Source organism: Allobosea eneae (assembly GCF_042657265.1).
GTDB classification, from domain to species: domain Bacteria; phylum Pseudomonadota; class Alphaproteobacteria; order Rhizobiales; family Beijerinckiaceae; genus Allobosea; species Allobosea eneae.
Map to the genome: position 1 here is coordinate 224,862 of NZ_JBHSLW010000009.1, position 56,476 is coordinate 281,337.

The following is a 56,476-nucleotide window of genomic DNA, read 5'->3' on the forward strand; positions in this document are numbered from 1 at the left end:
TCTGCGCCGGTGATGGTGTTGATGCCGCGGTCGCCGCGATGGGCGCCGTTCGGCCAGATCGATTCGGCGATGACGACGCCGCGCACCAGACCGTCGAACAGCACCGCGTCGAGCTCGACCGTGCCGCGCCGATTGCCCACGATGACGTGATCGCCCGCAGCGATGCCGAGTCCCGCCGCATCGTCCGGATGCAGCATCAGCGTCGGCGCGCCCTCTTTCTTCTGGGAAGTCGGCGTCTCGGTGAAGCTGGAGTTCAGGAAATTGCGGGCCGGGCTCGTGGCGAGCCGGAACGGATGCTCGTCATCGGCCTGCTCGATCACCGCCCAGTGATCCGGCAGCGCAGGCAGCGTCTCGTGCGGGCCGACGAGACCGGCATTGCTGTTCGGGACCTTGGTCCAGTCCGGCTTGAAGCGGAACCTGCCGTCGCGCCAGCCGAAGCCCTTGAGATAATGCGCTGTCTCGAAATCCGGCTGGATGTCGATGAAATCATTGGCGATCAGCTCTTCCAGCGTGCCGCGGCCGGTCTCCTGCAAGGTCCAGTCGACGATCTCGCGCGGGGTCATCGTGAAGCCGCGATGCTCGGCGCCGAGGCGCTGTGCCAAAGCGCAGATCACCTCATGGTTCGAGCGGCATTCGCCCGGCGGCTCGACGAGCTTGCCGCCCCACATGATGTGCTGGTGGCCGCCGCCCTGATAGAGGTCGTCATGCTCCATGAACTGCGTCGCCGGCAGCACGATGTCGGCCATCTGCGCCGTTTCGGTCATGAACTGCTCGTGCACGACGGTGAAGAGATCCTCGCGGGCGAAGCCGCGCTTCACCAGTTCCTGCTCCGGCGCAACCGTGACCGGATTGGTGTTTTGGATGAACAGAGCCCTGACCGGCCCACCCTGGCGCAAGGCGTCGGCATCGCCGGTGAGCACGCGGCCGATCTGCGACTGGTCGAGCTGGCGTACGTTGCGGTCGATCTTGTCGAGCCCCTCGATCAGGCCCTTGCGCCATTTGTAGATGCCGCTGTTGGAATGGAAGGCGCCACCGCCTTCATACTGCCAGGCGCCGGTCACGGTCGGGATGCAGGAGGCGGCGTGGATGTTGACCGCGCCGTTGCGCTGACGGGCGAAGCCATAGCCGAGCCGGAAGAAGCTCCTCTTGCGGGTGCCGACGAGCGTGGCGAATTCCTCGATCTCGGCGACGCTGAGGCCGGTGATCGCCGCCGCCCATTCAGGCGTGCGGCTGGCGAGATGGGCTTCGAGCTCGTCGGGCGCATCGGCGAAGCGGGCGAGATAGTCGCTGTCGGCATGGCCGTCGCGGAAGAGCACATGCATGACGGCGCAGGCGAGCGCACCGTCTGTGCCGGGCTTCAGCACGAGCGGCAGATCAGCCTGGTCGAGCGTGGCGTTGCGGTAGATGTCGATCGCGACGATCTTGGCACCACGCTCCTTCCGCGCCTTGACGGCATGGTGCATGACATTGACCTGGGTGTGCACCGGGTTGGTGCCCCAGATCACCACGCAATCCGATTTCGCCATCTCGCGCGGGTCGGGCCCGGCGAGCTTGCCGGTGCCGGCGATGAAGCCGGTCCACGCGGTGGTGGTGCAGATCGTCGAGTACTGGCCGGAATAGCGCTTGGCATGACGCAGGCGGTTGATGCCGTCGCGCATCACGAGGCCCATGGTCCCGGCATAGTAATAGGGCCAGACCGCCTCGGTGCCGTGCTCGGCTTCGATCGCCAGGAAGCGCTCGGCGATTTCGTCCAGCGCCTCGTCCCAGGAAATGCGCTCGAAGGCGCCGGAGCCCTTCGGCCCGGTGCGGCGCAAGGGGTGCAGCAGCCGGTCAGGATGATGGATGCGCTCGGCGTAGCGGGCGACCTTCGCGCAGATCACGCCATCGGTGTAGCTCTGGCGCTTGTTGCCACGGACTCGGCCGATGGTCTTGCCGTCGATGACCTCGACTTCGAGCGAGCAGGCCGAAGGGCAATCATGCGGGCAGACCGAGGGCTGGCGCGCGATACGGGGAAGCTCTGTCATGCTCCCTTCCTAGAACAGGTCCAGGGTCGGCGGAAGCGCGGCTCTTGCATCACCCCGCTGCGGCAGGCCAAGGTGCCGGCATCCGGCGGCTGGGGATTCGGCCGGGCCATCAGCCATACGCGCAGCGATGTCGCAGGCGGCTGCTCGTCAACTCCGGGTTAAGACTAATGATTCAGTTTGGCCGCATCCGAGTAGTCCAAGGCGCCATGGCGCCGGAGTTCTGACGATGCGTTGCGTTGCGTTCCTTGCCGGCCTTGCGGCCGCCTGCCTTTCCCTGGCGCTGACCGCCCCGGCGAAGGCACAGTCCTCCCAATATGCGCAATACACCTCGCCCGAGCAGGTGCAGAACTGGCACCTGACGCTGGGCGCCGGCCTGCGCTACCAGCCGGACTACTCCGGATCGAACGATTACGTCTTCCGGCCGCGGCCGATCATCTCGCTGGGGCGCGGCACCAAGAGCACCTGGTGGACCTCCGAGGACGACGCGATCAGCATCGGCTTCTTCTCAGGCCAGGCCTGGCGCGTCGGCTTTTCCGGCAACCTGCTCTGGCAGCGCAAGGCCGATACCAATGTCGCCCTGCGCATCACGGGCGTGCCGGACACCAAATTCGGCGCCGAGGCCGGCGCCTTCGTCGAGTTCTACCCGACCTCCTGGCTGCGCACCCGCGTCGACCTGCGCCGCGGCATCGTCGCACATGATGCGCTGGTCGCGGAGGCCAAGGTGGATGTCTTCCAGCGCATCGGCGCCTGGTCGCTCGGCATCGGACCGCGCATGACCATCGTTGGCGCCGACTATGTCCGCACCTATTTCGGCGGCACTGCCGCCGGCACCGGCGGCCTGCTGCAGCGCTACAATGCCGGCGTCCACTCCGTCGGCGCGATCGCTCAGGCAACCTATCACTGGTCCGACAAGCTGCAGACCACCGCCTATGTCGAGTATAAGCACTTGATGGGCGACGCGGCCAAGACGCCGATCGTCAAGACCTATGGCGACCGCGACTCCATCACCTTCGGCCTCTCGGCCAGCTACGCCTTCGACCTCGGGTTCTGAGGCGCTTCAACCTGGCAAAGAAAAAGGGCGGGTCCGGCGGACCCGCCCTTCTCATTCTCAGGACACGAAATCGGCTCAGCCGACGATCTCGTTACCGGCGAAGAACTGCGCGATTTCGATCGCGGCGGTCTCCGGAGCGTCCGAGCCGTGCACGGTGTTCTCGCCGACCGATTGGGCGAAGAGCTTGCGGACGGTGCCCTCGGCGGCGTTGGCCGGGTTGGTGGCGCCCATCACCTCACGATATTTGGCGATCGCGTCCTCGCCTTCGAGGACCTGCACGACGACCGGGCCGGAGGTCATGAACTCGACGAGCTCGCCGAAGAAGGGACGCTCCTTGTGGACGGCGTAGAAGGTCTGCGCCTGCGCCGTGGTCATCTGGATGCGCTTCTGCGCGACGATGCGCAGGCCGGCCTTCTCGATGACCGCGTTGACCGCGCCGGTGAGATTGCGCTTCGTCGCGTCGGGCTTGAGAATGGAGAAGGTACGCTGGACAGCCATCGTTGTGATCCTTGCGGGAAAATCGGGAATGCGGCGCGCTTATAGCGGCGCCCTCCCCGAGCCACAAGGCTGCGACGGCCGGTTTGCGCTTCAGTGCCGGGTCAGGAAGCGGCGCGCCTCGCGCAGGGCCTCGGCGACCTCGTCGCGGCTCATTTCCAGCGCCAGCTCGGCGCGGTGAGCGGCGGCACGGGCGCAGCCCTTGGCGAAGGCGACGTTGAACCAGGTCTGCGCCGCAACCAGATCGACCGGGCCGGTGCGGCCGCAGGCGTGCATCAGGCCGAGCTCGTAATAGGCGTCGGCAGACGCTTCCATCGGGATCGCCAGCGAGGCCGGGATCGCGCTCATCTCCATGCGTGCCATGACAAACTCTCCCTGTTGTCCTGCGATGCCGGCCGCCTTGAGGGCGCGGCTTGTGAGGAGAGGTTCGGGCCGGGCGGTAAAACAACCCGCTAAAGTTTGAGATGAATCGAAGCTCAACGAGACGCAAACGAGCGGTTAAAGCAAGATTTGATTCAGGCTTGCGCGCTGAATTCAGCAATGATTTCAATCGACTCTGAATCCGAAGCCAGCGAGCGCGTCAACCGGGGATTCACCTTGCCCCAAGGTCAGCGCGCCGACCGGGCGTTGATGAAGAGCGGTCTTGGAAGCTGGCGCCGCTTCAGATATGGTTTATATCTGAACCATCTGAGCGACAGAGATCGCCAGCAACGAGGAGGAACGCCATGGCTATTCGCCTGATCACTGCCGCCGGCCTGCTGCTTGCCGTCGCCGTCCCCGCTTCGGCCCAGGACGTTACCGGTACCTGGCTGCGCGACACCGGCGCCTCCAAGGTGCGCTTCACCAAATGCGGCGAGGCGATCTGCGGCACCATCTCCTGGCTCAAGGAGGCCGGCGGCCCGGCCAAGGTCGGCCAGCGCATCTTCTACGACATGAAGCCGTCCGGCGCCGGCAAATGGAACGGCAGCGCCTTCAACCCAGAGGACGGCAAGACCTATTCCGGCACGATGTCGCTCGCGGGCGAAACGCTGACGACCGCGGGTTGCGTCTTCGGCGGCATGATCTGCCGCTCGGTGAAGTGGTCGCGCAGCAACTGATCTAACTCACTGCGAGCTCCGTCATTCCCTCATCGTCGGGCTTCTCCCGACCGACGGGTGCCGAAGCGCCGGCAGAGCTCGCGCCGTCCTGCTGCGCCGGATGCACGAACTTCCGCCGCATCTCGCCGATCGGCACCTTCTGCTATGGCAGGGACGATCCTCCAAAGAGCATCGTCCCGCTCATCGGACCGTGCCGGCCATGTCAGCGAAAACCGGTCGGCAATCGCTCGCGAACAACTATTTTTGGCGAGCGTGACAGCCCGAAGTCGCTCTAGCGAGCCGGGCTCTTCGATTCGCAGTGCCCGGCAAGCCTCAATGCCCCTTGCTGGGGCCGCCGAGCGTCATCTTGTCGACCCAGGCGATGCCGATCGCCGAAGCGATGAAGATCGAGTGGATCAGCGTCTGCAGCAATACACCCGTTGTGGTGTAGTTCGTCGCCGTCGGTCCGCCGATATTGCCGGCCTCGATGAACGTCCGCAGCGGGTGGATCGACGAGATGCCAATGATCGCCATCGCCAGCTTGATCTTGAGGATCGAGGCGTTGACGTGGCTGAGCCATTCCGGCTGGTCGGGATGTCCCTGCAGGCGCAGGCGCGAGACGAAGGTCTCATAGCCGCCGACGATCACCATGATCAGCAGGTTCGAGATCATCACCACGTCGATCAGGCCGAGCACAACCAGCATGATCTGCTGCTCGCTGAAGTCGAAGGCGTGGGTGACGAGATGCCAGAGTTCCTTCAGGAACAGGAAAACGTAGACGCACTGCGCCACGATCAGGCCGAGATAAAGCGGCACTTGCAGCCAGCGCGAGGCGAAGATCACCATCGGCAGCGGCTTCAGGCGTCCGGTGGGAAGGTCGGCGGGGTCGACGGGCTGCGACATGGAGCTCCCAGATGGATTGTGCGTTGCGGAAACGTCCGCCAAATGGGGCCTGCCGCAGCGGCGTGCAAGCCGAAAAATGCAAGGAGGCGATCGAAGTCGTTGAAATTTCGCCGCGTTTTGCGTCTACTTCTGCAGGCACGGTGACTGTGTTCGGGTAGCCGATGAATTCGCCCGAAAAATCCTCCCAGCCGGGAGGGACAAGGAGTTCGAGATGATCAGGACGACGTTGATCGCCGCCGCCCTCGCTGGTGGTTTTGCTCTCGCTACACCGGTTGTCGCTGCTCCGCTCGCACCGGCGCAGGCCGCCGTTGCGACCGCCAGTGCGCCGAACCTGGTCGAGCAGGTGCAGTATCGTCGCTATTACGGCGGGCCCCGCTACGGGTATCGCGGCGGCTATTACGGCCGGGGCTATCGCTACAACCGCGGCGCAGCCGTTGGTGCAGGCATCGCCGCCGGTGCGCTCGGCGCCCTGGCTGCCGGCGCCCTGCTCGCCCCCGGGCCGGTCTATGCCGCGCCGCCGCCGCCCGTCTATGTCGCGCCCGCCCCGGTCTATGCCGAGCCGGACGCCGAGGCGATCGCCTATTGCTCGCGCCGCTTCCGCAGCTATGACCCGTCGACCGGTACCTACATCGCCACCGGCGGCGTGGTCCGCGCCTGCCCGTAAAGGCCGTCGCAGGCTGAGCTCTTCGAACCTCCCGGCCCCGGCCGGGAGGTTTTTTCTGACCGCTGCTGACTTGCATTGACGGCCCGGCCGTCTCTTAGTCTCCGCTCGCCTGAATCGGAGCCGGCCCTTGCGCATCGCCACCTGGAACGTCAATTCGATCCGTCAGCGGCTCGGCCACGTCCTCGCCTTCCTGAAGGAAGCCGAGCCCGATGCGCTCTGCCTGCAGGAGCTGAAATGCGTCGACGCCGATTTCCCGCGCGCCGAGATCGAGGAAGCCGGCTGGCAGGTCGCGATCCACGGCCAGAAGGGCTTCAACGGCGTCGCCATCATCTCGCGCAGCAAGCTTGAGGATGTCCGCCGCGGCTTGCCGGGCGATGAGAGCGACGAGCAGGCGCGCTATCTCGAAGGCGTGCTGCCGCTAGGCTCCGGCGTGGTACGCCTCGCCTCGATCTATCTGCCCAACGGCAACCCGCCGAACACCGAGAAATACCCCTACAAGCTCGCCTGGATGGAGCGCCTTGCGGTCCACGCCAAGGGTCTGCTGGCGCATGAGGAGCCGCTGGTGCTGGCCGGCGACTACAACGTCATTCCCGAGCCGCGCGACGCCCGCGATCCCGCCGCCTGGACCGGCGATGCGCTGTTCTTAGCCCCGACCCGCACAGCCTTCCGCAAGTTGCAGAGCCTCGGCTTCACCGAAGCGCTGCGCGCCTCCACTGATGCCCCCGGCCTCTACACCTTCTGGGATTATCAGGCCGGCGCCTGGCAGCGGAACAACGGCATCCGCATCGACCATCTGCTGCTCTCGCCACAGGCCGCCGACAGGCTCGGCGCCGTCTCGATCGCCAAGCATGTCCGCGGCTGGGACAAGGCCTCGGACCATGTCCCGGTGCTGATCGAGCTGAACTGAGGCCTCGGCACATCTATTCCGGCGAGCCGCGCCTGACGCCACCCTTGATGAAGACGCGGAACGGCGTCGTGCCGCTCGCGCTGCCGTCGGCCGAACGCCAACGGCCCTTGCTGCAAAGCACACCGCCTTGCGTCTCGACAGCCTCGAACTCGATCAGGTTGTGATAGGTCGTTCCATTCGGCTCGACGGCACGGAACTTTGTCGTGCATTTGCCATCGGCGACGATCGGATCGTAATCGTGGATCATGATGCCGCCGCCGCCCGTGCTCGGGAACGGGTCCGTCAGCGGGGGCCAGTCTTCAAAGCGCTCCTGGGCGCCGGCGCCGTGAAAGGCGAGCGCGGCACAGACCGCGATGAAGCTGAAGAAGGCGGCGTCGCGCATGGCGAGAACTCCGAGGTCAGACACCTCGGCTACGCCGCCATGCCAAAGCTGGATGCAGCCAGTCCCTTAGCGCCGCTCGGCGCGGACGTGCTGGCGTTCAACCAGAGCCAAAGCGGCCGTGCGGTCGCTCGCGCTCGCACTAGCGAAAGCGGCATCGTAGCGCTCGACGATCCAGCCCTCGCGGGCGGCATCGGCGCCCTCGCGGGCCAGCGCCAGCCACATCAGCCCAATGATCGGGTGGCGCGGCACGCCGTCGCCGCCGCGCAGCAGCATGTCGCCGAAGACGGCCCGCGCCGGGGCATGGCCTTTCTCGGCTGCGAGCTTCATCCAGCGCGCCGCCTGGCGCGGATCGCGCGACACGCCGGTGCCGTTGAGATAGAGCCGGGCGAGATTGTACTGGCCGTCCGGGTCGCCGAAATACGAGGCGGCGTAATGGAACATGTCGAAGGCGCGGTCGGGATTGGGCTTCACATAGCTGCCCTTGATCCCGTCGAGGAAATAGCCGCCGAGCGCAACGAAGGCGGCCGCGACGATGCGCCCGTCAGAGGTGCCGGGAATCCTGTCGGCATTCTCGTCAGCGATCTTCGAGAAATACTCGAAGGCCTTGAGATCATTGGTTGGAACGCCGTCGCCGCTGGCATAGACGCGGCCGAGCTTGAACTGCGCGGCGAGATGGCCCTGCGCAGCGGCATATTCGAGGGCCTTGACGGCACCGGCCTGATCGCCGGCCGTGGAATCGCGCATCCAGGCCTTCAGCGCATCGCGGGCGCTGCTGAACGGGGCGATCGGCAAGGCGGTATGGGCGGCCGGCCCGCTCGGCGCCGGCGCGATCGCGCCACGGCTGAGCGGCACGGGCGCAGCGCGGCTCTCCACTTCCGGCTCCGGCAGGGCGGCGCCGGGAATCGGGAGCGGCGGCAGCGGCACACGCTCTACGGACGCATTCTGCGCCCAGGCTGCCTGCTGGCAGCCCAGAGCAAGCAACGCTCCGGCAATGATGGCCTCAGATATCCGCATAGCACTGTGTCTCGGCTGCGCCTCCCGGATGGGTGACGGCGCCGCCCTTGGCGGATCCAACCGTCTGCGCGTATTTCCAAAGCGCGCCCGACCGATAGTCCGTCTGGCGCGGCGTCCAGTCCTTACGACGCGCTTCAAGTTCGGCATCAGAAAGGCGGACTGCGAGCTTTCCTGTGATGGCGTCGAGCTCAATGATGTCGCCATCCTTGAGCAGGCCGATCGGCCCGCCGACGGCGGCCTCGGGACCGACATGGCCGACGCAGAAACCGCGGGTCGCGCCGGAGAATCGACCGTCGGTGATCAGCGCAACCTTGTCGCCCATGCCCTGGCCGTAAAGCGCCGCAGTGGTCGAGAGCATCTCGCGCATGCCGGGGCCGCCCTTGGGGCCCTCATAGCGGATCACCAGCACGTCGCCGACCTGGTAGTCGCGGTTGGAGACGGCCTTGAAGGCATCCTCCTCGCAATCGAAGCAGCGCGCCGGACCGGTAAAGACCAGGCTTTCGGTCGGCATGCCGGCGATCTTCACGATCGCGCCCTCGGGAGCGAGGTTGCCTTCGAGACCGACGACGCCGCCGGTCTGCGTGATCGGCTTGTTTGCCGGGTAGACCACATCCTGCTGGTCATTCCATTTCACCGAGGCGAGGTTCTCGGCGATGGTGCGGCCGGTCACGGTCATGCAGTCGCCGTGCAGATAGCCGTGGTCGAGCAGCGTCTTCATCAAAAGCGGGATGCCGCCGACCTCGAACATGTCCTTGGCGACGTATTTTCCGCCCGGCTTCAGATCGGCGACGTAGGGCGTCTTCTTGAAGATCTCAGCGACGGCGAACAGGTCGAAGTCGATGCCGCACTCATGTGCGATCGCCGGCAAATGCAGCGCCGCATTGGTCGAGCCGCCCGAGGCCGCGACGACCATCGCGGCATTCTCAAGCGCCTCGCGGGTGACGATGTCGCGCGGCCGGATGTTCCGGGCGATCAGCTCCATCACCATCTCGCCGGCGGTGTAGCAGAAGGTGTCGCGCACGTCGTAGGGCGCCGGCGCGCCGCAGCTATAGGGCAGCGCCAAGCCGATCGCCTCGGCGACCGTCGCCATGGTGTTGGCGGTGAACTGGGCGCCGCAGGAGCCGGAGGACGGGCAGGCGACCTCCTCGAGCTCCTTCAGGTCCTCGTCCGACATGGCGCCGACCGAATGCTTGCCGACCGCCTCGAACACGTCCTGGACGGTGACGGGGCGGCCCTTGAAATTGCCGGGCAGGATCGAGCCGCCATAGATGAAGATCGAGGGCACGTTGAGGCGCACCATCGCCATCATCATGCCGGGCAGCGACTTGTCGCAACCGGCGAGGCCGACCAGCGCATCATAGCAATGGCCGCGCATGGTGAGCTCGACCGAGTCGGCGATGACCTCGCGCGAGGCCAGCGACGACTTCATGCCCTGGTGGCCCATGGCAATGCCGTCGGTCACGGTGATCGTGCAGAACTCGCGCGGCGTGCCATTGGCGGAGGCGACGCCCTTCTTCACGGCCTGGGCCTGGCGCATCAGGGCGATGTTGCAGGGCGCGGCCTCGTTCCAGCAGGAGGCGACGCCGACGAAGGGCTGCGCGATCTGCTTCGCGGTCATGCCCATCGCGTAATAATAGGAACGATGCGGCGCACGGGCCGGCCCGACACTGACGTGCCGGCTGGGCAGCTTCGACTTATCGAATACGCGCGCGTCCATTCAAACTCTGTCCCGCCACCCCACCTGACGGGCGCCAGATGTGCCACGCCGCCGCCCGCTGGTGCAATCATCCGCCCCTGAACGAGCTACGAAGCACTTTCTGCTCCACAGCCTGCCCCAAGGGGCTTAATTCTTCCGTATCTCAGATAGTTACTGAAGTTCGCAGCTGGGGCCGCTTTGTGGCGGCTTCGCGGCAATCATGGCAGCCCGCCCGTGCAGCGCTGCAATAGCTGCCGATGTGGTAGAAATGTCACGAATTTTAGCGGTCGCGATCGGATGAATGGCACGCCCCACCGCAACCAGACCGTGCGGCAGACGTGGACGACCGGTTCACGATCGCGATATCGACCCGATGCCGAAGCGATCGATCCGGTTGAGGCTTCCAGATCAGGCACTTCCCGCAACGCGGGTTCACCTCTCCAACGCATTGGAGTCCTAGGGCTTTTGAATCAGGCTCCAGAGAAATAGGCGGGCAGATCGAGCGGTCGACGACACTCAGATTAGAATTCCTATAATCAACATGCACTTTAGAATAAGTATAACGCATTGAAATAAAAGGGAAATTTCTTGACCGAGCAGCGCTCTGCTTCTACCGCTCCGTCCTGCATGGCCGATTTCAACAGCCCCCGCACGAAGGAGCGAGACATGACCATCAAGACCGCGCTTGCCGCGACAGCCCTGGCCTCCTGTCTGGTGGCCGCCCCTGCCGTCGCGCAAAGCGTCAACCTCTACACGACGCGCGAGCCGGCTCTGCTCAACCCGGTCATCGAGGCCTTCACCAAGGATACCGGCATCAAGGTCAACGCCGTCTTCCTGAAGGACGGCCTGCAGCAGCGCGTCCAGGCCGAAGGCGCCAACAGCCCGGCCGACGTGATGCTCGTGGTCGACGTCGGTGAGATCCAGGCCATCGCCGACGCCGGCATCACCCAGCCGGTGCAGTCGGCGCTGGTCGATAAAACGGTCCCCGCCGCTTTGCGCGGCGCCGGCAACAATTGGGTCTCGCTGACCCAGCGCGCCCGCATCGTCGTCGTATCCAAGGACCGCGTGAAGCAGGACGCGATCAGCTATGACGAACTCGCCGATCCCAAGTGGAAGGGCAAGTTCTGCATCCGCGCCGGCCAGCACCCCTACAACAACGCCTTCTTTGCCGCCTATCTCGCCCGCAACGGCGCCGAGAAGACCGAAACCTTCCTGAAGGCGATCAAGGCGAACGTGGCCCGCAAGCCCGGCGGCGGCGACCGCGACGTCGCCCGCGACATCCTCTCGGGCCAGTGCGACATCGCCATCATCAACACCTACTATATCGGGCTGATGAGCAAGGCGACGAACGAGCAGAAGGGCTGGTATGAGGCGATCAAGCCGCTCAAGACCACCTTCGCCGGCGGCGGCACCCATGTGAACGTCTCGGCGGCGGCGATCGCCAAGAACGCGCCGAACAAGGACAGCGCGGTCAAGCTGATCGAGTACATGCTCGGCGAGAAAGCGCAGACCATGTATGCTGACGGCAATTTCGAGTACCCGGTCAACCCCGACGTCAAGGAAGCCGCGGCGGTCAAGCTGCTCGGAGCGCTGACGCCCGACACGACCCCGCTCGGCGATGTCGCCAAGAATCGCAAGGCCGCCTCCGAGCTCGTCGACAAGGTCGGCTTCGACAATTGAGCCCGAACGCCTCAGCGACATATGCAGAACGGCCGCCAGCATCCCGCTGGCGGCCGTCGACGCGTCTGGTCTATCTGGCCGGCGCCGCCGCCGCCCTGGTCGCACTGCCGGTGCTCGCGCTCGCCTTCACCGCTTTGTCGCGCGAGGCGCTGACCGTCTGGCCGCATCTGACCGCCAATGTGCTGCCGGTCGCGCTCTGGAATACGGCGCTGCTGCTTGCCGGCGTCGCCCTGTTCTGCGGGGCGGTGGGCACCGGCGCGGCCTGGATGGTGACGCAATACGAGTTTCCCGGCCGCCGCAGCCTGGAATGGCTGCTCGTGCTGCCGCTGGCGCTGCCGACCTACATCACCGCCTATGTCTATGTCGAAATCCTCGGCTTCCAGGGGCCGTTCCAGAGCGCGCTCCGGGCGCTGACCGGCTGGCGCAGCTTACGCGACTACTGGTTCCCCGACCCGCGCAACCTGCCGGGCGCGATCCTGATCCTCGGGCTCGTGCTCTACCCTTACGTCTATCTCAGCGTGCGCGCGCTCTTTTCGATGCAAAGCGCCGCGCTGATCGAAGCCGCCCGCACGCTCGGCACGCGGCGCTGGCCGCTGTTCTGGCGCATCGGCCTGCCGATGGCCCGACCTGCCCTCGCCGCCGGCCTCACCCTCGCGCTGCTCGAGACGTTGAACGACATCGGCGCCAGCGAATATCTCGGCGTCCGCTCGCTGACCATCTCGGTCTACACCACCTGGATCAATCGCGGCTCGCTGGCTGGCGCGACCCAGATCGCCTGCGTCATGCTGCTTGTCGTGGTCGCACTGATGGCGGCCGAGGCGCACACGCGCGGAGCCCGGCGCTTTGCCTTGCCGGTGAAGCGGCCGCGCCCTGTCGGACGCATCCAGCTCTCGGGCGCCCGTGCCTGGACGGCAGCGACCGCCTGCTTCCTGCCGGCGCTGCTCGGCGCAGTGCTGCCACTCATTTACCTCATCGGTGAGTTCTGGCGCCGTGATCTGGTCGCCCAGGCCGATGCGACGCTCTGGCGTGCGCTCGCCAACACCGTCGCGATCTCCGCCCTTTCCGCTGCACTGATCGTCGCGATCGGCCTTGGCATCGCCGCTGCGCTGCGGCTCGGCCGGGAGCGCGCACTGCCGCTGCTCGCCCGCATCGCCTCGCTCGGCTATGCCCTGCCGGGCACGGTGCTTGCGCTCGGGCTGCTGGTCCCGCTGGCCGCCTTCGACAACCTCGTCGCCGATGCGAGCCGTGCGCTCTTCGGCGCGAGCCCTGGCCTTCTGTTGCTAGGCTCCGGCGCCGCGCTGGTCATCGCCTATCTCGTGCGCTTCCTGGCCATCGCCGTGAACGGGACCGAGAGCGGCTATGCCCGCATCTCGCCGCGCATCGACGACGCCGCCCGCTCTCTCGGCGCGAACAGACACGAGCTCCTGCACCGTTTGCATTGGCCGCTGATGCGCCCGGCCATCGCCGCCGCCGCCCTGCTCGTCTTCGTCGACTGCATGAAGGAGCTGCCCGCGACGCTGCTGCTGCGCCCGCTCAACTTCGACACACTCGCCACGCTGGTCTACGGCCACGCCGCCCGCGGCGTGTTCGAGGACGGCGCGCTGGCGGCGCTGCTGATCGTCGCGATCGGCATCTATCCGGCGCTCCGGCTCGCACGCGCTGGCGAACAGCAGCCGGCTTCACGAGAAAATTGAGATGTTTCCCCGGCTTTGGAACGCTATTGCCGGCGCCGAACTCGACATTCGCGAGCGGGCGGACTAAACCCTTGCCGCGCGACGCATATCGGCTCCCCCAGCCGATTCGGCCGCGGTGTCAGCTTGCCTGACGACGACAGCTCCGCCGTCGGGCCGATGAAGGCCACATACCAGGCCATGCCACGCCACGCCATATCACGACGTGCACTCATCTTCGGCCTCGCTGCCGCTGCGCTGTTGCTCACGCTCGGGCTGCAGTCGTGGAATCTGGCTCTTTCGCAGGTCGAGCGCCTGGTCATCGCCGGCATCGAGGCTCGCACCGGGCTCAAGGTGACCAGCCTGCGCCGCGCCGAGATCGCAATCCTGCCCCTGCCCCGGATCAGCCTGTCGGACGTGACTTTCGTCGATCCGCAGGGCGTGCTCTCGGGCAAGGCGGCGCGCATGCGCGCCCGCACAAGGTTGCTCACGCTGATCGGCGGCCAACTCGATTTCGATCGCATCGAACTGGTCGTGCCAGAACTCGACATCGCAGTCGCTGAGACCGGTGGCAGCTACGCGGATTGGCAGAACCGCGTTTTCGACTATCTCACACGCCTCGAGAATCAGTCTCGTCTCATCCTGACGTCCGGGAGCGTCATGATCCGCGCGGATGGTGCTGTCCGGACCACGCTGCGCGACGTCAACCTGCTGATCGAAGAGCGGAGCGCCGACGCCCCGATCGCGCTGGCCGGTTCCTTCAGCTGGCGCGGCGAGCCCACCAAGGTGGATCTCCTTTGGCCGGTCGCGGGAGATCGCGCCCGCGCCGCCTTTTCGGTCGGCTCCCGGCTGATGGCTCTGCGCTTCAACGGCACCCGCTCGGCCGCGCAGAACATCGCCAACGGCCAAATCGCCTTCAGCACGAAATCGCTCTCCGACGCCCTGGCCTGGTTCGCTCCGCGCCCCCGCATCGCCTCGCTGGTCCAGGAGGTCGAATTGACCGCGCAGGCCCAGGTCAACGACGGCAGCGTTTCACTCGACACGGTCGTCGCCATGGCCGACGGCAACCAGCTCGAAGGCGCGCTCAAGCTCGACGGCGCCATGCCCAACTGGGCGCTCTCCGGTACGCTCGCCGCTGCCGAATTTGACCTTGGACGCCTGCTGCGACAAGCCGAGCCGCGGCTGTCGTCCGGAGCGGGCGAAACCGGCAACACGCCGCTCGAATTCGACGGCTGGACCACCAACGATATCGACCTTCGCCTCTCGCTCGATTCCGCCCGGATCGGCAACGCCCGCTTCGGCGATCTCGCAGTCCAGTTGCTGATCCGCAAAGGCCGGTTCGAAGCATCGCTCCTGCGCGCCTCGGCCTATGGCGGCTCGGTCCGTGCCCGCATCCTCGCCACACCGGTCGCAGCGGGCGCCGACGTAAAGCTGCAGCTCGGCCTGGAGAAGGTGAGCCTGGCGCAGGCGGCCGACGATCTGCCCGAGATTACCCGCCTCACCGGCGCGGCGACCGGACAGCTCGCTTTCGAAGGGGTCGGCGGCAGCGTGCAAGAGGTCGTGAATTCGCTGACCGGCCGCGCCAATCTGACGATCCGGCAGGGCGAGTTTCGCGGTATCGCCTTTCCCGATCTGTTGCGACGGGCCGAGAAGCCCCCGACCTCGGCGCGGGACTGGCGCCAAGGCAAGAGCAGCTTCGAGACCCTGCAACTGTCCGCACTCGCCAATCTCGGCGTGCTCTACCTCACCGAGACCCGGCTCGCGGGGTCCGGCTACAATGTCGTCCTCAACGGCACTGCCGATCTTGGCCGGCGCTGGCTCGATCTCAACGGCGCCCTGAACTCGACCACGACCTCGACGCGCGTACCCTTCGAGCTCCGCGGCCCCTTCTTCGGCGCCGCCTTCACCCCAGCAATCGATGCCTCGCTGCGGACGCCGGGACCGGCGATCCCGGTTCTGCGCTGACGGGGTCGGCGTCATTCTGGGGCGGAGCGAAGCGCAGACCCGAGCAACTCTTGAGTAGACGCCAGCCGGAGCCTCCGCCAGCCTGAGATGCTCGGGTCAAGCCCCGGTTTTTACCGAGACCGACAAACGGGATGATGGGGTGTCAATCGCAGGCTTGTGGCCGGGTTTTCCGGTGCGTTCGATCCAATCGAGGATTGCGCCAAGCTCTCCTTGCAGGGTGATGGAGAGGTCGCGGCGCATCGGGCCGGGGGTGATGATGATGCCGTCGATGATCTCGCGGATCGCCTCGGCCGCCTCTGCCGCGTCGTCGGGGTGGTCGAGCGCGGCGGTCAGGCGCTCGATCCTACGCCGGTAGGTCTCGGCAATGCCGGGGTGGATGTCGGGAACGTCCTGTGGCGCGTCGGAGAGACGGGCGGTGAGGCTGTCCTGTCGGGCCTCAAGCTCGGTCAGGCGGTCGGACAGGGCGCGGTGATACCCGCCTTGCTCGATGACGCGCACGATCTCGGCAATGGCTTTCGTGATGTCGCCCAGTTCCTTGCGGCTGGCTTCGGCCGAGTTTCGGCGGTCGCGATTGAGCCGGTTGGTTTCCTCGGCATAGACTCGCATGGCCTCGGCGGCGATCTCCGGCGTCATCATTCGCTCGCACAGGCCGGCCAGCACACGCGCTTCCAGAGCCTTGCGGTCCACGGTGCGGGCGTTGTCGCAGCCATTGCCCAGCACATGATTGGTGCAGGCGTAGCGGTCCTGCCCGCGACGGGCATAGGAGCCGCCGCAGCAGCCGCAGAACAACAGGCCGGACAGCAGGGTGCGCGGGCGATGGGTGGCGTTGAGGCCGCCATTTCGGGCGAGGCTGCGCTTCATGCCCTCGCGCGATGCCTCGATCTGGGTCTTGTACCGAGCGGTCAGCTCGTCCTGCCGCGCCTTGGCGGCGTCCCATAGCTCCTGCGGCACGATGCGAAGCTCGGGAGCCTCCGAACGTATCCATTCGCTTTCGGGATTGACCCGATAGGCGAAGTGACCCGTATCGGGGTTTTTCAGCTTCTTCTGCCGGTTCCAGCGGATCACGCCGACGTAAAGCTCGCAATTGAGGATGCCGGAACTGATGATGCGGTTGCCCCTGATGGTGGTGTCGTTCCAACGCTTGCCGGTGGGGCTGGGGATGCCGTCGCGGTTCAAATCGGCGGCGATGCGCTGCGGCCCCTTTCCGGCGACATATTCGCGGAAGATGCGGCGCACGATCTCGGCCTGTTCCTCGATGATCTCGCGTTCGCCACGGATCGGCTCGCCGCGCGCGTCGAGCTGCTGGACGACGCGATAGCCATAGGCGTTGCCACCGCCAATCTTTCCGGCCTCGACACGGCCCCTGATGCCGCGATGGGTCTTGATGGCAAGGTCTTTGAGGAACAGCGCGTTCATCGTGCCTTTGAGGCCGACATGGAGCTCGTTGATCTCGCCCTCGGACAGGGTGAAGATGGTCACGCCCGCGAAGCGCAGGCGTTTGAAGACGCCCGCCACGTCTTCCTGATCGCGGCTGATGCGGTCCAGCGCCTCGGACAGCACCATGTCGAAGCGCCCTGCCTGTGCGTCGGCAAGCAGGGACTGGATGCCAGACCGGATCAGGGACGCGCCCGATATGGCCCGGTCGAAATAGGTCTCCGCGACCGTCCAGCCCTCGCGGGCGGCGCGCTCGCGGCACTGGCGCAACTGGTCCTCAATGGAAGCGTCACGCTGGTTGTCGGAAGAATAACGGGCATAGAGCGCAACGCGCGGCATCGGACGGGCAGTCATCGGGGCGGTCCTTTCACTCCTTGTCGGCCCCGTCCCCCGTCGCCTCGGATGCGTTGGGCCTGTTGTCGTTGGCGGCGGTCAGCCGCTCGAAATCCTCTCGCGCCATGCGGCGGCCGATGATGCGGGCCAGCGTCAGCGCTGCGCGGTCGATCTTGAGCCAGGTTTCCGCACTCGGCTCGCCCTGCGGGCCGTTATTGTCGTTGGCCGGTTTGAACCGTTCCGGCCTTGATTCACTGTCGTCTTCCATGCCGCTTCCTGCCGTGTTTTCGAGACAAACAGGCATGAAGCGGCACGGGATTCAGCCTGTGAAGGCATAAAACTCACGCGTGCGGCGTTGGCGAAGTATCGGCGGCATATAGGACGGGTCACGCTGCCTGCAAAGCCTTCTGAACAGCCTTCGGCGCGCGGTCGATGACCAGAAGATAAGCGCGAGTCGGCCCTTCCGGTTGGCGCGAACCCTGTTCCCAATGGCGCAGCGTGTTGACGCTGAACCCGAACCGTCCGGCAAATTCTTCCTGCGTCATGTCGAGCTTCGTGCGGATCGCCTTCACGTCGATCCGCTCGGGAACATGGACGCGATAGGCGTTCGCGTCGGCCTTGCCCTCGGCATAGGCCAGAGCCTCGTTAAGGCCACGCCGGATGCTGTCGGCAACTGTGTTCATCACTTTCTCCTCTTGAAGGCGTCCACCAGCAGCATGGTCAATTGGCGGAAGTCGTTCTTGTCCTGCTGGCTCAGATCGGCCCGCTCGTTCTTGGCGTAGGCGGTGAGCGCAAAGAGCGGCATGTCGGCGTCGTGGTAGAAGTAGATCACCCGCGCGCCGCCGCGCTTGCCTCGCCCTTCCAGCCCCCAGCGGACCTTGCGGATGCCGCCTGTCCCCGGAACGAGATCGCCGGCCGTGGGATTGTGGGCCAGATAGTCCACCAGCAAAGTACGCTCGTCATCGCCCATCAGCTTGCGCGTCGCCGCCAGGAACTCCGGGGTTTCCACGACACTGACGGGAACCGATTTTGCCTTGTTTGATATTACTCCACTGACTCAGTCGATGCAATCGAAATGATGATCCAATGGATTATAATCGTGCCGCCCCTGCCGCCTGTTCGTTCCGAATTGGGAGCGCGACCGCGCCCACAATCCGCCCTTGCCTGCTTGGAGAGCCCTGACCGGAGCGGCGGCGGGCGGTCAAGGCGGGCGCTTCAGCGCCCCTGCGCAGCGGCTCGGCCTTGAGGGCTGACGCCGTTCTGGTTCCATCCCTACCGGCAGCAAAGGCCATGCCTCCGCCCTCATCAGAAATCATCGAAGTCGGACTCGCTCCGTGGACGCCATCCGACGGGATTGGCGATCCATCGATTGACATCGGACTCCTTCCACCCCGTACCGTTGACGCTGATCCTGATCTGCGCGGGAAAGGTGCCCTCGGCGATCTTGCGGTAGATGGTGGACCTGGACAGCCCGGTCCAGGCAAGGACGGTTTTCAGGCGGATGATACGGTCTGGTTGGCGCATGGCTGGCCTGCCTCATGCTGGCTGTTTCTGACAACTGCTGGGACCAGTCAGGTCAGGCGGTTACGCGCGCGCAAGAGGGTTCAACACGTCGCAGGGCTGTGGCGCAGGAACGGCGGCAAATCGGATGGGTTCAGATGCCGATGCCGCGTCCCCTGCCGAGGCCGAGACCGTGGGTGAAGGCGAGTTCCTGGCCGAGGCTACGGCCTGATTCCATACCGATGCCGAGGTCTTTCTTGCGGCCCGCTAGGATGGACTCTAACTGCGGATCGCGTTCGAGGCTTTTGGCCATATTGCCCATCTCTGCCCGCGTCGCCTTGTAGCTGGAGATGTCGCCCGCCTGATACTGGCGCTGGCTGGTCTGTTCGAGCTTCCGCCAGCGCTCCACAAAGCGGTCGGCCCGCCAACCCGGATTGCGGCCGGGATCGGTGCGGATTTCGGTTTCGAGCTGGACGGCGCGCACGGCACGAGCAACCTGGCCGACCGCCGTCTCGCGGACAAGGTCTGGGTTCTTGACATAGGCTGCTTCCGCATCGCGCCAGCCATACGGGCGAACCTCCTCGAAGGCCTTGCGGGCCTCGGTCAGTTCCCGCATCTGTACAGGACTTGCCTTGCCCTCCGCGTCTCCGGCGCTGAGGATCGCATCGATGGCGCGGGCATGGCGCACGAGGGCATCGGTGCGGGCGCGGCGCAACGACACCTCCGGGTCTTCCGCCGCCGCACTTTGCGGCCCCTCCCTTTCCAGCCGCTGCACACCATTCCCGCCGGGCACAGCGTCTGCGGGGGAGCGCACCCCGTCGAGCATCCCGTCGATCCGGTCGCGCAGCTTTTCGGGCACGAGTCTGCGCACGATCTCGGCGACACGGGCGCGGAAGGTGATGCCGCGCCGCTCGGCGTAATCCCGCGCCGGATCGATCTGCTCATAATCGGACGCCATGTCCTTGGCCCGGTCGCGCGACAGGGTGCGCACGAGCCGGTCCTGATTGGCAAAGTCGTCGCGGCCGTAATGCAGCTCCATGCCGTCGCGATGTCGCGACAGGGCGACATAGCTGCCATGGGCATCCAGCCCAGGTGTCGCCAGAACATGGGTGCGGTCCACCGTCATCCCTTGCGCCTTGTGGATGGTCGCCGCATAGCCATGGTCGATGCGGTCGTAATCCTTCAGGTCGAAAGCAACGGAACGGCCGTCATCGGTGCGCACCGACATGGATTGTTCGCTGACCTGTTCGATGGTGCCGAGCGTGCCGTTTTTCACGCCAAGCCCGCGTTCGTTTTGCAGGAACATGACGCGATCCCCGCTGGCAAAGTTCCGCTCGCCGCGCTCGACCGTGACGCGCACGTCCTCGCCCAGATCGCCGGCCTCCCGCATCCGCTCGCGTGCTGCCTCGTTGAGTTCCTGTACCTCGGCATTGGTATGGGTCAGGATGATGCGGCTATCGTCTGGATGCGCCTGCCGGTCGCGGTCCCAGCGCTCGATCAGATTTTTCCGCGCGTCCTCCCGCGTCGGAGCGGCATGGACCATGTCGTGGGAGCGGTAGGCTTCAAGAGCGTTGCCGGTTTTACCACTGGCAAGATTGCGCGTGGCGTCGCGCTGCCAGTCCTCGCGCTGGCGGCGCACCTCACCGATCTCCGCGCCGCCGTGGCGTTCGTGAATCGAGCGGAAGGCCGCGCCGGCTTCTATTGCTTGCAACTGCCGCGGATCGCCGACCAGCACGACCTTTGCGCCAGCCTCGGCGGCATGGGACAGCACGCGCTCCATCTGCCGCGTGCCGACCATGCCGGCCTCGTCGATCACCAGAACATCGCGGGCGGTGAGCACGTCGCGGCCCTGTCCCCAACCATGTTCCAGGCTGGCGATGGTGCGCGACGCGATGCCCGATCCGCCTTCCAAATTTTCCGCCGCGATACCGGACAGCGCCACGCCCCGGACCTCGTAGCCAGTCGCTTCCCAAGCCTCGCGCGCCACGCCCAGCATCGCGCTCTTCCCCGTCCCGGCATAGCCGACCACAATCCCAAGATCGCGCCCGTCCGTGACATGCGCCAACGCATCGGCCTGCTCGCCGGACAGAACAAGGCCGCGTTCTTCCGCACGGGCAAGCGCCGCCGCTCTGTCCCTGTCGTTGACTTCATGATGTTCGCGGTCGGCCATCAATTCAGCGGCGCGGTGCAGGCGCTGTTCGGCCTCGATCATCTCGCGCGTGGTGAAGCGGTCCTCGCCGCGTCCGTCCTTGCCGAGTTCGACCAGATTGGGCGAAGTGCGCATCGCGCTCATCACCTCATTGAACTGGTCGATCCCGTCGCTGTGCCGGTGCGCGAACATCGCCATGTCCCGGCGCGTGAAGGTCGATTGCTGATGGGTGATGGCGTCCAGCGCCAGGGCTGGATTGGCGATGATGCGCTCGCCGTTGCCGCGCGCGATCTCGAGGTGCATTTCCGCGCGGTCGGCGGCTTCGATCCCTTCGCCCTCGATCCGCTGCGCGGTTGCGCCGATCTGGCTTTGTGGCTCCAGCGCGATGCCCTGGGCCTCCAGGCTGCGATGGTCGATCCGTGCGTCGATGTCGAGTTCGGCCAGCCGTTCGTTGGCGAGCGCGGCCCAGCGTTCCCGCCAGCGTTCGACCATCTCGGTGCGGTTCCAGTCCCGCACCTTCGGGCCGAAGCCGTTTTCGTCCACCGCACGCATGGTCAGCATGACATGGGCGTGGGGTTTGGGACTCCCATCCTCGGCCCTGTCCCAATGCACATTGAGGTCGGCGATCATGCCCTGATCGACGAATTCGGACCGCACGAAGTCGCGGGCGAGTTCGATGCCCTGCGTCTGCGTCATCTCGCGCGGAAGGGCGAACTCCACCTCGCGGGCAAGCTGGGCGTCCTTGCGGACCTCGAAGGCTTCCACATCGTTCCAGAGCCGTTCGCGGTCGCTCCATTGCTCGGGTGCGTTCTCCGGCAGCAGCACCTCGGAATGGACGACGCCGCGTTTGGCGGAAAAGTCCTGCACGCGGTCAATGCGCTCGTCGCGCAGCCGCGAGGCCGAGCGGTAGGCGGCGGACGCCACCGCGCTCGAACCGGATTTACGGCCAATGACCTTGACATGGAGATGATAGATCGCCATCGCGATCAGATCATTTGCACGACAAAGCGCACGTCGGAACGACGTATAAGCGCGCCCTCCCTCGAAAAAATCTCGGGAGGGACCGGGCCGTGCCACACCGTCCCGGCAACCTTACAGCATTCCGGCAGAGGCTCAACTATCATCGCTCCATCGACAACTTATGGAGGACATGATGCGCAAGCCACGGGACTTCGACGCGGAACTGAGGTCGCTCGAAGACAAGACGCGAGACCTGAAAGCCCGCAAGGTGCAGCAGCTTGGCGAACTGGTCATTTCGACCGGCGCCGACGCCCTCAGCCCCGACGAACTGGCGGGCGCGCTGATCGTGCTGGCCGAGACGAAGGATGCCGGAAAGAGGGAGGCATGGGCGAAGCGCGGGGCCGCGTTCTTTCACGGCCGGGCGCGGCGACCTGCATCGGCGCCTCACCGCGACGCGGGCGGCGCTACGGCACAATCGGGCGGCGCGCAACCGGCATCAGGCGGCGCGGGCTCGACATGACATGCGCACATGGCAGGTCGAGCGCCGCAAGCGCACCCGGCATCTGATCGAACTCGGCGGCCTCGTCGTCAAGGCCGGCATCGTGGACCTGACCGGCGATGACCGCGCCATCATCCTCGGCGCGCTGCTCTGGATGGCCGACAAGCTGCAAGGCGATCACGGCGATCACGCGCGAAGCCTGTGGGCTGCAAAGGGAAAGCAGGCGTTCGAGTATGACTGGCCATCAGCATCGCCAAACGACACGGCCCCTTCGGCGCGCGTCGTGGTCATGGAAAGAGAACGCGCAGCAAGCCATCCGCCAGTTGGAGGCCTCCAAAAACCCCTGTGCAAATCGGCGTTGGGCTGATTCTCTCGCTGCTTTTTGAGGCGGATCGCGGGCATGGTGGATCAATCGCCGAGTTTCTTCGACTTCGATGATCGGATGGCGGCACTGTTGGCGAAGGGCGACGATCTGGAGCGGGTGAAGGCGCTGGTCGATTTCGAGATGTTTCGACCTGCACTGGAAGCCGCTGTGCTGCGCGCGGACCGGTCGAAGGGCGGCAGGCCCGCCTTCGATCACATGCTGATGTTCAAGGTCCCCGTGGGGATGTCCCACCCGATGTTGAAAAGAGCGCGGCGGACGTGGCTGGTTGAGGAGGCTATGCAGCCTCGCGGACAGGGTCAAGGCCGGCGCCGACGGCGCACTCGGCCTGATGGGCGAGAAGGGCGGCGCGCAGGCTGGGCAACTGGTTGTGGGCCTTCAGTCGGCGGAAGCCCTTGGCGGCTTCGATCATGGCGGCCCCTGTCCAGCGCAGGGCCATGGCCGCATCCCGCCACCGCTTCACGTTGCGGCAGACGCGCCGGATGGTGCCGTTCATGTTCTCGATGATGTTGGTGCAGGCCAGCGAGCGCCGCAGTTCGGTCGGCAGCCGCAGGCGCGTGACGGTGAGGATCTCGTCGAGGCCCTCCAGGAGGCTGGCCGAGACACCCGGAGCCTCGCGCTCGAGCCGACGGGCGAGATTGCGGATCAGCGTTTCGGCCTTGTCGGCGTCGTCCAGCTCCCAGGCTTGGCGAAGAGCCCTGCGCACCGAGGCGTGCAGGGATTTCGGCAGGCGCTCGGTGATGTTGCGGGCCTTGTGGACCTGACAGCGCTGGATCGGCGCACTTCGGCCGAAGCTGTTGCGGATCGCCTTCGACAGGGCACGCGAGCCGTCGATGATGAACAGGCGACAGACGGCGGGGTCGAGGCCCCGGCCGACCATGTTGTCGAGCAGGGCCTGGCAGACGGCGGCGTTCTCGCTTGCCCCCTCCATGACCCCGAGCGGGTGCTTGTCGCCGTTGCCGTCGACGCTGACCGCCGCCAGCAGGATCAGGTCCTGAGCGATGTGGATGCCGTCGATCTGGATGACCAGCAGATCCAGCGCGGAGAGGTCGGCGGCCATCCACGCCTTCATCGTCTCGGCCGACAGCGCCACGAAGCGACGCGACACCGCCGATCGGGTCACGCCGGCTCCCCGCTCGGCGGGGATGTCGCCGCCGGGCAGGCGGACGGCGCCGCCGAACTTGCGGGTCGACACGTTCATCAGCATCAGATTGAGCGCCCATTGGCCGAGAAGATCCTCGTCGACCGCCGCCGCCCAGCTCGGCAGGGGCATCTCACCGCCGAGCGGGCACGAACCCGAGGGCGCTCGACTTCGACCTTGCCGCCGTGAAAGCCGATCTTTCCCTTGGCTCTGCCCCAACGATGAGCCTCCCGATCGCCACCGCGACCATGGCGCGGGCCGCAGAGCCGAGCCGCATCCTCTTCCATCATACCGGTGAGAGTGGCCAGCCCGGCCGTCAGGCACAGGCGTTCGAAGCTGGCGCGGACCTCGTCCACAGCTGCCTCGACGAGCGCAGACGGTGTCACCGCTGCCGATGTGGTAGGTTTCTTCATGGCGTTGCTTTCCTTCGAGGATTCGACACCCGAGCCTTAAGAGCCGGATTCAAAAGTTCACGCGGTTTTGCAATGTCTTACGATGCGGCGTGTTAGCATGCGGATGCTGGCGATGTGGGCGAAGGCGGTCGCGCTTTCGATGGATTTCTCCCAGTCCTTTGCGAGGCGGCGGCAGCGTCCGAGCCATGCGAATGTCCGCTCGACCACCCAGCGGCGGGGCAGGACGACGAAGCCCTTGGCCGCGTCGGAGCGCTTGACGATCTCGATGGTCCAGCGTCCGTGGCCGGCCATGGCGTCCTTTAGCTTGTCGCCGGCATAGCCGCCATCGGCGAAGACCTGGCGCAGCCACGGATGGCGGGAGCGGATCGCCCTGAGCAGGTCGGGAGCACCGTCGCGGTCCTGCACGTCGGCCCCGTGGACCATGACGAAGATCAGCAAGCCGACCGTGATGGCGCCGATCGCCTTGCCGCCTTCCGAAATGGTGAGGCTCGCCTGGGCGATCTGTAGAGTCGAGGACGGGCGCGGTGGCATTGCCCCGTTTCCCGTCCCCGCTCATCAAACCGGACGTGCGGATTTCCCGCATCCGGCTTTCCGACTGGTTTCACCGCAAGGCCCACGGCGACGACCGACTGCGCTCGCGTCGAAGGCATCGGACGGCCAATTCCCCGTAGACATATTCTCGAGAGAACCGGTCCGCTCCACGCCCCTGCGCTTTGTGTCGTTGACGGAGGAAGTGCCGCGTTCGGTCATACACATGCTGATCGACGGCCTCGTATGCCGACGCGAGGGCGCCGTAGGAGAAGTAGGCCGACCAACCGCGCAGAACGCGGTTCAACCGTGCTCGCACTTCGTCCCAAGCGCCCTTGTTGCCGGGCACCAGAAGTTCGCCGATCTTCACCTTGACCCGCTGCACGCTCTTCTTGGACGGGCTCGCCCCCAGGTGCCAGCGACCTCCATTGGGAAGGTGGCGCGGTCCCAGTGTGTAGCCAAGGAAGTCGAAGCCTTCACGCCGGGCATTTTTCACCGAGGTTTTCGCCTCGTTGAGCGTCAGCCCGAGCTTCGTCATCACCGCCCTCGTCCAGGTCAGAGCCTCTTCCGCGTGTCCGCGGCTGAGGATGACGAAGTCGTCGGCATAAGAGATGACATGTGCGTGGAACACCTCGCCGCGCCCCGTCAACCGCCAATGCTTCAGGAATCGGTTCATGTAAATGACGGAGAGCAGCGGACTGGCGACACCACCCTGGGGGGGTGCCGCGAGCGCTGCTCTTGCCGCCGCTCATGTGCCGTTTCCCGTCGCCATCCCGTTCCTCGACCGGCACTTGCAGCCACAGCTTGATCAGCCGCAGCACATTCCGGTCGAGGACACGGCGGGCCACCGATCGGAGGAGGTCCGCGTGCGGGATCGTGTCGAAATACTTCGACAAGTCGGCATCGACGACGTCGGTATAGCCCTGGTATAGCCCCGGCATAGCAGCCGGTGCGTTTCCTTGACGGCATCGATCGCGCTCCGACGCGGCCGATAGCCGTAGGCACCGTCCTCGAAGTCCGCCTCGAAGATCGGCTCCAGCACGATCTTGGCTGCGGCCTGAACCACCCGGTCCCGGATCGTCGGGACGCCAAGCGGACGTTCGCCGCCGCCAGGCTTTGGGATCATCACCCGCCGCACTGGATCAGGCTGGTAGGACTTCGAGACGAGGTCCTCGCGCAAGCTCGCCAGCCACGCGTCTATATCCGCCGCCTCGATCTGTCCGAAGGTCATCCCGTCCACACCTGGCGCACCCGCATTGGCGCGGGCAGTCACCGCGACGAATGCAGTTATTGGAGGTGTCCAGCTGAAGCGGATCGTGGCGGATTTGTCGCTCGACGACCCGCGCACGCTACCGACCGCGGAGGAGGCCGCCGCCGCCATCGTACCGTTGTGCCTGCCGGCGTGCGAGGACACCGGGCGGCTCTACGATTTCCCCACCCGGAGCTTCCTCGACTTCCGGATGCCAGCCTGAGGCCGGCGCTCACAGGGCGAGGCGCACCAGCCTCTGCCCCGCCTCCACCTGCTCGCCGACCCGGCAGACGATCTCGGCGACGATGCCGTCCCGCGGGGCGGTGACGGGGTTCTCGAACTTCATCGCCTCGATCACCGCCAGCACGTCGCCGCGGGCCACCCGTTCGCCCGCCTTGGCCGCGACCGCGACCACGAGGCCGGGAATCTCGGCGCTGGCCCAGTCGGTCGCCTCCGCCTCGTCCGGGCCGCCGCGCACCCGGCGCGAGACCTCCGCGCGCGCGCCGTCGATGATCACCTCCACCGCATCGGGCAGCACCAGCGCGCGCCAGCGCCGGCCGTCGAGCATGCCTTCGAGGAGGCCGCCGGAACCGCGCCCGCCCTCGACCGTCGCGGTCAGCCGCATCCCGGCGGTCTCGGCCTCCACCGTCACGGCGCCGCGCCGGGCGGAAAGGACCCGCACGGCGGCGCGTGCCCCGGCGATTTCCAGGACCATCGCGCCGAGCGGCGCGCCCTGCGCCAGCGCGTGCCGGCCATAGGGCGCCGCGCTCGCCTGCCAGGGCGAGGCCGGCCCGCTTCCCTCCGGCATGGCGTCGAGCACGACGGCGGCGCCGGCCACCGCGGCTAGCGCGCCGGGCGCGGCCGCGCCGAGGAGCTCGGGCAGAACCTCGTCGATGAGGCGGGTGTGCGCCGTTCCGGCCGCCACCTCCGGCCGCGCCGCGAGCGCCGCGAGGAAGCCGAGATTGGTCGCGACCCCCATCACCGCGGTCTCGGCGAGGGCCGCGCGCATGCGCGCCAGTGTCTGCCGCCGGTCGTCGCCATGGACGATGATCTTCGCGATCATGGGATCGTAGTGGGGCGGCACGGGGCTTCCAGCCTCGACCGCGCTGTCGATGCGCGCCCCGGAGGGCCAGGCGAGGTGCGTGACGCGTCCCGGCGCCGGCCGGAAGCCCGCGGCCGGGTCCTCCGCATAGAGCCGGCACTCGATGGCATGGCCGCGCGCGTGGATCTGCTCCTGGGCGAGCGGTAGCGGCGCGCCCGAGGCGAGGCGCAATTGCCATTCCACGAGGTCGAGGCCGGTGATCGCCTCCGTCACCGGATGCTCCACCTGGAGGCGCGTGTTGACCTCCAGATAGTAGAATGCCCCATCGGCGCCGACGATGAACTCGAACGTGCCGGCATTGCGGTAGGTCACGGCCCGCGCGCCGGCGACCGCCGCCTGCGCGAGGCGCGCCCTGAGGGCGTCCGGCAGGGTGGAGGCGGGGGCTTCCTCGATCACCTTCTGGTGGCGGCGCTGGAGCGAGCATTCCCGGTCGAACAGGTGCACCGCGCCGCCCGCGCCGTCGCCGAACACCTGCACCTCCACATGGCGCGGCCGCTCGATCAGGCGCTCCACCAGCAGGCGCCCGTCGCCGAAGCTGGAGCGTGCGGTGCGGATCGCCGAGGCGATCTCGGCGCGGGCGCCCGGCTTCGTGACCACCTGCATGCCCTTGCCGCCCCCGCCCGCGGCGGGCTTCAGCAAGGCGGGATAGCCGGTCGCCGCGATCAGCCGCTCCACCTCCTCCACGTCGTCGGAGGCCGCGGCCGAGCCGGGCACCACCGGCACGCCGGCCTCGGCCATGAGCGCCTTCGCCCGCCCCTTGTCGCCGAGCGCGGCGATGGTGTCGGGCCGCGGCCCGACGAAGATCAGCCCCGCCGCCTCCACCGCGGCGGCGAAGTCCGCATTCTCCGAGAGGAAACCGACGCCGGGATGGATCGCGTCGGCACCCCGCTCGCGCGCGGCGCGGATCAGCGCCGCCCCGTCGAGATAGGAGCGCGCCGCCGGTGCCGGGCCGATGCGCACCAGGTCCGCCGCCCCCTCCAGGTGGGGCGCGCCGCGGTCGGCGTCGGAATAGACCGCCACATAGGGGATGGAGAGCCGCGCGCAGGTGCGGGCGATGCGCCGGGCGATCTCGCCGCGGTTGGCGATCAGGAGCTTGCCGATCATGGCTACATCCGGAACACGCCGAAGCGGGTCTCCCCCTTCGGGCCGCCTTTCGCCATGGCGAGGGCGAGGGCGAGGAAGGCGCGCGTCTCCTCCGGCTCGATCACCGCGTCCACCCACAGGCGGGCGGCGGCGTGGAGCGGGTGGCTCGATCGCTCGTAGGCGGCGCGGATGGGGGCCTCGAAGCGCGCCCGCTCCTCCGCGTCGAAGGTCCGCCCCGCCTTGGCCAGCTGGCCCTCGCGCACCAGGCCGAGCACGGTCGCGGCCTGCTCGCCGCCCATCACCGAGGTGCGCGCATTGGGCCACATGGCCATGAGGCGCGGGCCGAAGGCGCGCCCGCACATGGCGTAGTTGCCGGCGCCGTAGCTGCCGCCCACCAGCAGGCTGAGTTTCGGCACCGCGGCGGTCGCCACCGCATTCACCAGCTTCGCGCCGTGTCGGGCGATGCCGCCCGCCTCGTATTCCTCGCCCACCATGAAGCCGCTGATGTTGTGCAGGAACAGCAGCGGCACGCCGCGCTGGCAGCACAGCTCGATGAAGTTCGCCGCCTTCTGCGCGCTCTCGGCATAGAGCACGCCGTCGTTCATGAGCACGCCGACGCGGTAGCCCTCGATGGCGGCGGTGCCGCAGATGATGGTGCGGGCATAGCGCGCGCGGTACTCGTCGAGCCGGCCGCCGTCGATGAGGCGGGCGAGGATCTCGCGGGCGGGCAGGCGCTGGCGCGGGCTCGCCGGGATCAGGCCGGCGATCTCCGAGGCCGGGCTCAGCGGCGGCTCGGGCGGAAGGTCCGGGCCGGGCAAAGGCGGCGCCGGGGCGCGGGCGAGGATGGCGCGCACCAGGAACAGCGCCTCCACGTCGTCCTCGGCCAGATGGTCGGCCACCGCGCTGCGGCGGGTGTGCACGTCGGCCCCGCCGAGGGTCTCGGCTTCCACCACAACCCCGGTCGCCGCCTGCACCAGCTGCGGGCCGCCGAGGAAGATGGTGCCGGTGCCGCGCACGATCACCGTCTCGTCCGCCATGGCGGGGATGTAGGCGCCGCCGGCGGTGCACGAGCCCATGACGGCCGCGATCTGCGGCAGGCCCAGCGCGGACATCTCGGCGATGTTGCGGAAGATGGCGCCGAAATGGTGCGCGTCGGGGAAGATGTCCTCCTGGTGCGGCAGGAAGGCGCCGCCCGAATCCACCAGGTAGACGCAGGGCAGGGCATTCTCCCGCGCCACCTGCTGGGCGCGGATCTGCTTCTTCACCGTGAGGGGATAATAGGTGCCGCCCTTCACCGTGGCGTCGTTCGCCATGATCATGACGAGGCGCCCGCCGACGCTGCCGACGCCGGTGACGATGCCCGCCGCCGGGACCGGCTCGTCATAGACGCCGTGGGCAGCGAGCCGGCCGATCTCCAGGAACGGGGTCGCCGGGTCGAGCAGGAGCGAGATGCGCTCGCGCGCGGTCAGCTTGCCGCGCTCCTTGTGGCGCGCCACCGCCTCGGCCGGCCCGCCCGCCGCGGCGAGCCGCGCGGCCTCCTCGATCGCCGCGCACTGGAGGCGGAAGGCCTCGGCGTTGTCGGGGGGAACCGCTTGCGCCGGCTCTTGCTCGGGGTCTTGGGCGGGAGTGTCCGGCAGGGCCGCCATTCAGGCGGCCTCCGATCCGGCGGGCGGCAGCACGGCCGGAAGGCGCAGCAGGCCGTTGCCCATGGCCTTGCCGGTCTGGTCGAGGCGCAGTGTGCGCGTCGCCCCGCCGCCGAGCGCCCGGCGCATGATCACGACCACGGCCTCGATATTGTCCATGGGATAGGTCTCCACGTCGCCCTGGACCCAGTCGCCGAACAGCGCCTTGACCCGCTCGGGCGTGAGGCTCGCCAGGAGCACGGGATAATCCTGCGGCGTGCGGGCGATGACCCCCACCGAGACCACGTCGCCCTTGTCGCCGGAGCGCACATAGGCGAAGTCGCGAAGAAGCTGCATGGCTCAGGCCTCCAGGAGCGAGACGCGCTGCGTCACCACGGACTGCGGCACGAGGGTGGGCCACACGCCGTAGACCGGGCGCGGCTTCATGGGCGTGCCGAAGGAGGTGCCGCCCGGCCCCATGATCCAGAGCTGCGCGCAGGCCCGGCGCACCTTCTCCGCCTCCTGGCGGGTGGCGGTGTGGACCGCGACGCGCAGGCCGATCTCCGCCGGCTCGTAATCCGGCATGGGGGAGGCCGGCCCGTGCAGCATGTTGACGCCCACGAGGTCGAACTGCACCGCGTCGGCCTTCAGCTTCAGGCGCTCGAAGCGCTCGCCGAGGGTCTGCTTCGCCTTCTCGGCGCGCCCCAGCGCGTCGGGCCAGGGGAAGAACATCATGCCCTCGCCGATCCAGCCGTCCTCGTAGCCCACCACCAGCTTGAGGGTTTCCGGGCGCGGGCCGCCGCCCATGTGGGAGAGCCGGACGCGGTCCGGCCCGATCTCCTCCAGCCGCACGCGAGTGAAGTCGGCGACGCCGTCCGGCATGAGGTAGCGGCGCGGATCGCCGATCTCGTAGACGAGGTGCTCCTTGACGGTGAACGGGTCCACGCGTCCGCCGGTCTGGTCGAGCTTGGTGATGACCGCGGTGCCGTCGCCGTCGAACTCGACGATGGGAAAGCCGACCCTGCCCATGTTGGGCATCTCGTCGAAGCGGGAGGACATGCCGCCGGTGGCGGCGGCGGCGCACTCCACCACGTGGCCGATGGTGATGGCGGCGGCGATGCGGTCGGTGTCGGCCGCGCCGTAGCTCCAGCCGAACTCGTGCATCAGCGGGCCCACATAGAGCGCGTTGTCGGAGACCCGGCCGGCGATCACCACGTCCGCCCCCTGGGCGAGCGCCTCCACGATGCCGGAGCTGTCGGTATAGACGTTGGCGGCCACCACGCGGTTGCGGATGGCGGCGAAGTTGGTCTCGCCGGTGTCGATGTTGGTGAGGTCGGTGCCGCTCTCGATCAGCTCGTCCAGCCGGTCGAGCACGTCGTCGCCTTCGATCACGCCGATGCGCAGGCCGTTCAGCCCGAGCTCGCGGGCGAGCGAGCGGATGCGCTCGCCGGCCGCGCGCGGGTTGGCGCCGCCGCCGTTGCAGACGATGCGGGTGCCGCTCTTGCGGGCGAGAGGAAGAAGAACGGAAAGGTGCGCGGGAAGATCGGGAATGTACCCCGTCTCCGGGTCCTTCAGGCGCTGGCGCTGGAGCAACGCCATGGTCAGCTCGGCGAGATAGTCCATGGAGAGATAGTCGAGCGTCCCCCGCTCCAGCAGCTCGACCGCAGGGTCGAAGGCATCTCCCCAGAAGCCGGAACCGGCCCCGAGCCTCAGCGAACGCCTCATGCGCGCCTCTCCCAAAGAAATCATTCTTCCGCAACGCCATAGGCCGGGGCGCGCCGAGGCGCGCCGGGTCCCGCAGGGTCCGGATCGATGCAGAGGGTGCGTCGCTGCGGGGCGTAAAGTCAAGTGTATTTCGAAAATCAGTTCCGCAAGATGGATTTTTGTTTGACCCGCCCGCCGGGCAGGCACTAAGGTCGTCGCCAGAGAAGGGCGCCCCGAGCGCTCCGGCCCGCCATCGGGCCCGCCCTGGAGGAAGGCGCCGCGCCATGCAGGCGGATGAGGTGGAACTGGCCGTCGCCGACGGCATCGCGCGTGTCACCCTGAACCGGCCGGCGCGGCGCAACGCCCTCACCGCGTCCATGGCGAACGCGCTCACCGCCGCGTGGGCCCGCATCGACGCGGACCAGGCGATCCGCGCCGTCGTGCTCGCCGCCGCCCCGTGCGGCACCTTCTGCGCCGGCATGGATCTCAAGGAGATGGCCGCGGCGCGGGCCGAGGGCGCGGACCTCCTCGCACGCATCGCCGATCCGTTCCAGGAGCGCCTGCGCGCAGTCCGCCAGCCGGTGGTGGCGGCGCTCAACGGCCATTTCAGCGGCGCCGGCATGCTGCTCGCCATGGGCGCCGACATCCGCGTTGGCCTCGCCGGATCGCGCGCCGCCATCTCCGAGGTGCGGTTCGGCCGGGGCACCTCCTGGGCCGTGCCGCTGCTGTGGATGCTGCCGCAGCCGGTGCTGAGCGAGATGATGCTCACCGGCGCGCCTTTGCCCGTGGAGGAGCTGTGGCGCCACGGCTTCGTCAACCATCTCGAGGCGACGCCGGAGGTGGTGCTGGCGCGCGCCCTCGCCCTCGCCGGCCAGATCGCCCGGAACGCGCCGCTCTCCGTGCGCGCCGCCAAGGCAACGCTCGCCGCCGGCATGGACCTCGGCTGCGCGGGCGGGCTCGCGCGCGGCGCCGAGCTTCACCGCGCGGTCTATGCCAGCGCCGATGCACAGGAAGGGCCGAGCGCCTTCGCCGAGGGGCGCGTGCCCGTCTGGCAGGGCCGGTGACCAGGAAGGAAGAGCAGGAGCGATGATCGATCAGCCGTTTCCCGAATTGAAGGTCGGCCAGTCCAAGGTCTCGCGCGGGCGCACGCTGACCGAGACCGACGTGGTCAACTTCTGCATGCTCACCGGCAACTGGCTGGAGATCCACGCCAACGAGGAGTTCGCCAAGACCGCGCGCTTCGGCCGGCGGGTGGTTCAGGGCTCGCTCGTCTTCTCCATCGTCAACGCGCTCCTGCCCTTCGATTCGAGCGTGGTGGACGCGTTCTACGGCGTGGACCGGCTGCGATTCCTCAAGCCCACCTTCATCGGCGACACCCTGTGGGCGCGCTCCGAGATCATCGACCTGCGCGAGAAGGACGGAGGCGCCGGCGTCGCCACGCTCGAGCTCGTCGGCGCGAACCAGCGCCGGGAAAAAGTCATGCGCTGCGAGTTCAGCCTGCTCATCTTGGGCGCGCGCCTGCTGCCGCCCTCGAACGACCCCTTCACCCTTGCGGAGCCTGCGGCCCAATGAACTTCCTCAACAGCGAACAGAGCGCCTGGCACGACACCGTCGACCGCTTCATGGAGAAGGAGATCACGCGCGAATACATCCGCACCCAGGACGAGGCGCGCGCCTACCCTTACGAAGGCTATGAGAAGATCGCCAAGGAAGGCTGGCTGCGCCTGCTGATCCCGGAGGATCACGGCGGCTACGGCGGCGACATCTTCGACTACGCGCTCATGTGCGAGGGGCTCGGCAAGTTCGGCTTCGACTTCGCGACTGCGGTGCTGGTGCCCACCTTCACCGCCATGAACATCGTGAAGTTCGGCAACGACGCCCAGAAGGCGGACTATCTCGAACCCTTCATGTCCGGCGCGCGGCGCTTCTCCATCTCCATCTCCGAGCCCTCGGCCGGCTCGGACGCTGCCAGCACTCGCACCCGCGCCCGACGCGACGGCGAGAGCTACGTCATCAAGGGCCAGAAGCTCTGGTGCAGCGGCGCGGCGGCGCAGAACGTGACCATCCAGATGCTGGTGCGCACCGACCCGGAGACCGCCAAGCACCGCGGGCTCTCGGTGCTGCTGGTGCCCAACGACACGGCGGGCGTCGACATCCGCCGGCTGCCGACTCTGGCGCGCCGCGCCACCGGCACCACGGAGATCTTCCTCGACGACGCGCGGGTGCCCGCCGCCAACCTGCTCGGTCACGAGGGGCAGGGATGGGAGATCATCACCGATCATCTGGAGTTGGAGCGCATCGCGGTGTCCGCCGCCTATGTGGGCAATGCCCAGACCGCGGTGAGCGACGCGCTCGCCTATGCCCACGAGCGCGAGCAGTTCGACCGGCCGATCTTCGATTTCCAGGTGATCCGCCACATGCTCGCCGACATGCAGACCCAGGTGGATGCCGCCCGGCTCCTGGTCTACCGCGGCGCCGAGCTCGCCTCACGGCACGAGCCGTGCGCCAAGGAGGTGGCCATGGGCAAGCTGTTCGCATCCGAGACGCTGCAGAATGTCTCGCGCATGGGCATGCAGATCCTCGGCGGGCACTCCATGCTGCCGGACTCGGACATGGAGCGCTATTTCCGCGAAGGCATGCAGAGCACCATCGGCGGCGGCACCTCGCAGATCCAGCGCACCATCATCGCCAAGGCCATGCACCAGAACCCGGGCTGAGATGGCGCGTCTGTTCCAGCCCCTCGGCCTGCGCGGCCTCACGCTGAAGAACCGCGTGGTGGTCTCGCCCATGCAGACCTACAGCGCGCCCGAGGCGCGCGCGACGGCCTGGCACCAGGCGCATCTCGCGCGCTTCGCCCTCGGCGGCGCCGGGCTGGTGGTGGCGGAGGCCACCGCCGTGACCCCGGAGGGGCGCTCGACCGACCTCGATCTCGGGCTCTGGGACGGTGCGCAGGAACACGCCCTGCGCGGCCTCGCGGAAGCGGTCCACGCCTGCGGCGCGGCGCTCGGCGTGCAGCTCCAGCATGCAGGCCGCAAGGCGGCGACGTCCGCGCCGTGGGAGGGGTTCCGGCCGCTCGCGCCGGAGGCCGGCGGGGCGGTGCTCGGGCCGACCGATGCGCCCGCGGCTCCCGGCGGCCATGTTCCGCGCGCGATGGCGCCATCCGACATGGCCCCGCTCGTGGCCGCCTACGCGGCTGCGGCCCGGCGCGCCGATACGGCGGGCGTGGACCTCATCGAGATCCACATGGCCCACGGCTATCTCCTCCACAGCTTCCTGTCGCCCCTCTCCAACACCCGCGCCGACGCGTACGGCGGGGCGATCGAGGGGCGCATGCGATTTCCTCTCGAAGTGGTGGAGGGCGTGCGGGCGGCCTGGCCGGCGCACAAGCCGCTCGCCTGCCGAATCTCGTCGGTGGACGGGATCGGCATCGGCTGGTCGCTGGAGGATTCCCAGGTGCTGGTGAAGGCGTTGATCGCCGCCGGCGTCGACCTGGTGGACTGCTCCTCGGGCGGCATGATCCTGCCGAGCGGCCAGATGATGGTGCCCCGCGGCCCAGGCTTCCAGGTGCCGTTCGCGAGCCAGCTCAGGCGGGCGACCGGCGCCTGCGTGATCGCGGTCGGCGGCATCGCCGATGCGGCCGAGGCCGAGGCGGTTCTGACGCGCGAGGATGCGGACCTCGTCGCCATCGGCCGCGCGATGCTCGCCGATCCGAACTGGGCGCTCCACGCCGCCGCCACGCTTGTTGAGGACGGCGGCTGGGCGCACTGGCCGAAGCCGTTCGGCTGGTGGCTGGAGCGCCGCGCCCGCGCCGCGCGCCGGTACAAGGCTTAGGTCCCGCCGGCGCTCGCGCCATTGCCGCCTTGTCGACCGGGATATGTTCCGGTGCGGCGGCGTGCTGATCTTCCTGAAAACCACGACGGCCATCGCGAAGCGCCGGACGCCTCGCCGGGCGCCCGCGCGCGGCGGCGCGTCTTTTGTGGCCCGAAACAGCTTGCGCCCGGATCGCGGGACGATCCGGGCGCAAGGATTTCGATCGACGGTGCGGGGGGCCAGGGCCGCGGCGCAGGCGCGGCCGAAGCTAAAGCTTCAGATCCGCGGGCTGCCGCTGTGCGGCGCCGGCCGATCGCGGCTCGCGAAAGTGGCTCACCCCTGCCAGCGCCGCGATCATGATCAGGCCGACGATGTCGCTCCAGGCCGCCGGATAGAACAGCAGCGCCGCCGCGCCATAGACGAAGATCCGCAGCGGCCAGTTGAGCGGGCCGAAGAAGTAGCCCGTGGAGGCCGCCGTGATGGCGATGATCGCGATGGAGGTGATGCCCGTGTCATAGGCGATCTGCAGCCACGAGCCCTCCATCAGCACCCCGGTGCGGAAGATGAAGAGGAACGGGATCAGGTAGAGCCCGATGGCCAGCACCACCGCATGCCCGCCCACCTTCCAGAAGTTCACTTTCGCTATCGAAGCAGCCGCGAACACGCTCGCGCAGACCGGCGGCGTGATGGCGGACAGGATCGCGAAATAGAAGATGAACAGGTGGGCGTTGAGCGGGGCGACGCCGAGCTTGATGACGATGGGCGCCGCCACCGCCGCCGCCAGGATGTAGGAGGCGGTGGTGGGCACGTCCATGCCGAGAAGGATGGCGAGCACCGCGGTGAGGATCAGCACGAAGACGAGGTTCTCGCCCGACAGCGACAGGATGAGGCTCGACACCTTCACACCCACCCCGGTGGCGGTGAGCACCTTCACCACAATCGCCGCGCAGGCGAGCAGCACCGCGATCATAGCGATGGCCCGGCCGGCGTCGTAGAGGCCTTCCAGCACCTGGCCCAGATACTCGCTGTAGGTGGCGCCGAGCTCATGAGCGCGGCCCTCGGCCAAGCATTTCGCGCCGCGCAGGATCACTTGGGTGACGACCAGCATCGCCACCGCCGTCGCGCCCGCGAGGGTGGGGGTGAGGTCCATGGCGAGCATGCCGATGAGGACGCCAACCGGCAGATACATGGGCAAGGCGGTGTAGGGGTCGAGCAGCTCGCGCGCCGACGGCATCTCCGAGCGGTCGAGCGGGCGGATGTTCATCTTGCGCGCGCGGAATCCGACGCTGAACCAGATGGTGAGGAAGTAGAGGATGGCCGGGATGAGGGCGGCGCCGACCACGCTGGAATAGGGAATGTCCAGCATCTCCGCCATGATGAAGGCGCCCGCCCCCATCACCGGCGGCATGATCTGCCCGCCCGCCGACGCCACCGCCTCGATGGCGGCGGCGTAGCTCTTGGTGTAGCCCGCCCGGTGCATGGTGGGGATGGTGATGGGGCCGAGCGCCATCACGTTCGCCACCGCCGATCCGGTCACCGTCCCGAACAGGGCGGAGGAGGCGGTGCACACCTTCGCCTGGCCGCCCCAGCTGCGGCCGGCGATCAGGGTGGCGAGCTTGATGAAGATCTCCGTCGCCCCAGTGCTGAGCAGCAGCGCGCCGAAGATGATGAACACCGCGATCACCCGGGTGCCCATGTCGACCATGTAGCCGAAGATGGTCTCGGTGGAGGCGTAGGTGGTCTCGATCAGCGTCAGGGTGGAGACGCGCGGCGGCTGCCACGGCCCGCTCACATAGGCGCTGCCCAGATAGAAATAGAGTAGCCCGGTGAGCGCGAGCAGCGGCAGGAACCAGCCGATGGTCCTGCGCGCCGCCTCCAGCACCAGGGCCAGCGCGATGAAGCCGAGCGCGAGGTCGAGCGTGCTCAACTCGCCGATGAAGTCGGACAGGCGCTGGTTGTTGAGCGCCACGTGGAAGCAGACGTAGTAGCCCGCGAGCGCCAGCACGATGTCGAGGATGCGGCGCGCGCCCTTGCTCCCGCCCTCGACGGCCGAGAGCAGGAACACCGACCCGAGCCCGAGCCCGAGGAACAGGCCCCGCTGGACCAGCGGCTCCATCATCCCCGCGAACGAGGTGTAGAGCTGGAACAGCGCGAATCCGATGAGGATGATCCGCAAGGAGAACGCCGTGCTCTTGCCGAGCCAGCTGTCGGTGGTGCCGTCTGCCATCTGAGCGCCTCTGACGTTCGCAGCCGAAGGAATTATTGCGCCGACTTCCAGTGGGCGAGCGCGCCGGGATGGACGGCGATGCCGATCTCGACCGTCTCGAGCAGCGACTTCTTGAAGTCGTAGTCCTTCAGCTGCGGCCACACGCTGATGAGGATCTGCCGGTTCTGGTCGATGGCGTGGGCGATCTTCTTCGCGGTCGCATCGTTCATCAGCGACAAACGCGTGGCATAGACGATCGGCACCGAGGGCGTGGCGAAGGCCGGGTTGTCCTTGATGAAGCCGACCGGGATGGTGACGAAGCTCACGCCCGGGATCTTGGCGAGCACCTTCTCCTGCTGCTCCTTGTTGAAGCCCAGGATGCGCATGTCCACCTTGGTCATCAGCTCGCGCAGAGTCGCGTCGACGCGCGAGGCGGCGGCGTACTTGGAGTAGCCCACGAGCTGGTTGTTGCCGACGCCCTCGATGGCGTCGTTCACGGTGCCGTAGATGTAGCGCGGCTTGATGCCAAGCAGGTTGAAGCTCTGGGTGACGAGCAGCTCGCCGCCGCTGCCGCGAATGCCGGGCGTGAAGTTCTTGCCCGTCAGCCCGTTGAGGTCGGTGATGCCGCTGTCGACGCGCACCGCGATGTTGATGATGGAATCGTCATAGGGGTAGAGCGCCACGAGGTCGGCCACCGGCTTGCCCTCGAACTGGCCGGTGCCGTTCTTCGCCTGCACAAAGACGTCGCCCGCCACGAGGCCGAGGTCGATCTCGCCCCGCGCCAGCCGGCGCACGTTGTCGACGCTGGCCCCGGTCTCCACCACCGTGACCGTGGTGCCCGGATTTCCCTTCTCGATGGCCTGCGCCATGCCCACGGCCACCTGGTAGTGGCTCGACGTGGCGTTGGTGGCGCCGAGCGTGAGCGTCTCCGCCCCGGCCGGCAGCGCCAGCAGCGCCGCGAAGGCGCCGCCGCAGAAGAGGGCCGACGCGCGGCCGCGGCCGCGCCGGCGGCCCATGAGAAGCCCAATAGCGCGAGAGAAGTGTCCCCGCATGTCGTTCCTCCAAAGTTTTTCTTGTCGCACGCCGGGTCGCGCCGGCGGTCACGGGATGAACGCCGGCGGCGCGCACGAACGCGCCGGGCCGGGCCCTCATCGTCCCGATACTTATGAACGTGACACAGATCGGAGGAAGGTACAATTACATTTTGAAAATACGTTCCGCACAGTGAGTTTTTGATGTAGCCTGATCGCCGTGCCATCATTCGGCAAGGAACGGAATCGGTGATGCATCCCGACGAGATCGTGCAATTCGAGGCCGCAGACGGCCTCGCCACCATCACCCTGAACCGCCCGGAGCGGCGCAACGCCCTGTCGGTCGCTGCCGCCGAGAGGCTCTTCGACCTGTGGGAGGAGGTAGACCGGCGCCCCGAGATCCGCGCCGTGATCCTCACCGCCGCGCCCTGCGGCACGTTCTGCGCCGGCATGGACCTGAAGGAGGCGAGCAGCATCGGTGCCAAGGGCGGCGACGTACTGCAGATAATTCGCGACCCGTTTCACGAGCGCATGCGCCGCGTGCGCGCGCCTATCATCGCCGCCATGACCGGCCACTTCGCCGCAGGCGGCTTCATGCTCTCGCTCAACGCCGACATCCGCATCGGCGTCGCCGGCACCAGCGGCGGGATCACCGAGGTGAAGCGCGGGCGCGGCTCGCCCTGGGCGGTGCCGCTCCTCTGGCAGATGCCGCAGCCGCTGGTGATGGAGATGGTCCTCACCGGCGAGCCCCAGACGATCGAACGCCTGCACGCCATCGGCTTCGTCAATTATGTGGAGCCGACGGCAGAAGCGGCGCTGGAGCGGGCACGGACGCTGGCGCGCATCATCGTCGCCAACGCTCCGCTCTCGGTGGCGGCGGGCAAGCAGTCGTTGCTCAATGCCATGAGCCTGGGCTGCGACGCCGGCCTTGCCGAGGCCAAGCAGATCTATCGCTCCGTCTATGACAGCCGCGACGCTCAGGAGGGCCCGCGCGCCTTCGCCGAGAAGCGCGCGCCGGTCTGGACCGGGACTTAGAGTGCGATTGGTCGCTCCGGAAGCGCGAGGCGCTTCCACGTGGACTGTGGTTCGCTCTCTAACTTATTGAGAGAGCCGGATTCGGCGTAGGCGAATCCGGCTTGAGGGTGCGAGCGTGGGAAGGATCATGGCGCCATCCAAGGACAAGACCACCGAGGTCGTCTCGCTGGCGCGCGGGCTCGCCATATTGCGGGCTTTCCGCGCCATCGACGCGCCGCTCGGCAACAAGGAGATCGCCGAGCGCACCGGGCTGCCCAAGGCGACCGTGGCGCGGCTCGCCTACACGCTGTGCGCCATGGGCTATCTGCGGCAGGTGGGGCCGCACGCCCAGTACCACCTCGGCGACAAGGTCTCCACGCTCGGCTACACGGTGCTGCGCACGCTCTCGGTGCGCCAGGTGGCCGAGCCGCTGATGCAGGCCATGGCCGACAAGCACGAAATGTCGGTCGCGCTCGGCATCGGCAACGGTCCGGACATGATCTATCTGCATTATTGCTCGGGTCCCGAGACCATCACCATGCGCCTGCATATCGGCGCCCTGGTGCCCATCGCCCAGTCGGCCATGGGGCGGGCCTATATGTGGGCGCTGCCGCCGCCGGCACGCGAGGCCCACATGCAGGCCATCCGCGCCGCGGCTGGCCCCTCCGCCGACGCGATGGAGGATGGCCTGCGCGAGGCCATCGCCGAGGTGGACCGGCGTGGCTTCTCGGTCTCCTTCGGCGACTGGCGCCGGGAGATATATGCGGTGGGCGCGCCGGTGTGGCTCGACCGCGGCGAAACCATCCTGGCGCTCAATTGCGGCACGCGGCGGCGCGATCTCGATCCGGCGCGGTTCCAGGACGAGCTGGGACCGGAGCTGATGGCCATGTCGAGCGAGATCGGCCACCGCATGGATCAACTGGGCGCGAGCTTCTGGGGCGACTGACCTTTCCATGGATGACCAGATCGACGAAAGCACCGCCGAAGACCGGGCCGCCCCGGCCCCGCGCGACATGGTGCGCCGCCGCCGCCAGCGCGGGGTGATCGCGCAGGACCGCGACTTCGTGAACGCGCTGGCGCGCGGGCTCATCGTGCTCGAGGCGTTCGGCACCACCCAGTCGGTCTGGCTCAGCGGCATGGAGGCGGCGGAGAAGGTGGGCCTGCCCAAGCCCACCACGTCGCGTCTGCTCCAGGCGCTGGCCGGCCTCGGCTATCTGCACTATTCGCCACGCCGGCGGCAGTTCCGCATCGGCACGGCGGTGCTGGCGCTGGGATTCGCCGCGCGCGAGCCGTTCAGCCTCGGCGACCTGGTGCGGCCCTACCTGAAGGAGCTGGCGGACACCTTCGCGGTCCATGCCTCCCTCGCCGCGCGCGACCGCCTCGACGTGATCGAGCTCGAGGTGTGCCACTCCCTCAACACGCTCATGACCCTGCGCCTGGAAGTGGGCTCGCGCATCCCGCTGGCAGGCACCGCCACCGGACATGCCCTGATCGCGCCGCTGGCCGAGAACGAGCTCCAGTATCTCCTCGGCCTGCTGCGCGAGCGCCACGCCAAGCGCTGGGACACCCTGCTCGCCAGCATCGAGACCGGGCGGCGCGAGGTGGCCGAGCAGGGCTTCACCACCGCGTCCGCGAGCTGGAACACCGACATCAACGGCGTGGCCGTGCCGCTGGTCTTCCCCGGCGGCTCGCCGGTCTACGCGCTCGCCTGCGGCGCCCCGGCCCGGCACCTGCCTGGCTGGAAGCAGCGCAAGATCGGCCAGCGCCTCGTGCAGATCGCCCGCGAGATCGAGCGCCGCCTGCTGGACGGCAACGTGGCGGCCCATCCCGGTGTCCCGGAGGTTTCCGATGTCCGATGAGGTCCTGCTGGATCGCCGGCCCGACGGCGTCGCGCTCCTGACCCTGAACGATCCCGCGCGGCGCAATCCGCTCTCCGACCGCCACATGCTCGATGCCCTGGTGGCGCGGCTCAGGGAGGTGGAGCAGGACGGCGCCGTCCGCGTCCTGGTGATCACCGGCGCGGGGCCGGTGTTCTCCGCCGGGGGCAACGTGAAGGACATGCGGGCGAAGGCCGGCATGTTCGCGGGGCCGGCGGTGGAGATCGCCGAGGCCTACCTGTCGGGCGTGCAGCAGATCCCGCAGATCATGCAGCGGCTCGACATCCCCACCATTGCCGCGGTGAACGGGCCGGCCATGGGCGCGGGCTGCGACTTGAGCCTCATGTGCGACATGCGCCTCGCCTCGGGCACGGCGCTGTTCGGCGAGGTGTTCGTCAATCTCGGCATCGTCTCCGGAGACGGCGGCGGCTGGTTCCTGGTGCGCCATGTGGGTTACCAGCGGGCGTGCGAGATCAGCTTCCGCGGCCGGCCCATCGATGCCGCGGAGGCGCTGCGCCTCGGCCTGGTGCTCGACGTGGTGCCAGAGGAGGAGCTTCTGCCGCGCGCGCTCGCGCTCGCCGGCGAGATCGCCGCCAAGCCCGCGCCGGCGATCCGCATGACCAAGCGCCTTCTGCGCATGGCGGAGCGCACCCATCTTCAGGACTTCCTCGGCGCCGCCGCCGCCATGCAGGCGGCCGCCCATGGCAGCGCCGAGCACGACGCGGCGCTCGACGCCGCGCTCGCCCTGCGCGCCCGCGCCTCCTGAGGCCGGGGCGGCGCTCAGTTCCGCAGCAGGCCGTCGGGGTCCACGATGCCGCGCAGCAGCTCCAGCTCGCGCGCGGTGGGCGCGGGCGTCTCCGGCACCTCGGCCGGCACTTCGAGCGCGAAGCCGGTCTTCGCCGCCACCTCGTCCACCGAGCTCCAGGCATGCACCGACTTCAGGCGCATGCGCAGGGTCTGCGGGTTGAAGTCCATCACCGCCAGCGGCGTGATGCAGAAGCGGGGGCCGCCCTTCAGGCCGGCCGCCTTGACGCTTTTCGGCCCGTCAAGGAAGCCGGGGGAGGTGACGAAGTCCACCTTCTCCACGAAGGTGCGGGGCGAGTGCGCGGTTGTGCAGATGTAAAAGCGCCGCGACATGGCGGCATAGGAGATGTTGGCGGCACCCGGCCCGCGCATCTTCGGCTTGTCGATGGTGCCGCCCACGAAATGCAGGTTGATGTTGCCGTGCGCGTCCACCTGCATGCCGTTGTGGAAGAAGAAGTCGAGGCCGCGATGGGAGTGGCCGAACAGTTCCAGGAACGTCTCCGAGGCCTCGCACGCCCCGAGCGCCCGGTCGTCCAGCATGGAGTTCCACAGCTTTCTGGGCCGCGGATTGACGAACATCTCGCCGGCGATCTGAATGTTCGGCGCATGGGTGAGGCGGGCGAGCAGGATCGCCGCCATGGGAATGGCCGCCGACGCCCCGGCAGCGCCGAGCTCGCCATCCTCAAGGTCGCGGGAGAGATAGACGGCCTGGAGCTCGGCCGGCGCGCAGTCGGTGGTCATAGGGATGCGGCCTCCTCCTCGAGCGCGCGCATTCGGGCGGTGCCGTCGGCGAGAGCGAGATAGTCCTCCTGGCGCGCCGGCGCGCGCACGTGAGCCGCGATGTAGTCGGCCAGCCTTTCCCGCGCGCCGTCGGCGCCGCGCCGGGCGGCCTCGGCGAGGTCGGCATAGTGCTCGATATAGGCCTCGTCGATGGAGTAGAGCGGGAAGCTGCCGGTGGGGTGGGCGCCGTAGGGGATCTCCACCACCGCGTCCACATAGATGCAGGGGATGGAGGTCTCGCGCGGGCGCGCGATGATCTCATCCGGCGGGACGATGCGGTCGACGCTCACGATCACCGTCTCGGCGGCGCGGGCGATGAGCTGGTCCGCATAGGTCATGGTGGCGAGGTGGCGCACGTTGCCGTAGGCGTCGGCCTCCTGGGCATGGAGCAAAGCGAGCTTGGGGCGGATGGCGCGGGTGGCGTAGAGCGCTTCGCCGGTGAACGGGCAGGTGATTGGGGCGACGAGCGGATTGTGCTTCGGCACGTCCGAGCCCTTCCAGGCCGCCACTGGCTGGAACGGCACGCCGTTCGCCGCCGCCAGGAGCCCGCCGACGATAGACAGCGCGTCGACGCAGTGGGCGGTGACGGTGCCCGCCTCCACGGCGCCGCGGAAGGCGGGGCACATGCGGTCCTCCAGCGTCACCGCCGGCAGGAACGTCTCCGCCACGCAGCCCGCAGCGATCAGCAGGTCCACGTCGAAGCCGGAGCCGGGCGAGGAGACGAGCTTGAGCTTCTTGCGGCCGAGCCGGATCACCTCGCGCACCAGGGCCAAGGGGCGGCCCTGCTTGAACAAGCCGCCGATGGCGAGGAGGTCCCCGTCGGCGAGTGTGCGCGCGATCAGGGCGCCGGCATCCTTTGCGGCGATGCGCTTCTCGCGCCTCTTGCCCGGCGCGCTCACGACGGCGCGCCCATGCGGAACACGGTGGCGTCGAGGATCCACGCGCCCTCGCCGGCGCGTCCCACGCCCACCGGGTTGAGCTCCAGGCCCGCAAAGTCGTGGCCGAGGCCGGGCGCGAGGTCAGCGACGGCGACCGCAAGGTCGGTCAGCGCCTCCACGTCGAGCGCCGGCCGGCCGCGCGCGCCTTCGAGCAGCGCCGCGATCCGGCAGCTGCGAATCATGGCGGCGATCTCCTGGGGGTCCAGCGGCAGGATGCGCACCGCCACGTCCCGCATGATCTCGGTGTAGATGCCGCCGGCACCGAAGGTGAGGGTGGGGCCGAACTCCGGGTCCAGGCCTAGGCCAAGGATCACCTCCGCCTGGGGCCGCACCGTCTCGGCGAGGAGGAAGCCTTCAAGCGTGAGGGCATGCGTCTTGATGCTGTCCAGCATCGCCGCGATCCTCGCCTTGAGCGCCGCCTCGTCGGGCACCGCCACGGCCACGAGGCCGAGCTCGGACTTGTGGACCACCCCGGCGGCCATGCCTTTCAGCGTCACCGGATAGCCCACCTCGCGGGCGGCGGCGAGGACCGCCGCACCGTCTGCGCCGGGCACGAACGCCTCGCGCGGAAAGGCGAGGCCGCGGGCCTTCAGCAGGTCCTTGCTGGCCGCCTCGCTGAGGGCGACCGGCACGCCGTCGAGGCGCAGCTCCCGGCCCTCGGCCGGACCCTCGCGCAGCAGGCGGGGGGGCGCGCGCCGCGCCGCGTCGGCCACCGCCGCACCGGCCACCGCCGCCACGAAGGTGTCGATGCGGGTGAAGACCGGCACGCCCTCGCGCCGCAGCCGCCCGAGCGCGGCGCCGTTGAAGATCTCCGCGGGCGAGACCAGCGAGATCGGCTTGCCGGTGCGCCGGCTGGCGGCGATCATCGCATCGGCCACGTTCTCCGCCCAGGGCGGCACGATGGGGGTATTGGCGACCGCGATGCCGTCGAAGGCGGGATCGTCCGCGAAGGCGTCGAGGCAGGTGGCGAAGCCCTCGGGACGGCGGAACGGCGTGCCGGCGATGTCCACTGGGTTCCTGGTGGACAGGAACGCCGGGATGTCGGCCCGCATGCGCGCCACGGTGGCCTCCCCGGGCGCGGGAAGGGACACGGCGCCGCTGCTCTCCAGCGCGTCGGCGACGCAGCCGCCATAGCCGCCGGAAACGGTGAGGATGCCAAGGCTGCGGGTGGCGCAGGCGGTCGCCACATATTGCGCCACCGGCAGCAGGTCCTCGATGGCGGCGACATCCACCCAGCCGAGCTGGCGCACCGCCGCCTCGTAGGCGCCGCGCTCGCCGACCAGCGCGCCGGTATGGCCGGCGGCGGTGCGCCTGCCTGCCTCCGAGCGGCCAGCCTTGTAGAGCGCCACCGGCTTGCCGGCGGCATGGGCGCTGCGCGCGGCCGCCAGCAGCCGGCCGCTCTCGCGGATGCCCTCCACATAGAGCGCGATGGCGCGCGTCGCCGGGTCGTCGACCAGGAACTGCACGAAGTCCGCGAGGCCGGTCGCCGCCTCGTTTCCCGTGGAGATGACGTGGCTGAGGCCGATGCCGGCGCGCTCGGCCTCCTCCATCAGCGCGCTGCCGAGCGCCCCGCTCTGCACCACGAGGCCCACCACGCCCGGGCGCGGCAGGCTGGCGGTGATGCGGCTGGTGGAGCTCAGGGCGACGCGCCGGCCGAGATTGACGAAGCCGGTGGTGTTCGGTCCAAGCATGGCCGCGCCGTGGCTGCGCACCAGCGCGGCGAGGCGCGCCTGCTTGGCGGCGCCCTCCTCGCCGGATTCCGAGAACCCGCCGGTGATGACCACGAACGCCCGCACCCCGAGGCCGAGCGCCTCTTCCACCGTGGCGTAGACGTCGTCGGCCGGCACCGAGATCACCACGCAGTCCGGAACATGGGACAACTCGCGGAGGCTGGTGACGGTCTCGACGCCATCGATCACCGCCTTCTCGCGGGTCACCAGATCGATGCGCTGGTCGTAGCCGTGCAGCCGCAGGTGATCGAAGATCGCGCGCCCGCCCACCTGGAACGTGGCCTTCTTGGTGGAGACGCCGACGATGGCGATGGAGGCGGGGTCGATCAGCTTCTTGAGAGACACGGAGCATCCTTCCGGCTGGGGCGGCGCGCTGACAAACTGATAATCCGGCCGGGATCGAAATCAAGAAAATAAAAATGCGTTCCGCATAATGGATTAGAATCTGGACTTGTCGGGGAAACTCCGATACCCCTTCCGGCCGGAGCGAGATCCGTGCAGATCCACGCGCTTTGTCGCTGGATCGGCGGCTCGCGCGGAGATGGAGAACGGGGTGTCCGGCCCGAATTGTCGTGCACGCCGGTCGGCGCGCATGCGAGCAAGCGCGGCATCTCGGGGAGGGTACCGGTGGCGCTGGATCATGAAACCTTCACCCTGCTCAAGGACACCGTCCGCCGCTTCGTGGACGAGCGGCTGATCCCGGCCGAGCCGGCGGTGGCGGAGAGCGACGTCATCGATCCGGCCATCCTTTCGCAGATGCGCGAGCTCGGACTGTTCGGCCTGTCGATCCCGCAGGAGTGGGGCGGCCTCGGCCTCGGCATGGCCGAGGAGGTGGAGATCGTCATGGAGCTCTGTCGCGCCGCGCCCGCCTTCCGCTCGGCGGTTGGGACCAATATCGGCATCGGCTCCCAGGCGATCGTGCTCGCGGGCACCGAGGCGCAGCGCCAGCGCTACCTGCCGCGCCTCGCCAGCGGCGAGCTTGTCTCGTCCTTCGCCCTGACCGAGCCCGATGCCGGGTCGGACGCCGCGTCCCTGCGCACCCGGGCGGTGCGGCGCGCCGACGGCAGCTGGGTCATCAACGGCACCAAGCGATACATCACCAACGCCCCCGAGGCCGGGCTCTATACCGTCATGGCGCGCACCTCCGACACGCCGGGAGCGGGCGGCATCTCCTGCTTCCTTGTGGAGCGCGAGGCGCTGGGCCTCTCGCTCGGCCCGTGGGATCGCAAGATGGGCCAGCGCGGCGCCCACACCAGCGACGTGATGTTCGAGGACTGCGTCGTCCCCGCCGATGCGCTCGTCGGCGCCGAGGGCCAGGGCTTCAGGGTCGCCATGCGGGTGCTCGACAAGGGGCGTCTGCACATCTCCGCCGTCTGCGTGGGCGCGGCGACGCGGCTCATCGAGCTGAGCGCCGCCTATGCATGCGAGCGCCAGCAGTTCGGCCGGCCCATCGCCGAGTTCCAGCTGGTGCAGGCGCTGCTCGCGGACAGCTATGCGGAGACCTACGCCGCCCGCTCCATGGTGCTCGATGCCGCGCGCCGGCGCGATGCCGGCGAGAACGTCACCATCGAGGCCTCGGCCTGCAAGATGTTCGCTTCCGAGATGGTGGGCCGGGTCGCCGACCGCGCGGTGCAGATCCACGGCGGTGCCGGCTACATGTCGGAATATGCCGTTGAGCGTTTCTTCCGAGACGTGCGGCTGTTCCGCCTTTATGAGGGCACCACCCAGATCCAGCAGCTCATCATCGCCCGCGAACTGCTGCAGAAGATCAAGAACTGAGCGCGCGGCGCCCGCCTGCGCACGGAGGACGCGATGAACGACGCCTATATCTGCGATTTCGCGCGCACGCCCATCGGCCGCTATGCGGGCGTGCTGAAGGACGTGCGGACGGACGATCTCGCCGCCCATCCCATCCGCGTCCTGATGGAGCGCAATGCGGGCGTCGACTGGGAGGCGCTGGACGACGTGGTGTTCGGCTGCGCCAACCAGGCGGGAGAGGACAACCGCAACGTGGCGCGCATGGCCGCGCTGCTCGCCGGACTGCCGGCCAGCGCCCCCGGCACCACGGTGAACCGCCTGTGCGGCTCGGGGCTCGACGCGGTGGGCATCGGCGCGCGGGCGATCATGACCGGCGACGCCGACCTCGTGATCGCCGGCGGCGTGGAGAGCATGACCCGCGCGCCCTTCGTCATGGGCAAGGCGGCGGAAGCGTTCGCGCGCCAGGCGGAGATCTTCGACACCACCATCGGCTGGCGCTTCGTGAACCCGCTGATGAAGGCGCAGTACGGCGTCGATTCCATGCCCGAGACCGGCGAGAACGTGGCCGAGGACTTCCAGGTCTCGCGCGCCGACCAGGACCTGTTCGCCTATCGCTCCCAGCAGCGCACCCGCGCGGCGCAGGACAGCGGCTTCTTCGACCGGGAGATCGCTCCGGTCGAGATCAAGGGCAAGAAGGGCGCGCTCGTCCGCGTGGAGAAGGACGAGCACCCGCGCGACACCACCCTGGAGCAGCTCGCCGCCCTCAGGGCGCCGTTCCGCAAGGAGGGCGGCACCGTGACCGCCGGCAACGCCTCCGGCGTCAATGACGGGGCGGGCGCGCTGATCCTCGCCTCGGCGGCGGCGGCCCGCAAGTATGGCCTCACGCCGCGCGCCCGCATGGTGTCGGTGGTGCAGGCGGGGGTGCCGCCGCGCATCATGGGCATCGGCCCGGCGCCGGCGACCAGAAAGCTCCTGGAGAAGAACCGTCTCGCCCTCGCCGACATCGACGTGATCGAGCTCAACGAGGCGTTTGCCGCCCAGGCGCTCGCCGTGCTGCGCCAGCTCGGCTTGCCGGACGATGCGGAGCACGTGAACCCGCACGGCGGCGCCATCGCCCTCGGCCATCCCCTCGGCATGTCCGGCGCGCGGCTCGCCATGACGGCGGTGAGCGCGCTGGAGGCGCGCGGCCAGAAGCGCGCGGTCGCCACCATGTGCATCGGCGTCGGCCAGGGCATCGCCGCCCTCATCGAGCGGGTCTGAGCCATGGACGCGGCGACCTCTCCCGTCCGGGTCGAGCGGCACGGCCCGGTCGGCGTGGTGGTGATCGACCATGCGCCGGTCAACGCCCTGTCCAAGGGCGTGCGGCAGGGCCTGCGCGACGCCGTGGGCGCGCTCGGGGCTGACCCCGGCGTCAGCGCCATCGTGCTGAGCGGCGGCCCGGGGCGCTTCATCGCCGGCGCCGACATCCGCGAGATGAGCCTGCCGCCGGACGACCCGCTCCTGCCCGACGTGATCGCGGCCATCGACGCGCTGGACAAGCCCGTCGTGGCGGCCATCGACGGCGCGGCGCTCGGCGGCGGCTGCGAGGTCGCGCTCGCCTGCGACCTGAGGATCGCCAGCCCCAAGGCCCTGGTGGGCCTCACCGAGACGCGGCTCGGCATCATCCCCGGCGCCGGCGGCACGCAGCGCATCGCGCGCCTCGTCGGCATCGCCGACGCCATCGCCCTCGTCTGCGAGGGGCGCATCCTCAAGGCGCAGGACGCGCTCGGCCTCGGCCTGCTGGACGAGGTGGTGGACGGCGACCTGATCGCCGTCGCCGTCGCCCGCGCGCCGCAGGCCGCCAAGCGGCGCCTGTCCGAGCGCGCGGTGCCCGAGGGCGACGCCGCCCGCGAGGAGGCCGCCGCCGCGGCGGCGCTGAAGGGCGCCAAGGGCCTTCCGGCCATCGCCGAGGCGGTGCGCGTGGTGCGCGCCGCCCGCGGCACGGCCTTCGCGGCGGGCCTCGCCGACGAGCGCGCCACCTTCCTCGCGCTGCGCGAGAGCCTTGAGGCGAAGGCGCTGCGCCACCTGTTCTTCGCCGAGCGCGAGGCCGGCAAGGTGCCCGGCCTCGAAGGCGCGGCGGCGCGCGTGCTCAAGCAGGCGGCGGTGATCGGCGCCGGCACCATGGGCGCCGGCATCGCCGTGGCGCTGGCGGATGCGGGGCTCCCCGTGACGCTGGTGGAGCGCGACGCCGCGGCGGCCGAGGCCGGCCTCGCGCGGGTGCGCGGGCTCTATGAGCGGCCCGTGAAGAGCGGCCGCCTGTCCCAGGCGGAGGCCGACAAGCGACTCGCCGCAATCACCGCCACCAGCGATTGGCAGGCGCTCGCGGACGCCGATCTCGTCGTCGAGGCGGCGTTCGAGGACATGGCGGTGAAGGCCGACATCTTCGGCCGCCTCGACGCGGTGGCCAAGCCCGGCGCGGTGCTGGCGAGCAACACCTCCTATCTCGACCTCGACGCCATCGCCGCCGCGACCTCCCGCCCGCAGGACGTGGTGGGCCTGCACTTCTTCGCCCCCGCCAACGTCATGAAGCTGCTGGAAGTGGTGCGCGGGAAGGCGACCGCGCCGGACGTGCTCGCCACGGCCCTGGCGCTGGCGAAGCGGATGGGCAAGCAGCCGGTGGTGGCCGGCAATTGCGACGGCTTCATCGGCAACCGCATCTATGCGGTCTACCGCCGCCACGCGGAATATATGGTGGAGGACGGCGCCACGCCGGAGGAGGTGGACGCGGCGCTGGAGGCCTACGGCTTCGCCATGGGCGTCTTCGCGGTCTCCGACATGTCGGGGCTCGACATCGGCCATGCCATGAGGAAGCGCCGCGCGGCGACCCGCGATCCGGCGGAGCGCTACGTCGTCATCGCCGACGCTCTGGTGGAGGCGGGCCGGCTCGGCCGCAAGACCGGCGCCGGCTGGTACGCCTACGACGCGGCGGGCGGCAAGTCCGCCGATCCGGCCGTCGCCGAGGCGGTCGCCGCCGCCCGGCGCGCGGCCGGCATCGCGCCGCGCGCCTTCACCGCCGGGCAGATCCAGCGCCGGCTTCTCGCGGTGATGGCCAATGAGGGCGCGAAGGCGCTCGGCGAGGGCATCGCTCTGCGGGCGTCCGACATCGACCTCGCCTTCGTCAACGGCTATGGCTTCCCGCGCCTCAAGGGCGGGCCCATGTTCGCCGCCGACGAGATGGGCCTTGCCGCCGTGCTCGCGGAAATGGAGGCGGCCCACGCGGCGGGCGGCGCGGGGTCCGAGCCGGCGCCGCTGCTGGTCGAGCTGGCGCGCAGCGGCGGGCGCTTTGCCACCTGGACGCGGTGAGAGCTGGCGGCGCGATGCGACTTTGCCATTGCCTCGCCGGCCCGAATGGGCATTTTGCCCGGCAACGGATGTATCTCAGGCGGGCGTCATGACCGCCCCTTGGCCGAGGCGGCGCGAAGAGGCGGGACGACGATGACGGTTTCGACGCAGGTGGAGGCGCCCGAGCTCAGCGAGGTCGCTCCGGGCATCCTCAGGGTGCGGGTGCCCCTGCCCTTCCCGCCGCGCGAGGTGAGCGCCTGGCTGCTCTCCGGCGCGGACGGCTGGACGCTGATCGATTCGGGCGTGGACGACGCGCCCACCCGCGACATCTTCACCCGCGTGCTCGCCGATCCCCGGCTCGGCGGCGCGCCGGTGGAGCGCCTCCTCGTCACCCATTTCCACCCGGACCATATCGGCCTCGCGGGCTGGCTCCACGGGATCACCGGCGCCGATCTCCATATGAGCCGCACCGAATGGCTGCAGGCGAACCTGCTGCTGAAGGAGGACCCGGCCGAGGAGATGGCCGCGCTGGTCGCCCATTGCCGGCGCGCCGGCGCGCCGCAGGAATTCCTGGAGTACCTGCCGAAGCGCGGCATGCTGTACCCGAAATGGGTGGGCCCGCTGCCGCGCCGCTACCTGCGGGTCGCCGCGGGCGACGTGCTGAAGATGGCGGGCACCGAGTGGCGGGTGATGATCGGCGAGGGCCACGCGCCGGAGATGATCTGCCTCCATTCCGCGGAGCGCGACCTGCTGATCGCGGCGGACCAGATCCTCGGCCACATCTCGCCCCATATCGGCGTGCAGCCCTCCGATCCGGGCGCCGACAACCTTTGCGCCTTCCTGCGGTCGCTGGAGACGTTCGAGGCGCTGCCCGCGGGCACGCACGTGCTGCCCTCCCACGGCGAGCCGTTCGACGGCCTGCATGCCCGCATCGCCGTCCTCAAGGCGCACCACGAGGAGCGGCTCGCCCGCCTGATCGACTTCTGCGCCACCCCGCGCACCGCCATGGACACGCTGGAGGTGCTGTTCCGCCCGCTGCCTCTGGAGCAGACCGGCTTCGGCCTCAGCGAGGCGCTGGCGCACCTGCGCCATCTGGTGTTCAAGGGCGCGCTGGCGCAGGGCGTCGCGGACGGGCGCTGGGTGTTCACGCGCGCCTGAGGCTCCGGGCGGCGGGGAATCAGAGGCCGAGGCGGATGCTGCCCGGCGCGTCTTCCGCGAACACCGCGGCCTCCGCCAGCGCATGGCCGTGGAGGCCGAGGCAGGGCCCTTCGATCCGTGCCGCTCTGGGATTCCCTACCTCACCTTCCTCACCGGCAGCGCCCTCCTGTTCGCCTTCCAGGCGGTGCGCCTGGTCGGCCGGCTCCGGTCCATGCGCCCGTGCGCGCAAGCCGACCGCGCTCTTCAGGTTCGGTGGGCTTCTGGCCATCACGACCCTGCTCATCGCGGGTGGCGGCGACTGGTCGGCTCTCGGCGTCGTGCCGAGCACCATCTGGGACTCGGTCACCAATTTCACGCTCACGGCTGTGCCGCTCTACATCCTGATGGGCGCCATCATCGCGGCGTCCGGCATGGGCGCGGAATCCGTCGGCAAGCTGTTCCTGGCGGGCATCCTGCCGAGCCTGCTGCTCGCGCTGCTGTTCACCGCCTATCAGATGTGGCTCGCCCGCCGGCGGTTCGTCAGCGCCGCGCAGCCTGTGCGCGCGGGTCCCGTCAGCATGTCCGATCACATGCGGGCGCTGGTGGAAATCCTGCCCGTGGCGACGCTCATCGCCATCATCCTCGGCTCGGTCTACAGCGGCATTGCGACGCCCACGGAAACGGCGGCCATCGGCGTCGCGGTCAGCCTGCTGCTGGCCTCCGTGCTCTATCGCGAGCTCGACTGGCAGAAGTGCCGGCTCATCCTGATGGAGACCGGACGTGGCAGCATCATGGTGATGACGATCATCGCGGGCGCCATGGTGTTCGGCTACGCGCTCACCACCACGGACATCGCCCCCACGCTGTCGCGCGTGATGGCGCGGGTGGACTTGCCGCAGTGGCTGGTCTTCATCGCCATCAACCTGCTCCTGCTGTTCCCTGGATGCTTGCTGGAGACCTTGTCGATCATCGTGATCACCACGCCCATCATCATCCCCATCATCGACACGTTCGGCTGGGACAAGGTCTGGTTCGGCGTGATCTTGATGATCAACATGGAAATGGCTTTGATCACGCCGCCGGTGGGCCTCAACCTGTTCGTGGTGAAGGGCGTGGTGCCGGAGGTGCCGCTGGGGCGCATCATCTCCGGCACGCTGCCTTATGTTGCGATCATGGCGCTGGCGCTGGCGCTGGTTGCGGTTTTCCCCCAGCTGGGTTTGTATCCTCACAGGTCTCCTGACGGCATGGTAGTGGGTTTCAAATCTCCACGGTCAGCCAATGTCTATCTCGGTCAAAACCTGCCCGGGCATGACGTCTGGATGATCCGGCCGACGCGGAAGCGTCCGCGGGAGGCTCACGCCTCCCCGGTCGGCTCCTCGCCCGCGCCGTTCTCGGCCTCGCCGCTCTCGCCCTCTTCCTCGGACTCCTCGCCGATACGCTCGACCGAGACGACCTTCTCGCCCTCGGCCGTGTCGAAGATGGTGACGCCCTGGGTCGAGCGCCCGGCGATGCGGATTGGCTTGGGCCCTTCCACCGGAATCCGGATGACCTGGCCGCCATCGGTGACCAGCATGATCTGGTCGGTGTCGGTCACCGGGAACGAGGCGATCAGCTTGCCGTTGCGCTCGTTGACGACCATGGCGGTGATGCCCTTGCCGCCGCGCCCGGTGACCCGGTACTCGAACGACGAGGTGCGCTTGCCATAGCCCTTTTCCGACACCGTCAGGATGAACTGCTCGGACGCGCCCATCTCGGCGTACTTGTCCTGGCCGAGTTCGATGTCGCCGGCAGCCTCTTCCGCGTCGGCGACCGGCGCGGCCGCCTCGTCACCGTCGCCGGTCACGGCGCGGCGCGCCGCCGAGGCGAGCTTCAGGTAAGCGGCCCGCTCGTCCGGCGTCGCATCGAGATGGTGCAGGATCGCGAGCGAGATCACCTCATCGCCCTTGGCGAGGTTGATGCCGCGTACGCCGGTCGAGTCGCGGCCCTTGAAGACCCGCACCTCCGGCACCGCGAAGCGGATGCTCTGGCCCTCGGCCGTGGTCAGCAGGACGTCGTCATGCTCGGAGCAGATCTGCACGTCGACGATGGAATCGCCCTCGTCGAGCTTCATCGCGATCTTGCCGTTGCGATTGACCTGGACGAAGTCGGAGAGCTTGTTGCGCCGGACATTGCCACTCTTGGTGGCGAACATCACGTCGAGCCGGCTCCAGCTCTCCTCGTCCTCCGGCAGCGGCATCACCGTGGTGATGCGCTCGTCCTTGTCCAGCGGCAGCATGTTGTTGAGGAACTTGCCCCGCGCATTCGGCGCCGAGAGCGGCAGCCGCCAGACCTTCTCCTTGTAGGCCTGGCCCAGCGAAGAGAAGAAGATGATCGGCGTGTGGGTGTCGGCGACGAAGAGGCGGGTGACGAAATCCTCCTCGCGGGTCGACATGCCCGAGCGGCCCTTGCCGCCGCGCTTCTGCGCCCGATAGGTCGAGAGCGGCACGCGCTTGATGTAGCCGGCATGGGAGACCGTGACGACCATGTCCTCGCGGGCGATCAGGTCCTCGTCGTCGAGATCCGAGCCCCAGTCCTGGATCACGGTGCGGCGCGGCGTGGCGAAGGCGGTCTTCACCTCCAGGAGCTCGGTCTTGACGATGTCCTGGATGCGCACGCGCGAACGCAGGATGTCGAGATAGTTGGCGATCTCCTTGGCGAGCTTTTCCAGCTCGTCGCCGATCTCATCGCGGCCGAGAGCTGTGAGGCGCGACAGGCGCAGCTCAAGGATCGCCTTGGCCTGGGCATCGGAGAGCCGATAGGTGCCGTCGGCGTTCATCGGATGGCGCGGATCGTCGACCAGCGCGATCAGCGGCGCGATGTCGTCGGCCGGCCAGTCGCGCGCCATCAGGGCCTCATGCGCGGCCGACGGCGTCGGCGCCGTGCGGATCAGGCGGATGACCTCGTCGATATTGGCGACCGCGGTGGCGAGGCCGCACAGGACATGGGCGCGCTCGCGCGCCTTGTTGAGCAGATAGCGCGTGCGCCGGGAGACAACCTCCTCGCGGAACTCGACGAAGGCCGAGATGAAGTCCTTGAGGTTCAGGACCTCCGGCCGGCCGCCGTTCAACGCCACCATATTGGCCCCGAACGAGGTCTGCAGCGGCGTGAAGCGGTAGAGCTGGTTCAGCACCACATCGGCGACGGCGTCGCGCTTGATCTCGATGACGACGCGCACACCTTCGCGGTTCGATTCGTCGCGCAGGTCGGAGATGCCCTCGATCCGCTTCTCGCGGACGAGATCGGCGATCTTCTCGACCATCGTCGCCTTGTTCACCTGATAGGGAACCTCGGTGACGATGATCGCCTCGCGCTCCTTGCGCAGCTCCTCGATATGCGTCTTGGCCCGCATCACGATCGAGCCACGGCCGGTGTGATAGGCCGAATGGATGCCGCTGCGGCCCATGATCTGGGCGCCCGTCGGGAAGTCCGGGCCTGGCACGATCGCGATCAGGTCGTCGATCGAAAGCTCGGGCTCGTCGATCAGCGCGATACAGGCGTCGATCACCTCGCCGAGATTGTGCGGCGGAATGTTGGTCGCCATGCCGACGGCGATGCCGCCGGCGCCGTTGACGAGGAGGTTCGGATAGCGCGCCGGCAGGACGGTCGGCTCGTGTTCCTTGCCGTCATAGTTCGGCTGGAAGTTGACCGTGTCGAGGTCGAGGTCCTCAAGCAGCGGCATCGCCGCCTTGTCGAGGCGCGCCTCGGTGTAGCGATCGGCCGCCGGGCTGTCGCCGTCCATCGAGCCGAAATTGCCCTGTCCGTCGATCAAAGGCAGGCGCAGCGAGAAATCCTGCGCCATGCGCACCAGCGCGTCATAGACCGCGAGATTGCCGTGCGGGTGGTACTTGCCCATCGTGTCGCCGACGATGCGGGCGCATTTCGTATAAGGCCGGTCCGGCAGGTTCTTGTTCTCGTGCATCGAGAACAGGATGCGCCGGTGCACAGGCTTCAGACCGTCGCGGACGTCCGGGAGAGCGCGGCTCACGATCACGCTCATGGCGTAATCGAGATAGCTCTTCTTCATCTCGTCGGTGATCGCGATCGGCTTGATGTCGCCGCCCGGCTGCGGGCCGCCGCCCTGCTTGTCGTCGTTGTCTTCACTCAAGGGAAAAAGTCCCGGTTACCGCTGGTTTTTCAACGCTCTGGCTACCCGATTCCGGCGCGTGAAGCCAGCGAAACGCGAATCTATTCAGAGAAAATAAAACCGTTTCATCGCAGCGGCTTACGAGGCGTTTTTGATTCGCTTTCGCGCCCTTTCCGCATTCTCGCCATGTTTGGAGCGTGACGGGTGCTGCCGGCCGCGCCTAGAGTGCCCCGGTAAGCGCGGAATCGCGCCGTCGTTCCGGACAAACCGCCTCGCGGCGCAGCACCGGAATGGCGAGAGGACAACAAGAGCAGTGCAATA

General features: G+C 68.3%; 47 protein-coding genes and 4 pseudogenes (1 of these 51 running past the window's edge). 22 read left to right on the forward strand and 29 right to left on the reverse strand.

Annotated elements, in window-relative coordinates; translation table 11 throughout:
* Positions 1-2,024 carry the 5' portion of a molybdopterin-containing oxidoreductase family protein gene (locus ACFPOB_RS07370; RefSeq protein WP_377797115.1) on the reverse strand. It extends 67 nt beyond the left edge of the window, so only the first 2,024 of its 2,091 coding nucleotides appear in the window; its start codon is at positions 2,022-2,024; the stop codon falls past the left edge of the window.
* Positions 2,025-2,250: 226 nt separating this feature from the next.
* Here ACFPOB_RS07370 and ACFPOB_RS07375 point away from each other — a divergent pair, with 226 nt between their 5' ends.
* Positions 2,251-3,075 (forward strand): MipA/OmpV family protein, encoded by an 825-nt coding sequence (locus ACFPOB_RS07375; protein ID WP_377797117.1) that lies wholly within the window; start codon positions 2,251-2,253, stop codon positions 3,073-3,075.
* Between the two features lie 75 nt (positions 3,076-3,150).
* Here the strand turns inward: ACFPOB_RS07375 and ndk are convergent, their stop codons facing one another.
* The gene (ndk, locus tag ACFPOB_RS07380) at positions 3,151-3,573 is read right to left on the reverse strand and encodes a nucleoside-diphosphate kinase (RefSeq protein ID WP_057192434.1); all 423 of its coding nucleotides are present in this window, start codon (positions 3,571-3,573) and stop codon (positions 3,151-3,153) included.
* Between the two features lie 90 nt (positions 3,574-3,663).
* A complete protein-coding gene (locus ACFPOB_RS07385) occupies positions 3,664-3,933 on the reverse strand; it encodes a sel1 repeat family protein (RefSeq protein WP_377797119.1) in 270 nt (89 codons plus the stop codon).
* 362 nt (positions 3,934-4,295) lie between these two features.
* Between ACFPOB_RS07385 and ACFPOB_RS07390 the strand changes: the two genes are divergently transcribed.
* Positions 4,296-4,667 (forward strand): DUF2147 domain-containing protein, encoded by a 372-nt coding sequence (locus ACFPOB_RS07390; protein ID WP_377797121.1) that lies wholly within the window; start codon positions 4,296-4,298, stop codon positions 4,665-4,667.
* 312 nt (positions 4,668-4,979) lie between these two features.
* Here the strand turns inward: ACFPOB_RS07390 and ACFPOB_RS07395 are convergent, their stop codons facing one another.
* Positions 4,980-5,549: a TIGR00645 family protein gene (locus tag ACFPOB_RS07395; RefSeq protein ID WP_377797123.1), complete on the reverse strand. Its 570-nt coding sequence runs from the start codon at positions 5,547-5,549 to the stop codon at positions 4,980-4,982.
* Positions 5,550-5,760: 211 nt separating this feature from the next.
* Here ACFPOB_RS07395 and ACFPOB_RS07400 point away from each other — a divergent pair, with 211 nt between their 5' ends.
* Both ACFPOB_RS07400 and xth read left to right on the forward strand, forming a co-directional pair.
* A complete protein-coding gene (locus ACFPOB_RS07400; protein WP_377797125.1) occupies positions 5,761-6,213 on the forward strand; it encodes a BA14K family protein in 453 nt (150 codons plus the stop codon).
* A gap of 127 nt (positions 6,214-6,340) precedes the next feature.
* Entirely contained in the window at positions 6,341-7,120 is a 780-nt protein-coding gene (xth, locus tag ACFPOB_RS07405) for an exodeoxyribonuclease III (protein ID WP_377797127.1), read from the forward strand.
* A gap of 13 nt (positions 7,121-7,133) precedes the next feature.
* Here xth and ACFPOB_RS07410 read toward each other — a convergent pair whose 3' ends face one another.
* The 3 genes from ACFPOB_RS07410 to ilvD all read right to left on the reverse strand — a co-directional run bounded on the left by ACFPOB_RS07410 (position 7,134) and on the right by ilvD (position 10,233).
* Positions 7,134-7,502, reverse strand: coding sequence for a hypothetical protein (locus ACFPOB_RS07410; RefSeq protein WP_377797128.1), 369 nt, complete (start codon positions 7,500-7,502; stop codon positions 7,134-7,136).
* A gap of 66 nt (positions 7,503-7,568) precedes the next feature.
* The gene (locus ACFPOB_RS07415; protein WP_377797129.1) at positions 7,569-8,516 is read right to left on the reverse strand and encodes a tetratricopeptide repeat protein; all 948 of its coding nucleotides are present in this window, start codon (positions 8,514-8,516) and stop codon (positions 7,569-7,571) included.
* Positions 8,503-10,233 (reverse strand): dihydroxy-acid dehydratase, encoded by a 1,731-nt coding sequence (ilvD, locus tag ACFPOB_RS07420; protein ID WP_377797131.1) that lies wholly within the window; start codon positions 10,231-10,233, stop codon positions 8,503-8,505. The genes ACFPOB_RS07415 and ilvD overlap by 14 nt, the downstream gene beginning before the upstream one ends.
* A gap of 645 nt (positions 10,234-10,878) precedes the next feature.
* Between ilvD and ACFPOB_RS07425 the strand changes: the two genes are divergently transcribed.
* The 3 genes from ACFPOB_RS07425 to ACFPOB_RS07435 all read left to right on the forward strand — a co-directional run bounded on the left by ACFPOB_RS07425 (position 10,879) and on the right by ACFPOB_RS07435 (position 15,527).
* Positions 10,879-11,892: an extracellular solute-binding protein gene (locus ACFPOB_RS07425; RefSeq protein WP_377797133.1), complete on the forward strand. Its 1,014-nt coding sequence runs from the start codon at positions 10,879-10,881 to the stop codon at positions 11,890-11,892.
* A complete protein-coding gene (locus ACFPOB_RS07430) occupies positions 11,889-13,586 on the forward strand; it encodes an ABC transporter permease (protein WP_377797135.1) in 1,698 nt (565 codons plus the stop codon). Before ACFPOB_RS07425 ends, ACFPOB_RS07430 begins: the two co-directional genes overlap by 4 nt.
* Positions 13,587-13,742: 156 nt before the next feature.
* A complete protein-coding gene (locus ACFPOB_RS07435) occupies positions 13,743-15,527 on the forward strand; it encodes an AsmA family protein (protein ID WP_377797137.1) in 1,785 nt (594 codons plus the stop codon).
* 96 nt (positions 15,528-15,623) lie between these two features.
* Here the strand turns inward: ACFPOB_RS07435 and ACFPOB_RS07440 are convergent, their stop codons facing one another.
* From ACFPOB_RS07440 to traA, 6 genes are all read right to left on the reverse strand, one after another.
* Positions 15,624-17,315: a recombinase family protein gene (locus ACFPOB_RS07440; RefSeq protein WP_377797139.1), complete on the reverse strand. Its 1,692-nt coding sequence runs from the start codon at positions 17,313-17,315 to the stop codon at positions 15,624-15,626.
* Positions 17,316-17,328: 13 nt separating this feature from the next.
* Positions 17,329-17,562, reverse strand: a complete 234-nt coding sequence (locus ACFPOB_RS07445) for a hypothetical protein (protein ID WP_281805241.1) — start codon at positions 17,560-17,562, stop codon at positions 17,329-17,331.
* Between the two features lie 118 nt (positions 17,563-17,680).
* Positions 17,681-17,977, reverse strand: a complete 297-nt coding sequence (locus ACFPOB_RS07450; protein WP_281805239.1) for a helix-turn-helix domain-containing protein — start codon at positions 17,975-17,977, stop codon at positions 17,681-17,683.
* The gene (locus tag ACFPOB_RS07455) at positions 17,977-18,303 is read right to left on the reverse strand and encodes a type II toxin-antitoxin system RelE/ParE family toxin (RefSeq protein ID WP_281805236.1); all 327 of its coding nucleotides are present in this window, start codon (positions 18,301-18,303) and stop codon (positions 17,977-17,979) included. Before ACFPOB_RS07455 ends, ACFPOB_RS07450 begins: the two co-directional genes overlap by 1 nt.
* Positions 18,304-18,599: 296 nt before the next feature.
* Entirely contained in the window at positions 18,600-18,818 is a 219-nt protein-coding gene (locus ACFPOB_RS07460; protein WP_281805234.1) for a helix-turn-helix transcriptional regulator, read from the reverse strand.
* Between the two features lie 130 nt (positions 18,819-18,948).
* Positions 18,949-21,924, reverse strand: a complete 2,976-nt coding sequence (traA, locus tag ACFPOB_RS07465) for a Ti-type conjugative transfer relaxase TraA (RefSeq protein ID WP_281805232.1) — start codon at positions 21,922-21,924, stop codon at positions 18,949-18,951.
* A 172-nt stretch (positions 21,925-22,096) separates the two neighbouring features.
* Between traA and ACFPOB_RS07470 the strand changes: the two genes are divergently transcribed.
* Together ACFPOB_RS07470 and ACFPOB_RS07475 are read left to right on the forward strand one after the other, a co-directional pair.
* Complete coding sequence (locus ACFPOB_RS07470; protein WP_281806382.1) at positions 22,097-22,423, forward strand: conjugal transfer protein TraD; 327 nt, start codon at positions 22,097-22,099, stop codon at positions 22,421-22,423.
* Position 22,424: 1 nt separating this feature from the next.
* Positions 22,425-22,769, forward strand: coding sequence for a conjugal transfer protein TraD (locus ACFPOB_RS07475; RefSeq protein WP_281805229.1), 345 nt, complete (start codon positions 22,425-22,427; stop codon positions 22,767-22,769).
* 292 nt (positions 22,770-23,061) lie between these two features.
* Here ACFPOB_RS07475 and ACFPOB_RS07480 read toward each other — a convergent pair.
* The 9 genes and pseudogenes from ACFPOB_RS07480 to ACFPOB_RS07520 all read right to left on the reverse strand — a co-directional run bounded on the left by ACFPOB_RS07480 (position 23,062) and on the right by ACFPOB_RS07520 (position 31,647).
* Positions 23,062-24,338, reverse strand: a pseudogene (locus ACFPOB_RS07480) (IS256 family transposase).
* A gap of 57 nt (positions 24,339-24,395) precedes the next feature.
* Positions 24,396-24,785: pseudogene (locus ACFPOB_RS07485) on the reverse strand (IS5 family transposase); the annotation flags it as partial.
* A gap of 154 nt (positions 24,786-24,939) precedes the next feature.
* Positions 24,940-25,251 (reverse strand): group II intron maturase-specific domain-containing protein, encoded by a 312-nt coding sequence (locus ACFPOB_RS07490; RefSeq protein ID WP_281806380.1) that lies wholly within the window; start codon positions 25,249-25,251, stop codon positions 24,940-24,942.
* A gap of 75 nt (positions 25,252-25,326) precedes the next feature.
* Positions 25,327-25,572, reverse strand: a pseudogene (locus ACFPOB_RS07495) (reverse transcriptase domain-containing protein); the annotation flags it as partial.
* Between the two features lie 102 nt (positions 25,573-25,674).
* Positions 25,675-26,280 carry a hypothetical protein gene (locus ACFPOB_RS07500; RefSeq protein ID WP_377797144.1) on the reverse strand — a complete coding sequence of 202 codons (606 nt, stop codon included), beginning with the start codon at positions 26,278-26,280 and terminating at the stop codon, positions 25,675-25,677.
* A gap of 67 nt (positions 26,281-26,347) precedes the next feature.
* Complete coding sequence (locus ACFPOB_RS07505) at positions 26,348-28,321, reverse strand: ATP-binding protein (protein WP_281805224.1); 1,974 nt, start codon at positions 28,319-28,321, stop codon at positions 26,348-26,350.
* A 2-nt stretch (positions 28,322-28,323) separates the two neighbouring features.
* A complete protein-coding gene (locus ACFPOB_RS07510; protein WP_281805222.1) occupies positions 28,324-29,946 on the reverse strand; it encodes a carboxyl transferase domain-containing protein in 1,623 nt (540 codons plus the stop codon).
* A complete protein-coding gene (locus ACFPOB_RS07515) occupies positions 29,947-30,279 on the reverse strand; it encodes an AtuA-related protein (RefSeq protein ID WP_281805220.1) in 333 nt (110 codons plus the stop codon).
* Between the two features lie 3 nt (positions 30,280-30,282).
* Positions 30,283-31,647 (reverse strand): acyclic terpene utilization AtuA family protein, encoded by a 1,365-nt coding sequence (locus tag ACFPOB_RS07520; protein WP_281805218.1) that lies wholly within the window; start codon positions 31,645-31,647, stop codon positions 30,283-30,285.
* Between the two features lie 263 nt (positions 31,648-31,910).
* On the opposite strand from ACFPOB_RS07520, the gene ACFPOB_RS07525 reads away from it, so the two are divergent.
* From ACFPOB_RS07525 to ACFPOB_RS07540, 4 genes are read left to right on the forward strand one after another with little or no spacing between them, the layout of a single operon-like run.
* Positions 31,911-32,690: an enoyl-CoA hydratase/isomerase family protein gene (locus ACFPOB_RS07525; RefSeq protein WP_281805217.1), complete on the forward strand. Its 780-nt coding sequence runs from the start codon at positions 31,911-31,913 to the stop codon at positions 32,688-32,690.
* Between the two features lie 22 nt (positions 32,691-32,712).
* Positions 32,713-33,198, forward strand: a complete 486-nt coding sequence (locus tag ACFPOB_RS07530; protein ID WP_281805215.1) for a MaoC/PaaZ C-terminal domain-containing protein — start codon at positions 32,713-32,715, stop codon at positions 33,196-33,198.
* Positions 33,195-34,343 carry an acyl-CoA dehydrogenase family protein gene (locus ACFPOB_RS07535; RefSeq protein WP_281805213.1) on the forward strand — a complete coding sequence of 383 codons (1,149 nt, stop codon included), beginning with the start codon at positions 33,195-33,197 and terminating at the stop codon, positions 34,341-34,343. Before ACFPOB_RS07530 ends, ACFPOB_RS07535 begins: the two co-directional genes overlap by 4 nt.
* Before the next feature lies 1 nt (position 34,344).
* The gene (locus ACFPOB_RS07540) at positions 34,345-35,457 is read left to right on the forward strand and encodes an NADH:flavin oxidoreductase/NADH oxidase (RefSeq protein ID WP_281805211.1); all 1,113 of its coding nucleotides are present in this window, start codon (positions 34,345-34,347) and stop codon (positions 35,455-35,457) included.
* A gap of 247 nt (positions 35,458-35,704) precedes the next feature.
* Here the strand turns inward: ACFPOB_RS07540 and ACFPOB_RS07545 are convergent, their stop codons facing one another.
* Together ACFPOB_RS07545 and ACFPOB_RS07550 are read right to left on the reverse strand one after the other, a co-directional pair.
* The gene (locus ACFPOB_RS07545) at positions 35,705-37,663 is read right to left on the reverse strand and encodes a TRAP transporter permease (protein WP_377797148.1); all 1,959 of its coding nucleotides are present in this window, start codon (positions 37,661-37,663) and stop codon (positions 35,705-35,707) included.
* Between the two features lie 32 nt (positions 37,664-37,695).
* The gene (locus ACFPOB_RS07550; RefSeq protein ID WP_377797150.1) at positions 37,696-38,658 is read right to left on the reverse strand and encodes a TAXI family TRAP transporter solute-binding subunit; all 963 of its coding nucleotides are present in this window, start codon (positions 38,656-38,658) and stop codon (positions 37,696-37,698) included.
* A gap of 267 nt (positions 38,659-38,925) precedes the next feature.
* On the opposite strand from ACFPOB_RS07550, the gene ACFPOB_RS07555 reads away from it, so the two are divergent.
* The 4 genes from ACFPOB_RS07555 to ACFPOB_RS07570 all read left to right on the forward strand — a co-directional run bounded on the left by ACFPOB_RS07555 (position 38,926) and on the right by ACFPOB_RS07570 (position 42,330).
* Positions 38,926-39,708, forward strand: coding sequence for an enoyl-CoA hydratase/isomerase family protein (locus ACFPOB_RS07555; protein ID WP_281806378.1), 783 nt, complete (start codon positions 38,926-38,928; stop codon positions 39,706-39,708).
* A 127-nt stretch (positions 39,709-39,835) separates the two neighbouring features.
* A complete protein-coding gene (locus ACFPOB_RS07560) occupies positions 39,836-40,633 on the forward strand; it encodes an IclR family transcriptional regulator (protein ID WP_281805205.1) in 798 nt (265 codons plus the stop codon).
* A 7-nt stretch (positions 40,634-40,640) separates the two neighbouring features.
* Positions 40,641-41,546, forward strand: coding sequence for an IclR family transcriptional regulator (locus ACFPOB_RS07565; protein ID WP_377797152.1), 906 nt, complete (start codon positions 40,641-40,643; stop codon positions 41,544-41,546).
* Positions 41,536-42,330, forward strand: coding sequence for an enoyl-CoA hydratase-related protein (locus ACFPOB_RS07570; protein WP_281805200.1), 795 nt, complete (start codon positions 41,536-41,538; stop codon positions 42,328-42,330). The genes ACFPOB_RS07565 and ACFPOB_RS07570 overlap by 11 nt, the downstream gene beginning before the upstream one ends.
* A gap of 14 nt (positions 42,331-42,344) precedes the next feature.
* On the opposite strand, the gene ACFPOB_RS07575 is transcribed toward ACFPOB_RS07570, so the two are convergent.
* From ACFPOB_RS07575 to ACFPOB_RS07585, 3 genes are read right to left on the reverse strand one after another with little or no spacing between them, the layout of a single operon-like run.
* A complete protein-coding gene (locus ACFPOB_RS07575) occupies positions 42,345-43,109 on the reverse strand; it encodes a CoA-transferase subunit beta (protein ID WP_281805198.1) in 765 nt (254 codons plus the stop codon).
* Positions 43,106-44,047: a CoA transferase subunit A gene (locus ACFPOB_RS07580; protein WP_281805196.1), complete on the reverse strand. Its 942-nt coding sequence runs from the start codon at positions 44,045-44,047 to the stop codon at positions 43,106-43,108. Before ACFPOB_RS07580 ends, ACFPOB_RS07575 begins: the two co-directional genes overlap by 4 nt.
* Entirely contained in the window at positions 44,044-46,161 is a 2,118-nt protein-coding gene (locus tag ACFPOB_RS07585; protein ID WP_281805194.1) for an acetate--CoA ligase family protein, read from the reverse strand. Before ACFPOB_RS07585 ends, ACFPOB_RS07580 begins: the two co-directional genes overlap by 4 nt.
* A 282-nt stretch (positions 46,162-46,443) precedes the next feature.
* Between ACFPOB_RS07585 and ACFPOB_RS07590 the strand changes: the two genes are divergently transcribed.
* The 4 genes from ACFPOB_RS07590 (at position 46,444) to ACFPOB_RS07605 (ending at position 52,053) form a co-directional block, all read left to right on the forward strand.
* Positions 46,444-47,595, forward strand: a complete 1,152-nt coding sequence (locus tag ACFPOB_RS07590; RefSeq protein WP_281805192.1) for an acyl-CoA dehydrogenase family protein — start codon at positions 46,444-46,446, stop codon at positions 47,593-47,595.
* A gap of 33 nt (positions 47,596-47,628) precedes the next feature.
* A complete protein-coding gene (gene pcaF, locus ACFPOB_RS07595) occupies positions 47,629-48,834 on the forward strand; it encodes a 3-oxoadipyl-CoA thiolase (protein ID WP_281805190.1) in 1,206 nt (401 codons plus the stop codon).
* A 3-nt stretch (positions 48,835-48,837) separates the two neighbouring features.
* Complete coding sequence (locus ACFPOB_RS07600) at positions 48,838-50,916, forward strand: 3-hydroxyacyl-CoA dehydrogenase NAD-binding domain-containing protein (RefSeq protein ID WP_281805188.1); 2,079 nt, start codon at positions 48,838-48,840, stop codon at positions 50,914-50,916.
* Positions 50,917-51,048: 132 nt separating this feature from the next.
* Complete coding sequence (locus ACFPOB_RS07605; protein ID WP_281805186.1) at positions 51,049-52,053, forward strand: MBL fold metallo-hydrolase; 1,005 nt, start codon at positions 51,049-51,051, stop codon at positions 52,051-52,053.
* A gap of 19 nt (positions 52,054-52,072) precedes the next feature.
* On the opposite strand, the gene ACFPOB_RS07610 is transcribed toward ACFPOB_RS07605, so the two are convergent.
* The gene (locus ACFPOB_RS07610; protein WP_377797156.1) at positions 52,073-52,399 is read right to left on the reverse strand and encodes a hypothetical protein; all 327 of its coding nucleotides are present in this window, start codon (positions 52,397-52,399) and stop codon (positions 52,073-52,075) included.
* A gap of 64 nt (positions 52,400-52,463) precedes the next feature.
* On the opposite strand from ACFPOB_RS07610, the pseudogene ACFPOB_RS07615 reads away from it, so the two are divergent.
* A pseudogene (locus ACFPOB_RS07615) lies at positions 52,464-53,234 on the forward strand (TRAP transporter large permease subunit); the annotation flags it as partial.
* Positions 53,235-53,386: 152 nt separating this feature from the next.
* On the opposite strand, the gene gyrA reads toward ACFPOB_RS07615, so the two are convergent.
* The gene (gene gyrA, locus ACFPOB_RS07620; RefSeq protein WP_377797158.1) at positions 53,387-56,176 is read right to left on the reverse strand and encodes a DNA gyrase subunit A; all 2,790 of its coding nucleotides are present in this window, start codon (positions 56,174-56,176) and stop codon (positions 53,387-53,389) included.
* Between the last annotated feature and the right edge of the window lie 300 nt (positions 56,177-56,476).

Bases quoted from the DNA above. Each gene is read 5' to 3' on its own strand.
- ACFPOB_RS07375 (WP_377797117.1), top strand. From the start codon at position 2,251: ATGCGTTGCGTTGCGTTCCTTGCCGGCCTTGCGGCCGCCTGCCTTTCC.
- ndk (WP_057192434.1), bottom strand. From the start codon at position 3,573: ATGGCTGTCCAGCGTACCTTCTCCATTCTCAAGCCCGACGCGACGAAG.
- ACFPOB_RS07385 (WP_377797119.1), bottom strand. From the start codon at position 3,933: ATGGCACGCATGGAGATGAGCGCGATCCCGGCCTCGCTGGCGATCCCG.
- ACFPOB_RS07390 (WP_377797121.1), top strand. From the start codon at position 4,296: ATGGCTATTCGCCTGATCACTGCCGCCGGCCTGCTGCTTGCCGTCGCC.
- ACFPOB_RS07395 (WP_377797123.1), bottom strand. From the start codon at position 5,549: ATGTCGCAGCCCGTCGACCCCGCCGACCTTCCCACCGGACGCCTGAAG.
- ACFPOB_RS07400 (WP_377797125.1), top strand. From the start codon at position 5,761: ATGATCAGGACGACGTTGATCGCCGCCGCCCTCGCTGGTGGTTTTGCT.
- ACFPOB_RS07410 (WP_377797128.1), bottom strand. From the start codon at position 7,502: ATGCGCGACGCCGCCTTCTTCAGCTTCATCGCGGTCTGTGCCGCGCTC.
- ACFPOB_RS07415 (WP_377797129.1), bottom strand. From the start codon at position 8,516: ATGCGGATATCTGAGGCCATCATTGCCGGAGCGTTGCTTGCTCTGGGC.
- ilvD (WP_377797131.1), bottom strand. From the start codon at position 10,233: ATGGACGCGCGCGTATTCGATAAGTCGAAGCTGCCCAGCCGGCACGTC.
- ACFPOB_RS07425 (WP_377797133.1), top strand. From the start codon at position 10,879: ATGACCATCAAGACCGCGCTTGCCGCGACAGCCCTGGCCTCCTGTCTG.
- ACFPOB_RS07435 (WP_377797137.1), top strand. From the start codon at position 13,743: ATGAAGGCCACATACCAGGCCATGCCACGCCACGCCATATCACGACGT.
- ACFPOB_RS07440 (WP_377797139.1), bottom strand. From the start codon at position 17,315: ATGACTGCCCGTCCGATGCCGCGCGTTGCGCTCTATGCCCGTTATTCT.
- ACFPOB_RS07445 (WP_281805241.1), bottom strand. From the start codon at position 17,562: ATGGAAGACGACAGTGAATCAAGGCCGGAACGGTTCAAACCGGCCAAC.
- ACFPOB_RS07450 (WP_281805239.1), bottom strand. From the start codon at position 17,977: ATGAACACAGTTGCCGACAGCATCCGGCGTGGCCTTAACGAGGCTCTG.
- ACFPOB_RS07460 (WP_281805234.1), bottom strand. From the start codon at position 18,818: ATGCGCCAACCAGACCGTATCATCCGCCTGAAAACCGTCCTTGCCTGG.
- traA (WP_281805232.1), bottom strand. From the start codon at position 21,924: ATGGCGATCTATCATCTCCATGTCAAGGTCATTGGCCGTAAATCCGGT.
- ACFPOB_RS07470 (WP_281806382.1), top strand. From the start codon at position 22,097: ATGCGCAAGCCACGGGACTTCGACGCGGAACTGAGGTCGCTCGAAGAC.
- ACFPOB_RS07475 (WP_281805229.1), top strand. From the start codon at position 22,425: ATGCGCACATGGCAGGTCGAGCGCCGCAAGCGCACCCGGCATCTGATC.
- ACFPOB_RS07505 (WP_281805224.1), bottom strand. From the start codon at position 28,321: ATGATCGGCAAGCTCCTGATCGCCAACCGCGGCGAGATCGCCCGGCGC.
- ACFPOB_RS07510 (WP_281805222.1), bottom strand. From the start codon at position 29,946: ATGGCGGCCCTGCCGGACACTCCCGCCCAAGACCCCGAGCAAGAGCCG.
- ACFPOB_RS07515 (WP_281805220.1), bottom strand. From the start codon at position 30,279: ATGCAGCTTCTTCGCGACTTCGCCTATGTGCGCTCCGGCGACAAGGGC.
- ACFPOB_RS07520 (WP_281805218.1), bottom strand. From the start codon at position 31,647: ATGAGGCGTTCGCTGAGGCTCGGGGCCGGTTCCGGCTTCTGGGGAGAT.
- ACFPOB_RS07525 (WP_281805217.1), top strand. From the start codon at position 31,911: ATGCAGGCGGATGAGGTGGAACTGGCCGTCGCCGACGGCATCGCGCGT.
- ACFPOB_RS07530 (WP_281805215.1), top strand. From the start codon at position 32,713: ATGATCGATCAGCCGTTTCCCGAATTGAAGGTCGGCCAGTCCAAGGTC.
- ACFPOB_RS07535 (WP_281805213.1), top strand. From the start codon at position 33,195: ATGAACTTCCTCAACAGCGAACAGAGCGCCTGGCACGACACCGTCGAC.
- ACFPOB_RS07540 (WP_281805211.1), top strand. From the start codon at position 34,345: ATGGCGCGTCTGTTCCAGCCCCTCGGCCTGCGCGGCCTCACGCTGAAG.
- ACFPOB_RS07545 (WP_377797148.1), bottom strand. From the start codon at position 37,663: ATGGCAGACGGCACCACCGACAGCTGGCTCGGCAAGAGCACGGCGTTC.
- ACFPOB_RS07550 (WP_377797150.1), bottom strand. From the start codon at position 38,658: ATGGGCCGCCGGCGCGGCCGCGGCCGCGCGTCGGCCCTCTTCTGCGGC.
- ACFPOB_RS07555 (WP_281806378.1), top strand. From the start codon at position 38,926: ATGCATCCCGACGAGATCGTGCAATTCGAGGCCGCAGACGGCCTCGCC.
- ACFPOB_RS07560 (WP_281805205.1), top strand. From the start codon at position 39,836: ATGGCGCCATCCAAGGACAAGACCACCGAGGTCGTCTCGCTGGCGCGC.
- ACFPOB_RS07565 (WP_377797152.1), top strand. From the start codon at position 40,641: ATGGATGACCAGATCGACGAAAGCACCGCCGAAGACCGGGCCGCCCCG.
- ACFPOB_RS07570 (WP_281805200.1), top strand. From the start codon at position 41,536: ATGTCCGATGAGGTCCTGCTGGATCGCCGGCCCGACGGCGTCGCGCTC.
- ACFPOB_RS07575 (WP_281805198.1), bottom strand. From the start codon at position 43,109: ATGACCACCGACTGCGCGCCGGCCGAGCTCCAGGCCGTCTATCTCTCC.
- pcaF (WP_281805190.1), top strand. From the start codon at position 47,629: ATGAACGACGCCTATATCTGCGATTTCGCGCGCACGCCCATCGGCCGC.
- ACFPOB_RS07600 (WP_281805188.1), top strand. From the start codon at position 48,838: ATGGACGCGGCGACCTCTCCCGTCCGGGTCGAGCGGCACGGCCCGGTC.
- ACFPOB_RS07605 (WP_281805186.1), top strand. From the start codon at position 51,049: ATGACGGTTTCGACGCAGGTGGAGGCGCCCGAGCTCAGCGAGGTCGCT.